General features: G+C 59.0%; 55 protein-coding genes and 1 other RNA gene (2 of these 56 only partly in view). 33 read left to right on the top strand and 23 right to left on the bottom strand.

Translation table 11 applies throughout. The features are described from left to right. The 4 genes from IPK79_11195 to IPK79_11180 all read left to right on the top strand — a co-directional run. On the top strand, window positions 1-198 hold the final stretch of the coding sequence (locus IPK79_11195; GenBank protein ID MBK8191002.1) for a RidA family protein. 300 nt of this gene lie to the left of the window's left edge; 198 of the gene's 498 nt are visible here — the last part of the coding sequence; the start codon falls outside the window, past its left edge; the stop codon is at window positions 196-198. A gap of 53 nt (window positions 199-251) precedes the next feature. Next, window positions 252-1,118: a hypothetical protein gene (locus IPK79_11190; GenBank protein MBK8191001.1), complete on the top strand. Its 867-nt coding sequence runs from the start codon at window positions 252-254 to the stop codon at window positions 1,116-1,118. After that, a complete protein-coding gene (locus IPK79_11185; protein MBK8191000.1) occupies window positions 1,111-2,466 on the top strand; it encodes a homoserine dehydrogenase in 1,356 nt (451 codons plus the stop codon). Before IPK79_11190 ends, IPK79_11185 begins: the two co-directional genes overlap by 8 nt. 112 nt (window positions 2,467-2,578) lie before the next feature. Then, window positions 2,579-3,661 (top strand): threonine synthase, encoded by a 1,083-nt coding sequence (locus IPK79_11180; GenBank protein ID MBK8190999.1) that lies wholly within the window; start codon window positions 2,579-2,581, stop codon window positions 3,659-3,661. Window positions 3,662-3,682: 21 nt separating this feature from the next. Here the strand turns inward: IPK79_11180 and IPK79_11175 are convergent, their stop codons facing one another. The 5 genes from IPK79_11175 to queF form a co-directional block, all read right to left on the bottom strand. Further along, window positions 3,683-4,987 carry a 4Fe-4S dicluster domain-containing protein gene (locus tag IPK79_11175; protein MBK8190998.1) on the bottom strand — a complete coding sequence of 435 codons (1,305 nt, stop codon included), beginning with the start codon at window positions 4,985-4,987 and terminating at the stop codon, window positions 3,683-3,685. After that, window positions 4,984-6,237 carry an FAD-binding oxidoreductase gene (locus tag IPK79_11170; protein ID MBK8190997.1) on the bottom strand — a complete coding sequence of 418 codons (1,254 nt, stop codon included), beginning with the start codon at window positions 6,235-6,237 and terminating at the stop codon, window positions 4,984-4,986. Before IPK79_11170 ends, IPK79_11175 begins: the two co-directional genes overlap by 4 nt. Continuing rightward, on the bottom strand, window positions 6,238-7,713 hold the full coding sequence (locus IPK79_11165; protein ID MBK8190996.1) for an FAD-binding protein: 1,476 nt from the start codon (window positions 7,711-7,713) through the stop codon (window positions 6,238-6,240). 81 nt (window positions 7,714-7,794) lie between these two features. After that, window positions 7,795-8,700 (bottom strand): hypothetical protein, encoded by a 906-nt coding sequence (locus tag IPK79_11160; GenBank protein ID MBK8190995.1) that lies wholly within the window; start codon window positions 8,698-8,700, stop codon window positions 7,795-7,797. Between the two features lie 180 nt (window positions 8,701-8,880). Further along, entirely contained in the window at window positions 8,881-9,243 is a 363-nt protein-coding gene (queF, locus tag IPK79_11155) for an NADPH-dependent 7-cyano-7-deazaguanine reductase QueF (GenBank protein MBK8190994.1), read from the bottom strand. Window positions 9,244-9,490: 247 nt separating this feature from the next. Between queF and lpxD the strand changes: the two genes are divergently transcribed. The 8 genes from lpxD (at window position 9,491) to IPK79_11115 (ending at window position 22,049) form a co-directional block, all read left to right on the top strand. Beyond that, complete coding sequence (lpxD, locus tag IPK79_11150; protein ID MBK8190993.1) at window positions 9,491-10,660, top strand: UDP-3-O-(3-hydroxymyristoyl)glucosamine N-acyltransferase; 1,170 nt, start codon at window positions 9,491-9,493, stop codon at window positions 10,658-10,660. Beyond that, the gene (locus IPK79_11145; GenBank protein MBK8190992.1) at window positions 10,657-11,592 is read left to right on the top strand and encodes a UDP-3-O-acyl-N-acetylglucosamine deacetylase; all 936 of its coding nucleotides are present in this window, start codon (window positions 10,657-10,659) and stop codon (window positions 11,590-11,592) included. The genes lpxD and IPK79_11145 overlap by 4 nt, the downstream gene beginning before the upstream one ends. A gap of 130 nt (window positions 11,593-11,722) precedes the next feature. Then, entirely contained in the window at window positions 11,723-16,786 is a 5,064-nt protein-coding gene (locus IPK79_11140; GenBank protein MBK8190991.1) for a filamentous hemagglutinin N-terminal domain-containing protein, read from the top strand. A 150-nt stretch (window positions 16,787-16,936) separates the two neighbouring features. Then, a complete protein-coding gene (locus tag IPK79_11135; protein MBK8190990.1) occupies window positions 16,937-17,614 on the top strand; it encodes a hypothetical protein in 678 nt (225 codons plus the stop codon). Between the two features lie 98 nt (window positions 17,615-17,712). Further along, the gene (locus IPK79_11130) at window positions 17,713-18,630 is read left to right on the top strand and encodes a hypothetical protein (protein MBK8190989.1); all 918 of its coding nucleotides are present in this window, start codon (window positions 17,713-17,715) and stop codon (window positions 18,628-18,630) included. A gap of 75 nt (window positions 18,631-18,705) precedes the next feature. After that, the gene (locus tag IPK79_11125) at window positions 18,706-18,972 is read left to right on the top strand and encodes a hypothetical protein (protein MBK8190988.1); all 267 of its coding nucleotides are present in this window, start codon (window positions 18,706-18,708) and stop codon (window positions 18,970-18,972) included. A gap of 15 nt (window positions 18,973-18,987) precedes the next feature. Further along, on the top strand, window positions 18,988-21,168 hold the full coding sequence (locus IPK79_11120; GenBank protein MBK8190987.1) for a GAF domain-containing protein: 2,181 nt from the start codon (window positions 18,988-18,990) through the stop codon (window positions 21,166-21,168). Window positions 21,169-21,674: 506 nt separating this feature from the next. After that, entirely contained in the window at window positions 21,675-22,049 is a 375-nt protein-coding gene (locus IPK79_11115; protein ID MBK8190986.1) for a hypothetical protein, read from the top strand. A 917-nt stretch (window positions 22,050-22,966) separates the two neighbouring features. Here the strand turns inward: IPK79_11115 and IPK79_11110 are convergent. Next, entirely contained in the window at window positions 22,967-23,662 is a 696-nt protein-coding gene (locus IPK79_11110; GenBank protein ID MBK8190985.1) for a Crp/Fnr family transcriptional regulator, read from the bottom strand. Between the two features lie 330 nt (window positions 23,663-23,992). Here IPK79_11110 and IPK79_11105 point away from each other — a divergent pair, with 330 nt between their 5' ends. From IPK79_11105 to IPK79_11055, 11 genes are all read left to right on the top strand, one after another. Beyond that, window positions 23,993-24,391, top strand: a complete 399-nt coding sequence (locus tag IPK79_11105) for a hypothetical protein (protein ID MBK8190984.1) — start codon at window positions 23,993-23,995, stop codon at window positions 24,389-24,391. Between the two features lie 84 nt (window positions 24,392-24,475). Further along, window positions 24,476-25,039, top strand: coding sequence for a hypothetical protein (locus tag IPK79_11100; GenBank protein MBK8190983.1), 564 nt, complete (start codon window positions 24,476-24,478; stop codon window positions 25,037-25,039). 92 nt (window positions 25,040-25,131) lie between these two features. Next, window positions 25,132-25,677, top strand: a complete 546-nt coding sequence (locus IPK79_11095; protein MBK8190982.1) for a hypothetical protein — start codon at window positions 25,132-25,134, stop codon at window positions 25,675-25,677. 107 nt (window positions 25,678-25,784) lie between these two features. Beyond that, window positions 25,785-26,225: a hypothetical protein gene (locus IPK79_11090; protein MBK8190981.1), complete on the top strand. Its 441-nt coding sequence runs from the start codon at window positions 25,785-25,787 to the stop codon at window positions 26,223-26,225. A gap of 27 nt (window positions 26,226-26,252) precedes the next feature. Further along, window positions 26,253-26,840 carry a hypothetical protein gene (locus tag IPK79_11085; protein MBK8190980.1) on the top strand — a complete coding sequence of 196 codons (588 nt, stop codon included), beginning with the start codon at window positions 26,253-26,255 and terminating at the stop codon, window positions 26,838-26,840. A gap of 100 nt (window positions 26,841-26,940) precedes the next feature. Further along, entirely contained in the window at window positions 26,941-28,215 is a 1,275-nt protein-coding gene (locus tag IPK79_11080) for an adenosylhomocysteinase (protein MBK8190979.1), read from the top strand. 93 nt (window positions 28,216-28,308) lie between these two features. After that, window positions 28,309-29,106 carry an S-methyl-5'-thioadenosine phosphorylase gene (locus tag IPK79_11075; protein MBK8190978.1) on the top strand — a complete coding sequence of 266 codons (798 nt, stop codon included), beginning with the start codon at window positions 28,309-28,311 and terminating at the stop codon, window positions 29,104-29,106. Window positions 29,107-29,148: 42 nt separating this feature from the next. Continuing rightward, window positions 29,149-29,409 (top strand): YggT family protein, encoded by a 261-nt coding sequence (locus IPK79_11070; protein MBK8190977.1) that lies wholly within the window; start codon window positions 29,149-29,151, stop codon window positions 29,407-29,409. 82 nt (window positions 29,410-29,491) lie between these two features. After that, entirely contained in the window at window positions 29,492-30,100 is a 609-nt protein-coding gene (locus IPK79_11065) for a hypothetical protein (protein ID MBK8190976.1), read from the top strand. Window positions 30,101-30,273: 173 nt separating this feature from the next. Then, window positions 30,274-30,698: a transfer-messenger RNA gene (gene ssrA, locus IPK79_11060) on the top strand. A 453-nt stretch (window positions 30,699-31,151) separates the two neighbouring features. Next, on the top strand, window positions 31,152-31,493 hold the full coding sequence (locus IPK79_11055) for a zinc-ribbon domain containing protein (GenBank protein MBK8190975.1): 342 nt from the start codon (window positions 31,152-31,154) through the stop codon (window positions 31,491-31,493). A gap of 208 nt (window positions 31,494-31,701) precedes the next feature. Here the strand turns inward: IPK79_11055 and IPK79_11050 are convergent, their stop codons facing one another. Next, on the bottom strand, window positions 31,702-32,169 hold the full coding sequence (locus tag IPK79_11050; protein MBK8190974.1) for a tetratricopeptide repeat protein: 468 nt from the start codon (window positions 32,167-32,169) through the stop codon (window positions 31,702-31,704). A 403-nt stretch (window positions 32,170-32,572) separates the two neighbouring features. On the opposite strand from IPK79_11050, the gene gap reads away from it, so the two are divergent. The 3 genes from gap to dut all read left to right on the top strand — a co-directional run bounded on the left by gap (window position 32,573) and on the right by dut (window position 35,074). Further along, a complete protein-coding gene (gene gap, locus IPK79_11045) occupies window positions 32,573-33,619 on the top strand; it encodes a type I glyceraldehyde-3-phosphate dehydrogenase (protein MBK8190973.1) in 1,047 nt (348 codons plus the stop codon). A gap of 94 nt (window positions 33,620-33,713) precedes the next feature. After that, window positions 33,714-34,514 carry a triose-phosphate isomerase gene (locus IPK79_11040; GenBank protein ID MBK8190972.1) on the top strand — a complete coding sequence of 267 codons (801 nt, stop codon included), beginning with the start codon at window positions 33,714-33,716 and terminating at the stop codon, window positions 34,512-34,514. A 56-nt stretch (window positions 34,515-34,570) separates the two neighbouring features. After that, complete coding sequence (dut, locus tag IPK79_11035; GenBank protein MBK8190971.1) at window positions 34,571-35,074, top strand: dUTP diphosphatase; 504 nt, start codon at window positions 34,571-34,573, stop codon at window positions 35,072-35,074. Here dut and IPK79_11030 read toward each other — a convergent pair. The 6 genes from IPK79_11030 to tgt form a co-directional block, all read right to left on the bottom strand. Further along, window positions 35,071-35,964 carry a TIGR03915 family putative DNA repair protein gene (locus IPK79_11030; protein MBK8190970.1) on the bottom strand — a complete coding sequence of 298 codons (894 nt, stop codon included), beginning with the start codon at window positions 35,962-35,964 and terminating at the stop codon, window positions 35,071-35,073. The two genes, dut and IPK79_11030, sit on opposite strands and share 4 nt — an antisense overlap. A gap of 5 nt (window positions 35,965-35,969) precedes the next feature. Next, complete coding sequence (locus tag IPK79_11025; protein ID MBK8190969.1) at window positions 35,970-37,214, bottom strand: putative DNA modification/repair radical SAM protein; 1,245 nt, start codon at window positions 37,212-37,214, stop codon at window positions 35,970-35,972. Between the two features lie 191 nt (window positions 37,215-37,405). Beyond that, window positions 37,406-37,837, bottom strand: a complete 432-nt coding sequence (locus IPK79_11020; protein MBK8190968.1) for a DUF1934 domain-containing protein — start codon at window positions 37,835-37,837, stop codon at window positions 37,406-37,408. Between the two features lie 94 nt (window positions 37,838-37,931). Continuing rightward, window positions 37,932-38,453, bottom strand: a complete 522-nt coding sequence (locus IPK79_11015; GenBank protein ID MBK8190967.1) for a 23S rRNA (pseudouridine(1915)-N(3))-methyltransferase RlmH — start codon at window positions 38,451-38,453, stop codon at window positions 37,932-37,934. Between the two features lie 54 nt (window positions 38,454-38,507). After that, window positions 38,508-39,425: an NAD(+)/NADH kinase gene (locus tag IPK79_11010; GenBank protein ID MBK8190966.1), complete on the bottom strand. Its 918-nt coding sequence runs from the start codon at window positions 39,423-39,425 to the stop codon at window positions 38,508-38,510. A 108-nt stretch (window positions 39,426-39,533) separates the two neighbouring features. Next, window positions 39,534-40,676 (bottom strand): tRNA guanosine(34) transglycosylase Tgt, encoded by a 1,143-nt coding sequence (tgt, locus tag IPK79_11005; GenBank protein ID MBK8190965.1) that lies wholly within the window; start codon window positions 40,674-40,676, stop codon window positions 39,534-39,536. Window positions 40,677-41,252: 576 nt separating this feature from the next. On the opposite strand from tgt, the gene IPK79_11000 reads away from it, so the two are divergent. Further along, complete coding sequence (locus tag IPK79_11000; GenBank protein MBK8190964.1) at window positions 41,253-43,121, top strand: carbohydrate porin; 1,869 nt, start codon at window positions 41,253-41,255, stop codon at window positions 43,119-43,121. A 116-nt stretch (window positions 43,122-43,237) separates the two neighbouring features. Here IPK79_11000 and IPK79_10995 read toward each other — a convergent pair whose 3' ends face one another. Together IPK79_10995 and IPK79_10990 are read right to left on the bottom strand one after the other, a co-directional pair. Continuing rightward, complete coding sequence (locus IPK79_10995) at window positions 43,238-43,708, bottom strand: hypothetical protein (GenBank protein ID MBK8190963.1); 471 nt, start codon at window positions 43,706-43,708, stop codon at window positions 43,238-43,240. A gap of 164 nt (window positions 43,709-43,872) precedes the next feature. Beyond that, complete coding sequence (locus tag IPK79_10990) at window positions 43,873-44,817, bottom strand: M23 family metallopeptidase (protein ID MBK8190962.1); 945 nt, start codon at window positions 44,815-44,817, stop codon at window positions 43,873-43,875. A 123-nt stretch (window positions 44,818-44,940) separates the two neighbouring features. On the opposite strand from IPK79_10990, the gene obgE reads away from it, so the two are divergent. Further along, on the top strand, window positions 44,941-46,305 hold the full coding sequence (obgE, locus tag IPK79_10985; GenBank protein MBK8190961.1) for a GTPase ObgE: 1,365 nt from the start codon (window positions 44,941-44,943) through the stop codon (window positions 46,303-46,305). 98 nt (window positions 46,306-46,403) lie between these two features. Continuing rightward, window positions 46,404-46,661 carry a hypothetical protein gene (locus IPK79_10980; GenBank protein ID MBK8190960.1) on the top strand — a complete coding sequence of 86 codons (258 nt, stop codon included), beginning with the start codon at window positions 46,404-46,406 and terminating at the stop codon, window positions 46,659-46,661. A 122-nt stretch (window positions 46,662-46,783) separates the two neighbouring features. Here IPK79_10980 and rpmA read toward each other — a convergent pair whose 3' ends face one another. The 5 genes from rpmA to IPK79_10955 form a co-directional block, all read right to left on the bottom strand. After that, window positions 46,784-47,041, bottom strand: coding sequence for a 50S ribosomal protein L27 (rpmA, locus tag IPK79_10975; protein MBK8190959.1), 258 nt, complete (start codon window positions 47,039-47,041; stop codon window positions 46,784-46,786). Between the two features lie 3 nt (window positions 47,042-47,044). Beyond that, complete coding sequence (gene rplU, locus IPK79_10970; protein ID MBK8190958.1) at window positions 47,045-47,464, bottom strand: 50S ribosomal protein L21; 420 nt, start codon at window positions 47,462-47,464, stop codon at window positions 47,045-47,047. Between the two features lie 67 nt (window positions 47,465-47,531). Then, window positions 47,532-48,683 carry a 30S ribosomal protein S1 gene (locus tag IPK79_10965; protein ID MBK8190957.1) on the bottom strand — a complete coding sequence of 384 codons (1,152 nt, stop codon included), beginning with the start codon at window positions 48,681-48,683 and terminating at the stop codon, window positions 47,532-47,534. A 184-nt stretch (window positions 48,684-48,867) separates the two neighbouring features. Beyond that, window positions 48,868-49,776 carry a 4-hydroxy-3-methylbut-2-enyl diphosphate reductase gene (ispH, locus tag IPK79_10960; protein MBK8190956.1) on the bottom strand — a complete coding sequence of 303 codons (909 nt, stop codon included), beginning with the start codon at window positions 49,774-49,776 and terminating at the stop codon, window positions 48,868-48,870. 34 nt (window positions 49,777-49,810) lie between these two features. Continuing rightward, window positions 49,811-50,161 (bottom strand): hypothetical protein, encoded by a 351-nt coding sequence (locus IPK79_10955; GenBank protein MBK8190955.1) that lies wholly within the window; start codon window positions 50,159-50,161, stop codon window positions 49,811-49,813. A gap of 194 nt (window positions 50,162-50,355) precedes the next feature. Here IPK79_10955 and ric point away from each other — a divergent pair, with 194 nt between their 5' ends. Both ric and IPK79_10945 read left to right on the top strand, forming a co-directional pair. Continuing rightward, window positions 50,356-51,081 (top strand): iron-sulfur cluster repair di-iron protein, encoded by a 726-nt coding sequence (gene ric, locus IPK79_10950; protein MBK8190954.1) that lies wholly within the window; start codon window positions 50,356-50,358, stop codon window positions 51,079-51,081. 225 nt (window positions 51,082-51,306) lie between these two features. Further along, window positions 51,307-51,921, top strand: coding sequence for a hypothetical protein (locus IPK79_10945; GenBank protein MBK8190953.1), 615 nt, complete (start codon window positions 51,307-51,309; stop codon window positions 51,919-51,921). A 12-nt stretch (window positions 51,922-51,933) separates the two neighbouring features. Here the strand turns inward: IPK79_10945 and IPK79_10940 are convergent, their stop codons facing one another. Then, the gene (locus tag IPK79_10940; protein MBK8190952.1) at window positions 51,934-52,947 is read right to left on the bottom strand and encodes a 2-hydroxyacid dehydrogenase; all 1,014 of its coding nucleotides are present in this window, start codon (window positions 52,945-52,947) and stop codon (window positions 51,934-51,936) included. A gap of 831 nt (window positions 52,948-53,778) precedes the next feature. Here IPK79_10940 and pilM point away from each other — a divergent pair. After that, on the top strand, window positions 53,779-55,359 hold the full coding sequence (gene pilM / locus IPK79_10935) for a pilus assembly protein PilM (GenBank protein ID MBK8190951.1): 1,581 nt from the start codon (window positions 53,779-53,781) through the stop codon (window positions 55,357-55,359). Between the two features lie 9 nt (window positions 55,360-55,368). Further along, complete coding sequence (locus IPK79_10930; protein ID MBK8190950.1) at window positions 55,369-56,058, top strand: hypothetical protein; 690 nt, start codon at window positions 55,369-55,371, stop codon at window positions 56,056-56,058. Here the strand turns inward: IPK79_10930 and IPK79_10925 are convergent. Further along, window positions 56,012-57,034 (bottom strand): hypothetical protein, encoded by a 1,023-nt coding sequence (locus tag IPK79_10925; protein MBK8190949.1) that lies wholly within the window; start codon window positions 57,032-57,034, stop codon window positions 56,012-56,014. The genes IPK79_10930 and IPK79_10925 overlap by 47 nt on opposite strands. Before the next feature lie 616 nt (window positions 57,035-57,650). Continuing rightward, window positions 57,651-57,671: the 3' end of a nucleoside triphosphate pyrophosphohydrolase gene (gene mazG / locus IPK79_10920; GenBank protein MBK8190948.1), read on the bottom strand. It continues 843 nt past the right edge of the window; the window shows 21 of its 864 coding nt (coding positions 844-864); its start codon lies beyond the right edge, outside the window; it ends in the stop codon at window positions 57,651-57,653.

The raw sequence follows: 57,671 nt of genomic DNA, 5'->3' as shown, positions 1-57,671 counted from the left end.
GTGGTTAAAATCACCGGATTCGTCAACAGCCCGGCTGCGTTTACCGATCAGCCCAAGGTGCTGAACGGGGCCTCTGACCTGCTGGTCGCCGTCTTTGGCGAGGCAGGCAGGCACGCGCGCTCAGCCGTGGGCGTGGCCGCCTTGCCGCTCAACGCCCCGGTCGAGATCGAGTTGATCCTCGCGGTTCGCCCCGAATAAGCTTTTCCCGATAAGAAATCACAGGAGAAAGGAAGCGCAGGAGGGAAACGGCCATGGGGTTGGCGGCCCGGTATCTGGCGCGGATGGAGCGCGCTTTGCGCAATGCGCAGTGTCGCCATTGCCAGACGCCTTGCGCGCGCGAGGCGGTTTTTTGCGACGCTTGTGCGCAAACGCTTCTGCGAGAAGAATCCGGGCCGTTGTTTGCGCCGGGCGATCGCCATGCGCCCCGCTTCGCCCCGCCGACGCTGGCCTATGCGGCTGCGGTTTTTACCCCGCAGGCGCGTTATTGCCTGTATCCCTATAAATTTCAGAATCGGCGCGAGTCTGCGCCGCTGCTTCAGGCGCTTCTGGAAGCCTGCTGGCGGCGCAGCGGGCTGGATCAGGCCTGCGAGAATCTCGGGCATCGGGTGTGGGTGACGGCGCCGCCTTCGCGAGGAGCGCGCGCGCCGCTCACGCCGCTGGTCGAGAGTTTTTCGGACATCTTCGGCTATCGCCCCCTGCCCGATTTATTGCGCTGGACGCGCGTAACTGAGCGTCAGCATCAGCTCGCGCAGCGGCGTCAGCGCCTGATGAATCTGCGTCAGAGTATGGCGGTTCGCCCGCAGAGGTGGCGCCGCGCCGCCAGCACGCGCGGATTTTGCGGCTTGAATCGCGGCGGAAGGGGGCCTACAATGGTGGTCGTTCTGGATGACCTCCTGACCACCGGCGCGACCTTGCGCGAAGCCTGTCGGGCCTTGCGCGACGGCGGCGGCGACGGGGTTGCGGGCGATAAATTCCCGTTTGGCGGTTTGATTGTCTTGCTCACGCTGTATTACGTGCCGTATGACAGTCCGCCATCCGCCCAGGACAACGCTCTCTGGGAGGACAGCACTCCTCCCGCCTTAGCCCTCCGCGATCATGGAACGCCCTGCGATGACTGACGTCTCTCCCGCTTCGACCGCCCTGCAACGCCTGCCGCATGCCGAAGGCGCGCCTAAAGCTGCGACGACGCCGATTTCGCCGGTAGGGGTCGGGATGATTGGCATGGGCACTGTCGGGCGCGGGGTGTATAAAATTCTGAGCCAGCGCTCAGAAATCGACTTTCGGCGCATCGCCGTGCGCGATTTGGACAAGAATCGCGGCGTGGAAGGGCTGGACAGCCGCCTGCTCTGCGATGATCCGCTCAGCGTGGTTCGCGATCCCGAAGCGCAAGTGCTTATTGAGGTGATGGGCGGCGTGGATCTGGCGCGCGAACTGATTGTCGAGGCCATTCGCAACGGCAAGCACGTGATTACCGCCAACAAAGAACTCATCGCCAAGGAAGGCCAGGCCCTGTTTGAGCTGGCGCAAGCGCATCACGTGCGCCTGATGTTTGAAGGCGCGGTCGCGGGCGGCATCCCGATTATCATGCCGCTGAAACTCTCGCTGGCGGCCAATCATATCCTGGAGATCGCCGGGATTCTGAACGGGACGACCAATTATATTCTGACCAAAATGGCAAACGAAGGCTGGTCGTACGAAACGGCGCTGGAAAAGGCGCAGGAAAAGGGCTTTGCCGAGGCGGACCCCACCAATGACGTGGAAGGCCATGATACGGCCTATAAAATCTCGATTCTGTCGTCTATTGCCTTTAAAAAGCGGATTGATGTCGCGCGCGTGGCCCGCGAAGGCATTTCGCGCCTGACGGCGACGGATATTCAGTTGGCCGACTCGCTCGGCTATGTCATCAAGCTGATTGGCCTGTGTCGTCAGGGACTTGACCCGCAAGGGCCGCTGGATGTCCGTGTGCATCCGACTCTCGTCCTGAAGGATCATCCGTTGGCGAGCATTCACAACGAAAATAACGCCGTCTGGATTAAAGGCGACGCCGTGGGCGATGTGATGTTCTACGGGCGCGGGGCGGGTGAACTCCCTACAGCCAGCGCCGTTTGCGCTGACGTGCTGGCCATCACCGACAATCTGGTGAAGGGCAATGACCCGATTCCTTCGATGGAAATCATCTACCACGGCGATGCGCTTATGGCGCCTGCCGGAGAGGCGCGTAATCGCTATTTTGTGCGCCTGCGCACGCACGATACGCCGGGCGTCATCGGTAATATCGGAACCGCCTGCGGTGAATGCGGCGTCAGCATTGAGTCGATTGTCCAGCACGGGATTCACGAAGACGGCACGGCGTCGATTGTGCTGATCACGCATATTCAGTCCGAAAGTCAGATGCAGGACGCCTTAACGCGGATTCTGGCTTATCCCTCGGTCGATAGCGTGGCCTGTTTGCTGCGAATTCTGTAATTTTAATTTCTGTTTCTATTTATAAGCTCTCTCTGGTTGTCTCATCGCCCTCTCGCGCGTCATTGCCGTTGTGTCTGGCAAGCGCCGTTAACCTCAAAGGATCCCCTTCACTATGGCTGGCATTCTTGAACGCTATCGTCCGTTTTTCAACCTGCCGGACGATTATCCGATTGTCAGCCTCGAAGAAGGCAATACGCCCCTGATTCCTGCGCATAACCTCAGCGAGTGGATCGCAGGGCAGACGGGCCTGAAAGGCCTGCGGATCTTCTTCAAGACGGAAGGCCTGAACCCTACCGGCAGCTTTAAAGATCGCGGCATGACGTACGCCGTCTCGCAAGCCAAAAAAGACGGCGCGCGCGCCATTATCTGCGCCAGTACGGGCAACACCAGCGCCAGTGCGGCCGCCTACGGGGCGCGCTGCGGCCTGCAAACCGTGATTCTGCTGCCGGCAGGCAAGGTCGCGCTGGGTAAAATCTCGCAAGCCATTCTGTACGGCTGCAAAATTATTGAGATTGACGGCAATTTTGATCGCGCCCTCGACCTCGTGCGCGAGCTGGGCGAAACCGGGCTGGCGACCATCGTCAACTCGATTAATCCGTATCGCATTGAAGGCCAGAAGTCCGGGGCGTTTGAGATTTGTGACGCGCTGGGCGCCGCGCCGGATTACCATTTTATTCCGGTGGGCAATGCGGGCAATATCACGGCTTACTGGCGCGGATACAAGCAGTACGCTGACGCCGGGCGCATTGCGACCCTGCCGCGCATGTATGGCTACGAGGCCGAAGGCTCGGCGGCCATTGTCCATGGCCATCCGATTGAGAATCCCGAGACGTTTGCGACTGCCATCCGCATTGGGAATCCTGCCAGTTGGGAGGGCGCAACGGCGGCGCGCGACGAGTCCGGCGGCCTGATTGACATGGTTGGTGAAGGCGAAATCGGCTGGGCGTATCATTTTCTGGCGAGTCGCGAAGGCGTCTTCTGCGAACCGGCCAGCGCAGCCAGCGTCGCCGGTTTGATTCGCGCATGTCGCGAAGAGCGCATCGACGAAAATTCTACCGTCGTGTGCGTTCTGACCGGCAATGGCCTGAAAGATCCCGATAGCGCCATTCGACTGGGCGACGCGCAGCGCGTGCAGCTTGCGGCCGATCGTGACGCGATTTCGGACTATCTCAGCGGCAAAGCGCCCGTGGCGTAAAAAAGCCTTTTAAAGTCGTTTTCAGGGCGAAGGGGCCAGGGCTTCCGCGAGAATTTCCACCGGATGAAGCGTCTGAATGTCGCCGCGTCCGGCGTCGCGCAAGCCTTTGGCGATTTGCAACAGACAGCCGGGATTTCCCGCTGCGATTGCGTCCGCGCCGCTGTCGACAATGCGCGCGATTTTCTCTGCGAGAATATCTTCGGCCAACTGGGGGTTCTCCAGATTATAAACGCCCGCGCTCCCGCAGCACGCGGCGGCATCCGTCAGCGGAATCAGCGTCAATCCGGGAACCAGCGCCAGCAGGTCCAGCGGCTGGCGTTGAACGCCCTGGCCATGATGCAAATGACACGCCGCATGATAGGCGACGCGGCGGGGGACGACTTGCGTCATCGCGGCGGTCAGCGCAGGACGCGCGTGATCGTTCAGCAGCGCCATGATATCAATCGTCAGGGCCGAAAAATGCGCGGCCCGCGCCGCCCATGCCGCGTTGTCAGCGAAGCGATGGCCATAGCCCTGCATTGTCGAACCGCATCCGGCTGAATTTAAAGCTATCCAGCGCGGGTTGAGCGTTAGTATCTCGCGCATCGTCGCCAGCGCGCGCTCGTCGGCGATGTCGTCTTCCCCGCTGTGGTCGGCCAGCGCGCCGCAACAGCCGGCGGGCGGAATCGTCACGCAGAATCCGCAGGCGCTCAGGACGCGAATCGTGGCCCAATGCGCCGGGTTATAAAACGCGTCCATCACGCAGCCGGTGGGGAGGATGACGCGCTCGCCCGTCGCCGGGCCGAAGGTCGCCCCCGCCCGAAGCGCTTCATGTCGCGGAACCGGCGGTAACAGGGCTTCTGCGTTCGCCAGCGCAGGCGTCACGCTCAGGACGCGGGTTTTTCTGAGCAGCGTCTGCGCGCCGCTGGCCTGATAAAGCCGCACCGCGCGCCTGAGAGCGGTCATGGCCCCAGGCGCCGGGAGCAGGCGGCGCATGGCAAAGCGCTTGAGACGACGCGACCACGTCATGGGACGCTCATCGGCAAGACGTTGACGGGCGGTATGCAGCAGCGCGCCGTATTCGACGCCCGAAGGGCAGGCCGTTTGACACGCCAGACAGCCCAGGCACGCGTCGAGATGCGCGCCGACCTGATGCGTCGAGAAGCGGGCGGGTTTATCGGGCGTTGCGCCCAGCCAGTCGCGCATTAAATACAGGCGTCCGCGCGGCGATTCGGCTTCAGAACCCGTGGCGGCGTATGTGGGGCAGGCGGGCAGGCAAAATCCGCAGTGGATGCAGGCGTCCAGCTTTTGCAGAGAGGCGCTCAGCGCTTGCGGCGAGTGTGTCATGGGCGCGCGTCTCCGGCGTATTCGGGCAATAGCGCGTGGAGGGGCATGATGCCGCTGTAAATCACCCCGGCGGGGTCGCAGGCGCGCTTGAGACGCGCATGAATGGCGCGTAAGGCTGTCTCTGCTTCTCGCGGCAGATTCCATGCCTCGGCCAGCGGCGCGAATCCCGGCGGGATGCGCGTGAGACGCGCAGTGACGCCGTGAGCGCTCAGGCTCGTCAGCAGGGGCGTCGCGGCGGCTTGCAACGCTTGCGGCGTCGGCGCGCCATCAGCGTTCCATGAGAGCAACGTCAGCCCGGCCGCTTCGCGAATCTGGATGCTCGCAGGGGGCGGACAGACTGGAGATTTGAAGGCTCCGATTGCCTCCCGCGTAATGCTGGCCGTCTGGGCGAGGCCGCCCGCGATTTCCAGCGTCAGGGGATGCGTCTGCGCGTCGAGTTGCGCGCACAGCGCTTCGCAGGCTTCAGGCGGCATCAGGCGACTGGTTTGGGCCCGCGAGGCGAAGGCGTCCTGAAGCTGGCGCGCGGCGCTGGCGACGGACTCTTCAAAGCCTTCCAGCATGAAGAATAATTGCCAGAAGCCCTGCGGCGGCGCGTCGCGATATAGCTCGCAAGCGCTGAGCGCCGCCGCAAGCGTGGATTCTGACGCGAGACGCGCCGCGCGTTGCGTTTCAAGCGCCGCGTTGAAGTCATCGGCGTCAAAGGTCAACAGGAGTCCCTGACGGGTCTGCGGTTGCGCGCGCAGGCGCAGCGTCACCGCCGTCAGCGCGCCCAGGGCGTGCCCGGCGCCCAGATACAGCTTACACAGGTCATAGCCCGTGACGTTCTTGATGACTTCGCCACCGGCACGGGTCAGCAGGCCGTCAGGGGTCGCAATTTCCACGCCCAGAACGACATCGCGCGGATAACCGCCGCTAAGTCCCGTGGCCAGCGAAGGGCGGTCTTCCGCCAGAATATCCGCCAGCGTCGTGTCGTCGGGATACGAGAGCGCCAGCCCGTGATTCAAGTCGCCCGTCAGCCGGCTTAATTCGCCCCAGGACACGCCGGTTTCAATCGTCAGGATGCGATCGGCTTGCCGGTAGCGGCGAATGGCGGTGAGCCCGCCGAGGCTGATACCACTCGCCGCCGGAAAAAGCGCGGCGTCTTGCGCCGTGAACACGGCCGTCTGGCCTTGTTCGCGCGCCTGAGCGAGCCGGTCGGCCAGCGCCTGAGCCGCTGCGCTCGGCGGGGAAAGGGGCGGCGTCGATGTCATTTAAATCCAGGCTCCCGAGGCATTCAGAGCGGCCGGGGCCAAGGCGCCCGCCGTTTCGCCGCATGCGCGCCGATGCGGAAAAATCTTGCCGGGGTTGGCCAGCCCGCTTGGCTCTACGGCTTGGCGCACCGCCTGCATGCGGGCAAGATCCGCAGGCGAATAAACCAGCGACATGTAGTCGGCCTTCTCAAGTCCCACGCCATGTTCGCCGCTCAGCGTACCGCCTGCCGCCACGCAGGCCTTGAGAATCTCTTCGCCCCCGAGCATGACGCGGCGCGCGGCGTCAGGATCAGACGGGTCAAACAGGATATTAGGATGCAGATTCCCATCGCCCGCATGAAAGACATTGCCGATGAGCAACTGATGCCGCCTGGCAATTGCTTCGATTTCGTCCAGAAGCGAGACCAGCGCGCTGGGCGGAATAACGGTGTCCATTACGAAAAACGCAGGCGCATAGCGCCCGTAGGCCGCCACAGAGCGTTTGCGCGCCGACCAGATTTCGGCGCGTTCGTCGTCGCGTTGCGCTGAGCGAATCTGTCGGGCGCCATGCGTCTGAAGCAGCGTCCTGAGGCGCGCTTCCTGAAGCGTCGCGCGTTCGGGGGTTCCGTCCAGCTCAATGAGCAGCACGGCTTGACAATTTTCGGGAAACCCGACGTCGAAGGCTTCATTGACGGCGCGAACCGTAAAAGCGTCCATAAATTCCAGCGCGGCCGGGGCGAGTCCGTCGGCAATTATTGCCGAAACCGCTTCTCCAGCGCACGCAACAGCGTCAAAAGCTGCCAGATAGGCGCGAATATCCGGCGCCACGGGCGTGAGCTTCACGATCGCCTCGGTGATGAGCCCCATGGTCCCTTCAGAGCCAACGAGCAGACCTGTTAAGTTCAGCCCTGCGCCCCCGCGTCGATGGGCGCAGCCGCCGGGGGGCGCCGTCCAGACGAGCGCGCCGTCAGACGTGACCAGGCGCAACGACAGAACATGATCCGTCGTCACGCCATATTTGACGCAATGAATGCCCCCGGCGTTTTCTGCCAGATTGCCGCCCAGCGTACAGGCCGACATGCTGGAGGGATCCGGCGCGTAAAACAGGCCGCTGCCCGCCAGCGCGGCATTCAGGCGCGCATTGACCACGCCGGCCTGAATTGTCGCCGTGCGATTTTCGACATCGATAGCCAGAATCCGCCGCAGGCGATTCATGCCGATGAGGACGCCGCCTTCAATGGCGAGGGCCCCGCCGGACAGGCCGGTTCCGGCGCCGCGCGGGGTATAGGGTACGCCGTGTTGCGCGCACAGGGCGACCACGGCGGCAGCTTCTTCGCTGGAGCCGGGCAGGACGATGACATCCGGCGGGGCCTGAATCAAGACGCAGGCGTCGCATTCGTACGCCGCGCGCTCGGACGGCTGGCTCAGCACAAATCGCGCGCCGACCATGCGCGACAGCTCTGGAATCAGACGCGCAGCGGGAGACTCGGGGGCCATAGCGCGCCTATTCTAGGGCAAACGGCCGCGTGTTGCCAGCGTTGTCAGCGCCTCCCGTCGGCGGGTTCCGTTTTTGAGGATTCAGGCGAAGGCCGGTCCTGTGGCGGCGGCCTCTTCCTGAAAACGCGCGGCGCGCGCCGCTTCGTACGCCTTCAATTCCTCTTCGGCCCGCTGCGCCTCGGCGCCGACCAGTTTTTCAAACATCGCGTGCAGGGGCTTAAAGAGGACCAGCGCCAACGCGCCGCCGCCCAGAGCTTTGACGCTGAGAAGTCGTCGGCCGCTGACCAGCGCGGCCCGGCGCGTGGCGACAAAGAGCGTCATCATAATCACTTCCAGCTTTTCGCGGCGGGTTTCTTTCTCTTTGAGGCGATCGGGAAGCGTCTCCAGTTCCGGGATCCGGGCGCTGTCGCCCATGCCGATGGAAACGCCGACCCAGTCGAGCGCCGAGCGCACGCGGGTGTTATAGATGTCCATCCAGCTATTCAGCAGTTTCTGGCGCGTTTCGTCTTTGATAAACGGCGTGTGCTTGAGCAGCGACTCGGTTTTTTCGCGCATGTTGCGGTCCAGAATCGCGCGCAGGACGCGTAAATCCGAATAATCCTTGACGCCTTGTCGCGAGGCGTGGTTGCTGACCATATCCTTGACGATGACAAAGGGAATCATCAGCGTCACGGTAAGCGGAATCGCCAATAACCCGCCTGCGCGGGCGCCGATGCTGACCCCCAGGCGTTGCGGAATCAGCAGCAGCGCCAGACCTGCCGCGCTGTAGGCGACGGATTTGAGGGCTCGGAAAAACCCGGAATTTTCTGCGCGCGGGGCCTCGGGCGTTGCAGACGCGTTGGGGGCTTCAGAAGCCGGGTCTTTGATCGTTTCTGTCTCGCCAGCGCCAGCGCCGACGCTGGCTTCTGAAGCGGACGCGCTTTCGGCTCCAAAACGCAGGGCGGCGCTTCTGTAAGGCGAAAATCCAGAAAGGGCGGAAATCGTCACCGGGGAAATCTCGCGAATCGGGAGGGAATGGCTCAGTCGTTCGCAGCGCCTGCAAAGCGCATGGCGTTATCGAACGCGTGAGGATCGCTCGCGTGGAAATCAATCATTTGAGGATCGCTCGCATCAAACCCACTCAACCCATTTTGTTGAGCGTCAGTGACAGATTGTAAACACCGGGGGTTAGTCGCCCGGCTTGTAAATGGCCTCAACGCGGGTTCGGATGCCGCCGCGCGAAGAAAAATCCCCGATGACCGTCATCGCGCGCGGAGCGATGGCCTGGCTGAGGTCATCGAGAATCCGGTTGACGACGTTCTCGTAGAAGATGCCCTGGGTGCGGAACCCCAGCAGGTAGTATTTAAAGGCCTTGAGTTCAATCACGAGGCGATCCGGCGTATAAATCACCGTGATTTCGCCAAAATCCGGCAAGCCGGTTTTCGGGCAGACCGAGGTAAATTCGGGCGCGGAGATTTTAATCTCGTAATCGCGATGTGGGTATTGATTTTCGAAGGTTTCTACCGGGGGCAGCGAAATAGCGGGGGGCATGGAGACGACATCCTTAGATTCTGGCAGCGTCTGACAAGCGGGATTCTGGCTACGGGGCCGGAATCCGCCGTGCGGCAGCTTATTGTAGATCAAAGACGCGTCAGCGTTTCTTTGAGCTTGACGCCAAATCGCGATGCAAATGCGTCGTAGCTCGCCTGCGCGGCGCGCTTTGAGTGGGCTATAATCAAGCTCCCCGAAGCCTTCTCGTTTCTGGCCGTATCGTTCCTGCGCATAGGAGTCGTTTGCCATGAGTCTGCCTGTTTCATCCCAACCGCGCGCCAAGACGCTGGCCGAGCTGGCCGACGCGACGGGAGGGCGCATTGAAGGCGACGCCTCGCAAAGCGCCATCGCTCTGGCGCATCCTCAGGAAGCGGGCGATCCCCGCGCGATGGTCGTTTTACTGGATGCAGACGTGGCGGCGAAATTGGCTCAGGCGGGCGCGCGTTTTGAACTGGCTCTTGCCCCAGAGGCGCTGACGTTGCCTGAAGGCCTTGTTCAGCACGTTCTACGCGTACCGCGCCCTCGTCACGCGCTGGCGATTCTGCTGAAGCTTTTCGACCGGCCGCCGTCTCACTCGCAAGGCGTGCATCCCACGGCCCTGATTGACTCTAGCGCCCGTCTGGCGGCAGACGTTTGCATCGGCGCGTATTGCGTGGTCGGCCCGGACTGCGTCATGGGCGCGCGCACGATTCTGCTGCCGCACGTGACGCTGGGCGCGAATGTGACGCTGGGTGACGACTGCCTGTTGTATTCCGGCGCGCGGGTTTACGATCGGGTGACGCTGGGCGATCGCGTGACGCTGCATGCCAACGTGTGCATTGGCGCCGATGGCTTCAGCTACGTCACGCCCGAGGCGGGCAGCGTGGAATCCGCCCGGGCCAGCGGCGGACGGATTGAGGCGCGCAATACGGATCTGCTTAAAATCAATTCAGTCGGCTCGGTAATTATCGGCGATGACGTGGAAGTCGGCGCCGGCGCGACCATTGACCGGGCCAATCTCGGCGCGACGCGCATCGGGCGCGGTACCAAGATTGATAATCTGGCGATGATCGGCCATAACAACACCATCGGCGAAAACTGCCTGATTGTCTCGCAGGTCGGCGTCTCGGGCAGTTGCCGGATCGGCGATCGCGTGGTGCTGGCAGGGCAAGCAGGTATCAAAGACCATACGACCATTGGCGATGACGCCATTGTCATGGCGAAATCCGGCGTCATGGCGGACGTGGCGGCCAAGACCATCGTTGCGGGGCTGCCTGCGCGCCCGCAACGCGAGGCGTTTCAGCAGGTCGCCCTCATTGGCAGGCTGCCGGAAATGCGACAGGAATTAACGCGCCTCAAAAAGCGCACTGAAGCCCTGGAGCAGGCGTTGCTGGAAACACTCGAGAGACTGTCGCCAGAAGGAGGCGCGCGCGTATGACGCAGGAAGGGTCTTCTGCGGCTTTCGCATCTTCTGCGCCCTCTGCGGCGGCGCCCGCGCAAGCCGTCGTCACCGTCGCGGGTACCGGCCTGATTACCGGCCTGCCCTGTGTTGCGCAGATCGAACGCCTGGCGCCGCCTTCTGAGGACGACGGTCTGGCTCATGGCATTGTCTTTGATCTCGGCGACGGCGTGATGATTCCGGCGTCGCTGGCGGCTGTGATGCATGCCGATCGCGGCGTCACGCTGGGCGATGCGCGCAGCGGTCAAACGCTTTCGATCGTGGAGCATTTTCTGGCTGCATGCGCGTTGAGCGGCGCGCGTCATTTGCGGGTGCGCATCACGGGCGCGCCGGAACTGCCGATTCTTGACGGGAGCGCCGACCCGTGGACAGACGCCCTGCGTCGCCTGGGGTTTGACGCGTTAGAAGCCAACGCAGAAACGCAACCTGTGGCGCCGCTGCGGCAGGCGGTTTTTTGTCGCCATCATGAGTCCGCCTGCGTGTATGCCTTGCCCGCGCCGTATTTTCAGCTAACATACGCCGTGGATTTTCCGCATCCGGGGCTGCGCGACGTCTGGGTGAACTGGGATTCCAGCCGCGACGGCATCGAGTGGATCAGCCCGGCGCGGACGTTTGGCTTTGTTCGAGAGCTGCCGCTGTTGCAGGCCAAGGGGCTGGCGCGCGGCGTGAGCGCCGATAATACGCTGGGATTAACAGACGAAGGCGGCTTTACCGCGCCATTGCGCCTGGACGACGAGCCCGTCCGTCATAAAATGCTGGATTTATTGGGCGATTTGATGCTCGCAGGCGTTTCGCCCTTGCGTCTGGGCGCGCGCGTGATTGCCGTGGGCGCAGGTCATGCCGCTCATATCGCTTTTGCGCGACAGTTGCGCGCGGTCATGGATGTTTCGGGGAAAGCGTTGCATTCATAAGCCTCAATTAAGACGCTGAGGGGACAGGCGAAAGCATCATGATATGACGCTTTCGTTACAATTTAACTTAAGAATTCTCACAAATGGTCGATAGTGCTCATGAAGTATGAAATGAGCCAAGGATTCTGGCATGAAAAATTTTTACTCTCAGCCGCGAGATTTCAATGACTGGATACGTCGCGGTATGGCGCATGCCAGCCAATGTCTGGCCTCTCCCAAGACCATGCCCAGAGCGGCTGCAAGCTTGCTGATGTCGCTTTTGCTGGCCCAGAACGCCGCCGCCCTGCCCAGCGGCTGGCAGGTAGAAAGCGGCGACGTGTCGTTCGATGTCGTCAATGGCAATACGCTGAACGTCACCTCGCATCAGGCCCATGCGATTATCAACTGGCAGCAGTTTAATATCGCGCAAGGCGAAACCGTTAATTTTCTGCTCTCCAATAATCTTGCTTCTATTTTAAATCGAATTTCCGGCGGGGCCAGCGTGATTAATGGCGCGCTGAACAGCAACGGGACCGTGATTCTCAGCAATCCTGCGGGTCTGACGTTCGGCAATACAGCCAACGTGAATGTCGGCAATTTAATTGCCACGACGTTGCACCTGTCCAGCGCCGATTATCTGGCGCAGAACTGGACCTTTTCGCGGCCCGACGGCGTGGGCGCAGGGCTCATTGACAACCGAGGCGATATCACCACGCAGCCCGGCGGCTTTGTCGTGCTGGCAGGCGGCGCGATTAAAAACAGCGGCAATATTTACGCGCCTGAAGGGCGTATTGCGCTTGCCGCTGGCGATGTCGTCCGCATGCAGGTCAGCCCGACGCAATCGGTTGAAGTCACGATCGATGAAAGCGTTAAAGCCCAGATTGACGGCCTGCAAAGCGCTATCGACAACAGCGGAACGCTTAGCGCGCAGGAGATTCGCCTCAAAGCCAAATTAATTGAAGCCTTGTACGCCAGAACCATTAATCATACCGGCGTGATGACCGCCAGCACTGCCAAAATTGGCGAAACTGGGACGATTCAGCTACGCGCGGAAGGCGCGGACGCCTCGATTGTCGTGGGAGAGTCCGGCGAACTCACAGCCAACGGCGTGGGTTCCGGCAATGGCGGCGCGATTACGCTGCTGGCCGACGCGCAGACCCAGTTTGACGGTCTGGCCGAGGCCAAGGGCGGCGAGATTTCCGGGAACGGCGGCTTTATTGAGACATCCGGGACCCAGACGCTGCGCATTGGCCAGACAGCGCGCGTCAATGCGTCTGCGACAAACGGCGCCGCAGGCGAATGGCTGATGGATCCGACTGATATGACCATCCATGCCGGGGCCGGAGCCGATGACGCCTCGAACGTCTATGCCAATAATATTCAGGCGACGCTGAATACGGGCACCAGCGTGACCGTTCAGACTGCGGCTGCGGGCGGCGCGGCGGGCAACCTCACGGTGATGCAGGATACCAGCATTGCCAAAACTTCCGGCGGCGATGCGACGTTGACGCTCAAAGCGCATAACTCGATCCTGATGACGGGCACTTCAGGCCATGGCATTAGCGTGACCTCTACCAGCGGCAAATTAAATCTGGTCCTCAACTCTGATACCGATCAAGGCGCAGACGCGGGCGCCGGCGGGGCCGTTCGGCTGGATTACACGAATATCAACACCAATGGCGGTAATATCACCATCGGCGGCGGCGCGGACCCGACGACCCAAGCCGCCAGAGGCACAACGGCCCACAACGACGGCATTACCCTGCTGAATGGTTCTGTTCTCAATGCGGGCGCGGGCAATATCTCGCTGCGCGGGAAAGGACGCGATATCGCGGGCACATCCGATTTGTATGGCGTTTATTTGGATACAGCCAGCCAGATTAGAACGACGTCCGGGCATATCGCCATCACGGGAACCGGCGGTAACGGAACTACCTTGAATTACGGCGTTGCTTTAATCGGCGCCAATACGTTAGTTACCAGCCAAAGCGGTTCCGTGACCGTATCGGGAACCGGCGGAACGGGCACGGCGGAAAGAAATTATGGCGTTTACATTTACAATGGCGCTCAAATTACCAGCACGGGCGCTGCGACGTTGGCGGTGACCGGTACAGGCGGCGGCGGCACGTTTCGTAACGATGGCATTCGGGTTTTTGGCGCCAATACGGGCATTGCCGGACAAAACGGCACGGTTACAGTAAATGGCCAGGCAGGCAATGGCAGCCAGAATTATAATATGGGGTTAATTATCCATTCCGGCGCTTTTATAACCGCCAGCGGCTCTGGCTCCCTTACCATTGCTGGAACGGGCGGCGCTGGGACGACTGATAACCACGGTATTTACTTCGATGGCACTAATTCCCGTATTACCAGCAATACGGGTAATATTAACATTACGGCGCAAGGCGGAAACGGCTCGGGCAATAACAATAATGGCTTCTATCTTCAAAACGCCGGCACTGTGAGCGCTAGTGGTTCCGGGAATATTACGATCACCGCGACTAAGGGCGCAAACACTTCCAGCAGTTTTATTACGGCCGCAGTCCTTAATACAATTGGCAGCAATACCATGACGGGCTCTATTGCCCTGCGGGCCGATGATTTCAGTTTGACCAATCTGGCGATTAGAAATAATGGCGGCGAAATTAACTTTTCTCCCAAATCGTCGGGCCTGAGCATCGGCGTCAATGGGGGCGCGGGGATCTTGCAGCTCACCAATGCCATGCTCAATACCATTAATACCAGTGTGGTACAGCCTTCTCTCGTCACGCTGGGCGACGCTGCCGCTGGATCGGGTACGGTGACGATTGCCGATAACTGGAACGTCAATGCTTACGCGTTTAATCTCAAAGTCGCGGGCGGCAACGTTAATGCAAGTAATATCAATGCGGGCGCCCGTAATTTGACGCTTCAGGCGAATACCGGCAATATTACCGACGCAACCGGAACCATTACCGCCAATCAATTGACATTGACTGCTTCAAACGGATCGGTTGGTTCCTCAGGGCAGCGGATTAATACCAACGTCACGTCGCTAAGCGTTAATGCAGCCTCCGATGCCTATCTACAGGAATCAAACGCGCTGACGCTTAATGCTTCGACTGTTGGCGGCTCGCTGGATGTGCTGACGGGCGGCGACATTACGACCGGCGGGGCCATTAACGGCAACCATATTACCTTGCGCTCAACGGATCCCGATGGCGATATTACTCTCGGCCATGCGGTTACCGCGACGGGTAGCCTGTCACTCACCGCCAGCGGAACGGGTGACATCACCCAGACGGCTGGAACATTGTCAGCGACGGATTTAACCCTTGCGACTGCAACGGGTTCTGTGGGCAGCGCGGGGAGTCGTATTTCTACGGCTGCGTCCACGCTGACGCTGAACGCCGGGGGCTCGGCCTATGTATCAGAAGCCAATAACGTCACGTTGAACGCATCGACCGTTGGCGGCGCGCTGGACCTGTTGGCCGCAGGCGATATTACGACCGGCGGGGCGGTGGGCGCCAACCAGATCACGTTGCGTTCAACCGATGCCGATGGCGATATCCTGCTCGGACATAACCTGACCGCGACGAATACCCTGTCGCTGACGGCTAACGGGACGGGCGATATCTTGCGGACGGCGGGGACGTTGTCGGCAGCAAATATCACGCTCGCCGCGGGTACAGGCGCCATCGGCAGCGCGGGGAGTCGCGTGGCGACCTCGACGTCAACGCTGACGCTGAACTCGGGCGGTTCAGCTTATCTCTCGGAAACAGATGATCTGACGCTTAACGCGTCGACCGTCAGCGGTTCGCTGGACGTGCTGGTTGGCGGCGATATCACGACCGGCGGGGCCACTAATGGCGGGAATATCACGCTGCGCTCGACCGGCGCGGACGGGGATATCCTGCTGGGACATAACCTGACGGCGAGCAATAGCCTTTCGCTAACCGCCAGTGGTACAGGCGACATTACCCAGACGGCTGGAACTCTCTCGGCGACGGATTTAACGCTTGCCGCGGGAACAGGTTCCATCGGCAGCGCGGGGAGTCGCCTGTCCACGACGGCGTCCACGATCGCCCTGAATACCGCTGGTTCTGCCTATCTCAACGAGGTGAATGATGTCACGCTGAACGCCTCTACCGTAGGCGGCGCGTTGGATGTACTGGCCGGTGGTGACATTGCGATTGGCGGGGCCGTCAGCGCCAACCAAATCACGTTGCGTTCAACCGATGCCGATGGCGATATCCTGCTAGGACATAACCTGACTGCGACGAATAACCTGTCGCTGACGGCCAACGGCACGGGCGATATTTTGCGGACGGCGGGGACGTTGTCGGCAGCAAATATCACGCTCCTGACGGGAACGGGTTCCATCGGCAGCCCGGGCAGTCGCGTTGCTACGGCGACGTCGACGCTGACGCTGAACGCCGGGGGGTCGGCCTATCTCGCGGAAGCGGATGATATCACGCTCAACGCTTCGACGGTCGGCGGCGCGCTGAATATTGACAGCGGCGGCACGATGACCCTCTCGGGTTTGTTAACAGCCGCAACGGCGAATTTAAGCGCTTCGGGCAATATTCTCGATGGCAATGGCGCCGCCAATAATCTGACGACGACGGGACATGCCTCGCTCACGGCAAACGGCATTATTGGCGCCCTGCTCGACCCGCTGGATGTTCAGATTGGCGGCGTGTTGACCGCTCATGCCCATACGTCTGTGGATGGCTTTGCCATTGTTTTAAATGGCGCGGTGGGCGGCCTGGATGTTGTTTATCCTGAGACCGTTTTACCCCCGAGCGCTTACTGGGATGGATTAAAAGCGCTGGGCCAGAACCGCACGGCGAAAGCGGAAGCCTTTAATGTATTAATGAACGGGTCTATTCTGCTGGGCCAGACTCAGGTGGTGACATCTGCTTCGGATGTCAGCTTCCTCCTGTGGGACAAACAAACTCCCGGCATGACCGAATTGGCGCAACAGCGCGTGGAGGCGCCGCCGTCTTCACAGGATGTGAGTGAGCTGCACGACGGGCCGCTGGTGGACATGGACAACGTGCCCATGCCTTCTACCGGGGCTTCTGCTCTCGAGATCGTCTCGCGAGACGCCTACGACGCCAATCGCCTCTTGGAGGCGCATCAGTCTTATCTTGCGTGCCGTCGCGCTCACGGGAAATTGCTAAACCCGCTGCGTCGTGAGCGCCCGCGGACCGCGATGGCGACGGTTCAATAGGAACACGCTTGCCGGACGGGTCTATTCGCAAGGGATTCACGGAGTAGAGAGAATACGAGGGGCAACTTGTCTCTTAATTTTGTTTTTATTATTTAAATGGCGGTTTTTGTTCGTCACTGAACATGAAGAGACAGGAGAGATCGGAGAGAGATGCAGGTTCATAGTTATTTTATTCAGTATGCCAGCGCCTCGATGAGGCCGGATCTCCCCGGTGGCGGCATGCAGACAATGAGATATCCTAGCGATGACGGTCCGGGGATGCGCCCTCCAATCATGGGCGGCCCGTGGGATTTTCCCGGCGGCGGCATGCAGACGATGAGATATCCTAGCGATGACGGCCCGGGGATGCGGCCTCCAATCATGGGCGGCCCGTGGGATTTTCCCGGCGGCGGCATGCAGACGATGAGATATCCCAGCGATGACGGCCCGGGGATGCGCCCTCCAATCATGGGCGGCCCGTGGGATTTTCCCGGCGGCGGCATGCAGACGATGGCCTTCCCCAGTGATGACGGTCCGGGGATGCGCCCTCCAATCATGGGCGGCCCGTGGGATTTTCCCGGCGGCGGCATGCAGACGATGATGTTTCCCAGTGATGACGGCCCGGGCATGCGCCCTCCAATCATGGGTGGCCCGTGGGATTTCCCCGGCGGCGGCGCGCAAACGGCGGCCTTCCCCAGTGATGACGGCCCGGGGATGCGTCCTCCAATCATGGGCGGCCCGTGGGATTTCCCCGGCGTCGGCGCGCAGACGAAGATGTTTCCCAGTGATGACGGTCCCGGGATGATTCCGCCGAACGTCAATGGAAGTAAGTATGAGCTTTTCTTTTAAAGGCCGGATCTGATTAAAACTTTGCGCTCAAACGCATCCGCCCGGACGAATGCGCGCGATTTGGCCTTTTAAACCGAAAACATTGCTAGAATAGAACCATGATCCTCATTATCGGGACCGAAGACGACGCCCTGTCGGTGTTTATGCGCGATAAAATACGCGCGCGCGGTTTATCTGCCTTCATGCTCGATACCATGCGGTATCCGCGCGAACTGCGGGTGAGCTTTGATCCGCAAACGCCGTCTAATGGGTGGATTCGCTCTGAGGCCGAAGGCGTACGCGTAGGATTTGATGAAATCCTCGGCGGGTATCGGCGTTGGAGTAAAGGGGTCTGGGCGCCGCAAGAGGCCGACCCGATGTTGCAGGAAATCGTCTACTGGAATAACGAGTCTGCGCTGGGGAGCTTTTTGCGCTGTCTGGATTGTCTGTGGATTAATAGCGCGGCGGCGACCGATTTACATCGGTATAAGGCCTACCAGCTCAAACTGCTGAAACAGGCGGGCGTGCGCGTGCCGAAAACCCTGGTGAGTAACGATCCCGAGGCGGTTCGCGCGTTTTTTGACGATTGCGGCGGCGAGGCGATTTATAAACCGGTTCGCGGTTGGGCGCACGCCGCGCGTCTGACGGTGGCGGATTTAACGCCCGAGCGCCTGCAAAGCCTGTCGCTCTCTCCGGCAAAATTTCAGGAATTGATTCCAGGCTGCGATATTCGCGCCTATTGGCTGATGGGCGAGATGTTCGCCATGGAGATCCAGAGCCAGACGCTGGATTTTCGCGAAGACGAGCAGGCGCGACGCGTTCGGGTTGACCTGCCGACAGAGGCGCTGGCCATGTGCCAGACGATTGCCAACACGCTTGACCTGGCATTTACGGGAATCGACTTGAGAAGAACGCCGCAAGGCGAGTACGTGGCGTTTGAGGCGAACCCGACGCCGCTATTTCTGCGAGACGAGTACGAGAGCGGCTATCCTATCAGCGACCGTATTATCGATCATCTGGCGCAGGCGGGCCGCTGAAAAAAGCAGGGCCTGCTTGTCGCCGACGCGTCCTTCTGCGAGAATACGCCCGTGCAGTCAACCGGAGGAGAGCGCATGACCACGAGCGGGTTTTTCCAGAACGCCGAGTATATCATCCCGTTTGACAAGATTACGCATGTGGCCAAGTTTCCGCCCGATCGCATCGAAGTGGGCCTGGTGGATGGGGAGTCCGTGATAATTCTGGGGGAAGACTGCAAAACGTTATTGCAGCATTATCTGGCTTATCTTCAGCGGCAGGCCCAGCGTCTGGCCGCTAAAACCCCCTTGCCGCCTGCTGCTGCCGCCGCAACGCCTGCTTCTCCCTTCGGCGCCGCTTCATAGCGCTCGGACCGCGCCTTGGACTCGTCGCTGATTGAAAACTGTCAGGCGCCCCTGGCTCTGCTCGACGCCGCTGGCGCAATCTGCGCCGCAAGCGCTTCGGCGCGCCAACGATGGGCAGCGCTCGCCGACGCTCTGGCCGCCTGCGCGCGGCGTGACGGGGGGCGTCTACAGGTCGCCGATGCGCTGCATCCCGACTGGCCGACGCATGTGCGCCTGTCCCCGGAACTGGCGGTTCGCCTGACGCCCTTGAATCCCAGCGGCGATCGCGCGCAGGATTCGCGCCGCTGGTTGCTCGAATGGGAGCGCGATGACGCCGAGAGCGCGCAAGCCGCCAGCGCCTTGCGTTTGCTGCGTGACGTGGGGCGCGCGGTAAATTCTTCGCTGGTGCTGGAAGATATCTTTGAGGCTCTGGGCGACGTCCTGCGCGATGATATTCCGCACGAAGAGGCGTGCATTGTGATTCTGGAGCCCAGCGGCAACGGGGTCAAAATGCTGATCCGCCTGAATCGCGAAGGGACGCTGGAAATCTCGGGCGAGAAAAACGCCTTTGCCGGCTACGATCCGGTAACCGATCGCGTGGCGCGCACAGCGCAACCGGCGATTCTAACCCGCGACGCGCTGGCGTCTTCGCGCCTGTTCTCCGAAAAAATCGCGTCGGCGCTGGTCACGCCGCTGGTGAATAAGGGCGTGCTGATCGGCCTGATGGCCCTGGGAGGCGATGCGCCGTCGCAGTTTACGCCCCTGCAACTCAAGTCCCTCTCCGATGTCGCCGAACAGGTCGCCGTGGTGGTCGAGAACGCCAATCTGTACTGGCAATCGCAGACCCAGGCCAGTCGCGAGCTTTTAATTAACCAATTGACGCGCGCCATCCGGCAATCACTGGAAATCGACGCCATTTTAAGCGCTGCGGTGCAAGAGTTGGGCCGCGTATTGGGCGTCAGTCGGTGCTTTATCCAGTATGGCCCGGAAGAAGGCGACACGCCTGCCCGGTCGTATTCCTACGAGCTGCCGGGCGTCGAGCCCGTGGGCGCCGACGAGCTGTCCGCCGCCGCATTGGAGCAAACGGTCTTTGAAGAACGCCTGAAGCGCTCGCCTGCGTCTCAAGACACGTGGAATCCGTTTATTCTCAACGACGTTCGCGACTGTCCGCCGTTTCTCACCTGTCAGGCGTTTTTTGCGCGGCGCCATGTGCAGTCGTTAGCCGTCTTCCCCATCTTAATCCGCGATCGGTTGGTGGGGACGTTGACGATGCATCAGTGCGACGCCTTTCGCGTCTGGACCATGGCCGATATCGAGCTGTTGAAAGCCATTGCGGAGCATCTGGGCGTGGCGCTGCATCAGGCTCAACTGTTTGGCGAACTCGCTCAGCGCACCAACGCGCTGGAACAAACGCTGGCCGAGCTGCAACAGGCGCAGATTCATCTGGTGCAGTCGGAAAAAATGGCGATGCTGGGCCAATTCGTAGCCGGTATTGCGCACGAGGTTAACACGCCGCTGGGCGCGATTGCGGCCAATGAAGACACGCTGAGAAGCTGCCTGGAAAAGCTTCGCGGCGGAATGGACAGTCAGGACGCGGAAAAATGGCTGGCGTCGATGGAAACCCTGCTGGGCATCAACCGCCATGCGTGCCAGCGCATCGGCGAAATCGTCCGCAACTTACGCAATTTTGCGCGCCTGGACGAGTCGGAATTAAAAAGCGTCGACCTGCGCGAAAACATCGACAGCGCGCTGCTGCTGGTGCAAAACATGCTCACCCAGCGCGGCATCCGGCTGGACAAGCGTTATCACGACGGCTTGCCTCTGGTCGAATGCTTTCCCGGCCTGCTGAATCAAGTGGTTATGAATATGCTGGTGAACGCGATTCATGCGCTCGAAGATCGCCCTGACGCCGCGATTATCATTGAAACCGAAGCCCAGGACGACGACGCCATGGCGGTGATTCGGATTCAGGACAACGGCAAGGGAATCGCAGCGGCGCATTTGAGCCGTATTTTCGACCCCGGGTTTACCACTAAGGGCGTGGGCGTGGGAACGGGCTTGGGGCTTGCCCTCTGCTATAAAATCATCGAAAAACATGGCGGCCGTATCGAGGTTCGCAGTGAGGAAGGGGCGGGCGCGTGTTTTGAAGTGCGCATCCCCGTCAGTCAGGCGCTGGCCCGACTCGCCCGCAATGTTCCGGCGGAAAAATGCGGTTAGCGGCAATCATATAAACCCCGGATCGCTTGGCTTCAGAGGCGATTTCGTCAGATGCGCTGTTCAACGCCTGCGATAAAGGCCTTTAAAAGAAAAATCACCCTGAAAGGCAATCAGGGTGACAGGAACAAACGAGGTGGTTAAGTTGTGGATTACTCTTAGTATCGCGTCGCGCGCCCCGCGTCATCATCGTCCGATTACACGAGCCGCCGCGCGAAAAACCCTCTCCCTTAGACGCTTTACGCCACATGGTCTCCTGTCGCCTGCGTAGATAAAGCCGCTTTCAACGCGATTTTTACTGCGACAAACCGATTCCTGAGGCAATTAAATGCGGATTCTCATCGCAAAACGATATATTTTATAAATAAAATAGACCTCATGGCCGAGGAAAATCATCCGCCCGGTGAATGAAACGCGGGCCCGCGCCCCTCATAATAAGGACATTCGGTGATGCGTCAGCGTGTCGCAACGGATAGAGAGTATGGGTTTAATTCCGTGAGGTGACGGTTATGGTTGAGCAGATTTCAGGAAATCAGGGCCGCTTGATTGCGGACGCTTTGCTGACCCGGCGTTCAGACGCCGCCGAAAATCTGGAGGGCGTCGCGTCGCAGGCGAGCGCTCCTCAAAACGCTTCCGCCACGGTACTGGCTTTTCTGGATAACGCCGACGTGTCGGCGAAGGCCCGCAGGCTGCTGGAAGCCTCGCGTTTCGGTCGTCTGGCGATGGAAAGCCCGGATGCGGATGTGTCCGCCCGCGCGGATCTCGTGGCGCAGTTGCGCTCGATGGTTGAGCATGGCAAGTTATCTGACCTCACGCGTCGCTACGACAATGCGGTTTTGGCTCAGAGTCTGTTAAACAGTCCGACGGCGGCTTTTCTGAGATAGATTTCGGGCGTTTTCCGCCCAATAAGTGGACATACTCAGAGACACAGTTGACAGGACCATTGATATCCGTTTATGCGATAGACGGGGCGTTGAATGGCTGCGTGCAGCCATCGGCGCCCTTTTTTTTAGGTGAGATTTGGGCCAAGGGGGCCGGTCCCTTCCCCTTGGGACCCCCTCCCTGAGGGCTTGGGGCTTGGGAGTTGGGATCTGGGCCAAGGGGGCCGTTCCTTCCCCCTTGGGACCCGCTCCCTGAGGGCTTGAGGCTTGGGAGTTGGGATCTGGGCCAAGGGGGCCGTTCCCTTCCCCTTGGGACCCGCTCCCTGAGGGCTTGGGGCTTGGGAGTTGGGATCTGGGTCAAGGGGGCCGGTCCCTTCCCCTTGGGACCCGCTCCCTGAGGGCTTGGGGCTTGGGAGTTGGGATCTGGGTCAAGGGGGCCGGTCCCTTCCCCTTGGGACCGCCTCCCTGAGGGCTTGGGGCTTGGGAGTTGGGATTTGGGCCAAGGGGGCCGGTCCCTTCCCCTTGGGACCCCCTCCCTGAGGGCTTGGGGCTTGGGAGTTGGGATCTGGGCCAAGGGGGCCGTTCCTTCCCCCTTGGGACCCGCTCCCTGAGGGCTTGAGGCTTGGGAGTTGGGATCTGGGCCAAGGGGGCCGTTCCCTTCCCCTTGGGACCCGCTCCCTGAGGGCTTGGGGCTTGGGAGTTGGGATCTGGGTCAAGGGGGCCGGTCCCTTCCCCTTGGGACCGCCTCCCTGAGGGCTTAGGGCTTGGGAGTTGGGATTTGGGCCAAGGGGGCCGGTCCCTTCCCCTTGGGACCCCCTCCCTGAGGGCTTGGGGCTTGGGAGTTGGGATCTGGGCCAAGGGGGCCGTTCCCTCCCCCTTGGGACCCCCTCCCTGAGGGCTTGAGGCTTGGGGCTTGGGGGCTAGGGGCCTTCGGCCAGGCGGAGGAGGCCGTCGCGATTGAGGATAATGACTTCATGGCCTTGCATCTCGATCATGCCTTTTTGCGACAGCTTGCGAAACGAGCGCGAAAGCGTCTCCGGGATGGTCGCCAGAATGGCCGCCAGCGTTTTTTTCTGAACCGTAATCGCTGCGCGGGCGGGCGTGTTTTCGCTGACCGATAGCAGATACTTGGCCAGACGCGCATCGACGTTGCGTAACGATAGATCCTCAATGCGCTGGTTAAACTCGCGCAGGCGAAGCGAAAACTGCGAGAGCATCTTGAGCAGCATTGCCGGACGCGTTTCGGCCAGCGCGCGGAATGCGGGGCCGTCGATGCGCAGGACCGTCGTGTCCTCCAGACACAGCGCGTTGGCCGGATATGTCGCCTCTCCGCCAAAAATAGGAAACTCGGCGAACGTATCGCCCGCGGCAAACAGATGCAAAATCATTTCTTTGCCGTCGGGGCCGATTTTGTAGACTTGTACGCGACCCGATCGAACCCAGTAAAACGCCGTCGCGGCGTCGCCTTCCCCAAAAATAAGCTCATTTGCGCTATAGCGTTTGGGCTGCGTAAAGCCGGCAATCAACGAGACGTCTTCTTGTGACAGGCCGGCAAAAAAGGCAATACTGCGGATAGCGTCAATGGTTTCGATAGACTCGATGGACTCAATAGACACGTTCTCAGGGCCTCTTCTCCGGTAATGCGAGACAGTCTCAATAGAGCTTGATCATACCCGGAAGTCTTCGCTGCGGGAAGTCCGCAGGGAAAAGGCAATTCTAATCTTTATGCGCGTTCTTCTCATGCATAGCTTACTTGATGACGGTCTGCTCTCGTGTTGTCTCCTGCTCAAAACGCTTTTAGATGCCCGATTGAACCAAATGCGTCGCCCGCCCGCTTTGGCGCTAACGAGCCGGACGTAAACCCCTTGGGGCTGATTCTGAACGTGTCTGCGCCCCCGACGTCTTTTAAAGCGACGCTCACAAGGAGCGCAGAAGTTTTCAAAGGCATGACGCCCGAAGAAGTTCTGCGAACGCCCGGCGCATCGTTAAGCGGGGATATGACGATAGATGGCAGGACGTATTGGGTGGATTCAAATACTTTTCCCGAGCATCCTTACTTGGGAGTGCTTCACTCGTTTCGAGTGAGCCCCCGCCATTCAAGCGGTCTCGCGCAAGAGATTTTAGAGGTTGAAGACAGGTTTTGTATTTTGTGTACATTGAATCCGCGGGGGGAGGTAATTACTAAGAATGTCAATATTTCCCCGTTACTGCCCTTCCGTCATGAGGCGCTTAAAGCGCTGATCGCCCAAACCCCCGATGCAATACCGCTTGGCCATTGGCTGATGCGCCTGCTCATTGCGCATGTTTTACCTCGCTGGGCGGGCGAAGGTTATATAAAAGCTTAAGGGCAATTTCTGGATTGCGTTGCGTTACCATGGATAGGCGCCGTCGTTCTATGTTTACTGGCGCATTACTTCAGAGATTGAGCCATGACGCTTTCAATCGCCCCTGCTCCTGCCTTTCGCGTTGCTTCGCCTTCGGTGCGTTTGGGTCGCGCGACGGATCAGGCCTTTCCCGCGTCCGAGCAACCGGCGCAAAAGGATCGTTATGAGACGGCTTTACTGACTGCGGCAAACGTTGTCCAGAGCATGACGGTTCAGGACGTTTTAGAGACCCCTGGCGCCAGTCTTCAGGCAGAAATCACATACGACGGTATTCGTTCTGTCGCCAGCATGCATATCGTCTCAGACTCAACGTGTGTAGGCGGCATTATGAACCAATTTTCTATTACGCCGCTCAATCGTCGAAATCTTCAGGGATTGGAGGTTTTCGAGTCCGACGCGGGCGCCACTGTGTTGGGTTATGATCGCGATGGAGGCCACAGAGAGCTGACAGACCCTGAAAAAGGGACGGCCATTGCGGCCCGGAATCAGATCATCGCGCGCATGGTTGAGCTGTCTCCCACCCAAATTTCATATGGGGATTGGCTGAAGCGGATGCTAGCGGCATACGTCCCCTCTCTTAAGGGAAAAGGTGATGCTTTGCCTGCCTGATTTGGCTGCGCAATTCCAGATTTTCAGCGCGTTATCATGCATGCGCTCATGACGCGCCCCTACTTTCCCCGGTGATGAAAGGTTTTGGCAACATGATCACTTCCGTTGGCTTTGTTTCTGGAAATCGTCAGTCGTTTCCGGTTGCAAGCGTTAGAAAATCTGCTTCTGCGGTTCTTTTTGGCCAAGGCGATCGCGTTCTTGGCGATTATTTGCGGCTCATTGATCCTCTGCCGCCGCCAGAAATTAGAATCCCTTCTCTGAAATCGCAAATAACTCGTAGAACAAGAACGGTTGAGGATTTTTTACGTATTAAGGGGAATAAAGTCGAAGGAACTATTGAATTGGATGGGACGCCGTTCAATTTTTCTGCCCATACATTGAAGAACGATCAAAAGGTTCCTACCAACATTTTCATAATAGGGCCATCCTCTGGAAGAGGAGGCGAAAAATTGAAAATTCTGGATTTTCAGGATGGTAATAAAATTGTTACTCTTTCTCGCCCTGGCTCAAATCATGTTGAATCGTTGGGGAGAAGACAGGAAGCCGCTCTTGATTTGAGAAACAGAATAATAGAGTCCTGTATTCCTCAGCAAAATGGCGTTTTGTCGGAAATATTGAGCTGGCTTCCACGCTTCTAAGTTGTAGTTGAGCCTTGAAAATCCCCCTTGCCTTGAGATCGCGGGAGGCGGCAATATGCGGCGCCTCCTCTCGCCCGCTGCGCTTTGGCTCACGCTATGCGCGCTCCATGGCCGATTATCTCGGCGCCACGCCAGCAACGCGACGCGCGCCCAAAGAAATCGTGGTGAGGCTTATCGAGCAATCCAGCCTGAAGCCGGGCATGACCCTTTCGCGCTTATTCGCCACGCCTGCGCTAATCTTCAGGGGACTGCTTGAAATCGATGGTATTTATTATAAATTGTCGATAGACGCCATCACCCCTCAGGGCGGCGGCCTGCAATCGGTGTTCCAGTTGGCTCGCCTCAACGATAGCGAACGGCTTTTAATCTGCGAATCGTCCGGCGAAAGACGCATCACGTATATCCCGCGCGAAAGCGCCCTGCCCGCAGAAGCCCCGGATTTTCCCGCCTCGGCGCTCGCCTTGCGCGACACAGTGGTACAAGCCATTCTGCCGCCGCAACGTCAGAACCGGCTCCGCGCGTTGTGGGATCATTATTGGTCTTCCTGAGCCCCTCGCTTTAAAAAAGGACGTTCCATGTCAGTTCACGTCTCGTTATTGTCACCAGCGTTTCAAGCGCCGGGTAAAACGCAGCCCAAGGCTTCCGCCGTGCGCTTTAAAGCGCTCACGCGAGACCAGTTGATTCAGCGCGATCCCCTCGCTGATTTGTTGGTAAACAAGGGCTTTTCGTCTCGCCCTTTTCGCGATGTCAAGGTGATTTCCGGTAGCCTGCGGGGAATTGCCTCTGTGGACGATCTGTTCGATAAAACATTAAAACCCTTCGAAATTGAATTCCGCTTGCAGGACAAATTTTATCGTCTCAATTATCAAATTGCGAATCTCCAGGGGGAACTTGTACCGGCCTTTTCGGTAAAGCCGAATCGACTTCGCTTTTCTCACCACGTATTCACAGAATGCGCCAGGCCGTTTTTTAATTGCACCTACTTGCCTAATAAAACGGCGGCTTCAAGCTTGGTATTCGGCTCTTTCGATAACTATAATCGCCCGCCCTATACTGAAGATCTCCTCCCTGCGCTGCTGGACGCTATCCAGAACCCGACCCCGTTTTCGTTGGCAGAGTATGCGGGAGGGTTTTTAAGAATGTTCTTTACAGACCCTCTGTGAACGCGCGCCTGAGGTCGTGGCATGCGTTTGAATCCGGCGCGCCCCTGTTATAGGATACCGCTTTCATACGAATGAGAGACGACCCGACAGGAGAGCCCCCATGACCCCCACTGCGACGATTCCCCATGAAGTCAAAGACTTGGGCCTTGCGCCTCAGGGCAAAAAGCAGATTGACTGGGCGGATCGCGATATGCCCGTGCTGCGCGCCATTCGCGAGCGCTTTGAGCAGGAGCGGCCTTTTCAGGGCGTGCGGCTCGTCTCATGCAACCACATCACCAAAGAAACCGCCAATCTGGCCCGCACGCTCAAGGCGGGCGGCGCAGAGTCCATGTTAATCGCCTCCAACCCTCTCAGCACGCAAGACGACGTCGCCGCGTCGCTGGTGCTGGACTACGGGATTCCGGTTTACGGCATCAAGGGCGAAGACAATGCGATGTACAACAAGCACGTGCATCTGGCGCTGGACTTTAAGCCCAACATCATTATTGACGACGGCTCGGACGTGGTTGCTACGCTGGTGAAAGAGCGCGCCGATTTGATTTCGGGCGTCATCGGCAGTACGGAAGAAACCACCACCGGCATCGTGCGCCTCGAAGCGATGGTCAAAGACGGCAAACTGCCCTGGCCTGCGGTCGCCGTCAACAATGCCCAGACCAAGCATTTCTTCGATAATCGCTACGGCACGGGCCAAAGCACGCTGGATGGCGTCATTCGCGCGACCAATCTGCTGGTGGCGGGCAAGAATGTCGTCGTGGTGGGCTATGGCTGGTGCGGCAAAGGCGCGGCGATGCGCGCGCGCGGCCTTGGCGCCAACGTCATCGTGACGGAAGTCAACCCCATTCGCGCGATCGAGGCCGTCATGGACGGTTTCCGCGTGATGCAGATGAACGAAGCCGCCCCGCTGGGCGATGTCTTTATTACCGTCACCGGCAATCGGCATGTTGTCGACCGCGAACACTTCCTGCTGATGCGCGACGGGGCCATGGTGTGCAACTCGGGCCATTTCGATCTCGAACTCAACCTGACCTCGCTGGCGGAAATGGCGGTGCGCCGCGATCAGATCCGCCCCTTTATGGAAGAATTCGCGCTCAAGGACGGTCGCCGCATTCTGGTGCTGGGCGAAGGCCGGCTCATTAACCTCGCCGCCGCTGAAGGTCACCCGGCCAGCGTTATGGACATGAGTTTCGCCAATCAGGCTTTGGCGGTCGAGTTTCTGGTGAAGAATCGCGGACGGCTGGAAAACCGCGTCTACGACGTCGCCCCGGAAATCGATCAGCAAATCGCCGAGCTTAAGCTTGCGTCCATGGGCGTGCGCATCGATCGCCTCACCCCCGAGATGGTCGAATACCAGAACAGCTGGATGGTCGGCACCTAAGTCGCCGTCTTCCTGCTGAATCGTCTTGCCCCACTCGCATTAGCACGACAAGGAGCGTATTGACAGATGCCTGCTTTTAATTTCAACGATGCCGTGGAACGTCAGGCCGAGATCGGCGTGTTTGGCGGATCCGGGTTTTATAACTTTCTCACCGACACGCGGTCGGTTCAGGTGGAAACCCCTTACGGCGCGCCCAGCGGCGCCATTACCATCGGCGAGGTTGCCGGCAAGCGCGTGGCGTTTTTACCCCGTCATGGCGCGGACCACAGCCTGCCGCCGCATAAAATCAACTATCGCGCCAACGTCTGGGCGTTTAAAGCGCTGGGCGTCACCCGCGTGATTAGCCCTTGCGCTGCGGGTAGTTTGCAAGCCCACATCAAGCCGGGCGAATTTGTGATCTGCGATCAGTTCGTTGATCGGACCAATGGCCGCGCCGATACGTTTTTTGATGGCCCTATCACCACGCATGTGAGCGCCGCCGATCCGTTTGACGAGTCGCTTCGCCGTCTGGCCTCGCAAGCCGCGCGCGAAAGCGGCATTCCGTGCCACGATCGCGGGACGGTTGTCGTCATTCAGGGCCCGCGCTTCAGCACCCGCGCCGAATCCAAGTGGTATCGCGATCAGGGGTGGGAAGTCATCAACATGACGCAATACCCTGAAGTCCATCTGGTGCGCGAGCTGGAGATGGCGTCTATCAATATTTCGCTTATCACCGACTACGACACCGGGGTGGAAGGCGTGCCGCCTGTGTCGCATGAAGAGGTGATTCAGGTCTTTACCGAGAATAATCACAAGCTGCGTCAACTGCTGTTTCGCCTGATCGAACTGATGCCGTCGGATACCGTGGCCTCTGGCTCGACGGGCGTTCTGGCGCACGCGCGCATGGGCTGAGCCTCACAAAGACGCAACAGAATTGCCGAAGGAGCGCATTCAATGAGTTTTCCCGCAATCGGCGCCATCTTGCTTACGCTGCTGGATCTGCTGACCTGGCTGATTATCGGGCGGTGCCTGCTGTCATTTTTTCCGGCGCTCAACTGGGGCGCGCAGCCATGGAGAACCCTCTACGCCTTAACGGAACCGGTGATGGAGCCTTTTCGGCGCTTGATCCCGTCGATGGGCGGCATTGATATTTCTCCCATGATCCTGTTTATGGTCTTGCAGATTTTGCGCGCTGTTCTATCGACTGCGTTTTAGCCGATTGTTTCGCACTGAGAAGCGGACGATTCGTTTTAAGCGTCTGCTTGCGGCGGGTCCCGTGGCCGAATGAAATGCCGCGATGCGTCGACTTGGGTTTGGACTCGGGTATTTAAAGGACCTAAACCCGCGCCACAGCCCGCTCATTAAAGTCTTTGAGGGGATTGGTCGATACTTAGGGTGGGAGATTCCCCGGTTTATTGATGCCTTTGAGCGCCTTATGACCACGTTGTATCCCATCATCAATTGCGTTCGCTGCGGTCAGGTCTTTCGGCAGATTCTGCGAGACCTGTGCCCGGAGTGTATCGCCGTTGAAGATGAGAACGCCGCCAAAATCGCGCGCCTTCTCAAGGCGAGCGCCCCTGAGGGAGGCCTGTCGCTTGAAGACCTCTCCTCTCAAGCTCTCATCCCGGCCGATGACGTGATGGCGCTGTATGAAGAAGGTTTTTTTCACGACGAAGCGCGCTGGCTCCTGAGAAGCTGTCATAAATGCCTGGAGACCTTCCCGGTTACCGAGTGTCATGGCGATTGCTGCGCGGCGTGTTTCGAGACGATTCAGCGCGAAGTGGGAGATGATCTTCGTTTGCACGACGCCCTTCGTCAGCAAGAGGCGATGGCGTGGGACGGACGGCGACACTATGGCCTCAAAAAAGGCCTCAATGACCGAAACAGAGAATATTACAAGTTCTAACGCTGTTGCGGCGCGTTTTTAAGGCGTTTCGGGATGAAATTTAAATGGCAATATGCTATGGTAAGAGCAGCCGTTCTTTGACAATTCAAGCCGCTTGGAATCCCTGCCTTCGATCCTGTAAGGCTGCCTTGCGCCCGGAATTGTCTGGCGCGCCGGGCGCAAGGCTGTCTTACGGGGCCGATTTGGACTTGACAGGGCGAATTCGGACGCAGACGGCGCGTCGGGGCGCTGTTCCCCGTTATCAACGAGCAACCTTGACAAATGCCAAAAAAAGCAATGTCATCGCCGTTGACTTCTCCGCTAGAAAGGCCCGCAAGGCTGCCTAGTGCGTGAGGTTATCCGCCTCCTAAGGGCGGATGGCCCTCTATCGTCTCCAGCATGCCGAGCGATAGGGTCCTTATGTATGCTAGCTGACAGCCCGCGGGAGAACGGGCTTAACGCGAATCTTTTTCTCCCGACCCGGCGGGGGTAAACGCTTGGATCCGCTCTGAGGCCATGAACCGGGCCTTGGGCGAATTGACGAGAATCCGGTTCTACACGCGTAGATGCCTGCCGGCGAACGTTCTGGACGAGGGTTCGAATCCCTCCGGCTCCACCAGTTTTAGAATCCCACCGGGTTTGCTGCCCGGAGGGGTTCGAACCCTGTGTCGAGACCTTTCCCGAATCCCTCCGGCTCCACCAGCTTTAGAATCCCACCGGGTTTGCTGCCCGGAGGGGTTCGAACCCTGTGTCGAGACCTTCTCCGAATCCCTCCGGCTCCACCAGCTTTAGAATCCCACCGGGTTTGCCGCCCGGAGGGGCTAAATCTGGTTCTAAAGAGTTTTCTTCAATGGCCCTAAAACAGCGCCAGTTCACCCGCGCGGCGAGCGCCTCTCGCCTTCAATCCCCCAAAAGGGGGGTTGTAATCCCGTTGCAAAGCGATGATACTATTCAGCACGCTGGTTTCAAGGTCGGGTTTAGTGTTTCACCGAAATACGGACCTCATCTCAGAATCGTGCACCAATCGTTCCCTTTCTTACTACAGTTAAAAACAATGAGGTCCTAATCTCCCATGCCTACATCCGAAATCGTATGCGCCGCCTGTGGAACTAGCTTCCCCTTCACGGAAGAAGAGCAGGAATTTTATCAAAGCAAGGGCTTTCAACCGCCCCGCAAGTGCAAGCCTTGCCGTGACGCCGCAAAAGCCAGCCGAGGCGGCGGCGGTGGTTATGGCGGCGGCGGCGGACGCGGCGGTTATGGTGGCGGCGGCGGCGGTGGCTATGGTCGCCCGCAACGCCAGATGTACGACGCCGTGTGTTCCGCTTGCGGCGTGAACACGCAGGTGCCCTTCCAGCCGAACGGTTCCAAGCCCGTCTATTGCCGCGAGTGCTACCAAAGCTCGTCCTCTTATTAGAGCGCGCTGATAGATGGCCAAGAACAACCAGAAAAAAGAAAAAGCGGCCCGTAACCGCGAGCATGCCCGCAAATTCCGCAAGAAGAGCGCGCAGAGCAAGCGACCCAGTAGCCGCTAGGATCCCCGCCAGGATCCCCTGGATCCGAAAACGCCGTGAGACCCAAATCTCACGGCGTTTTTGTCTTGGGAAGTATGCTTGAGACCGGGCTTAAATCAACCCGAGGCGACGAAACTTGATACGGATTTCCGGCGACGGCGGCAACTCTCCGCCGGACAACTCCAGATAGCGGCGGTACGAGGCCTTGGCCGCATCCAGATTTCCCTGCGCTTCGAGCGTTTCGCCTAAATTGTAGTGCGCCGGGGCGTATTGCGGATACAACTGAATGAGCTGCTCCAACACCCCTTTGGCTTCGGGGAGTCGTCCATCGGACTTCAGCGCCATTGCCAGACCCAGATAGACCGTCGGATCGGTCTTATTCTCATTGAGCGCCGCGCGATAATGACGCGCCGCCGACGAATACTTCCCCTGGCTGAAATCGGCAGCCGCCTGATTCAGCAGGCTCGACGCCTGTTTCTCTGCGCCCAGAGCGCTTGTCGATATCAGGGCAAGGCCGAGCAACGCGCCTGTAAGCGCAAGGCGTTTAGCGCAGCGGGAGGGAGTCGCAATGGCGGACATGAGCGGGTCTCCTTGGAATTTCGTTTTTTGATTTTCTGAAAACAGATGGCGTTATTTTAGCGTGAAACGCGGTCGAGCCCAACGCGAAAGCGAGGGCCGAAGCCGCGCCCCTAATGGAAAATTGGCGTTTGAATCCCATGCGCTTTGTGCTATAGTCGCCGCTGACGCCGCTGCGACGTCGACAGGCTCGCAAGCTGTTGGCACTACGGATTTGAGCGCCGGACGCGGATTTTGCCCCTTTCTCTATTAATTCTCTGAATCCCCTGCAATACAAGCCGTTGGCGCCTGGTTCTTTGCTGAGGGCTTGTGGTGACGGCCTTCCTGGCGAAATTCTTCTCAATTCCGCGACACTCTGTCCCCCTGACGTCTGAAACACCCGAAATCATTCTAAAAAGGAGACCCCATGAGCAACCCGCAGAACAACAAAAAAGTCGGCATCAACGGATTTGGCCGCATTGGCCGCCTGACGCTGCGCGCCGCCGTCGAAAACCAGTCGGTCGGCTGGGAAAATAACGTGGTCGCTATTAACGACCTGACGACCCCTCAAGAACTCGCCCATTTGTTTAAATACGACTCCACCATGGGCATCTTCAAGGGCGAGGTCGATCATACCGACGACGCGATTATTATTAACGGGCACGCCATCAAGGTTTGCGCTGAGCGCGATCCCGGCAACCTGCCCTGGAAAGCCCTTGGCGTGGATCTCGTCATCGAATCCACCGGTCTGTTTACCGACGCCGACAAGGCGCGCAAGCACATCGAAGCGGGCGCCCAGAAGGTCATCATCTCCGCCCCGGCCAAAGGTGAAGACATCACGATGGTGATCGGCATCAACACGTCGATGTACGACCCCTCCAAGCACCACATCATCAGCAACGCGAGCTGCACGACCAACTGTCTGGCGCCGGTCGCCAAGGTGCTGCAAGAGCAATTCGGCATCGTCAGCGGCCTGATGAACACTATCCACAGCTACACCGGCGATCAGCGCCTGCTGGACGCTCCCCACAAAGACCTGCGTCGCGCCCGCGCCGCTGCGTTGAATATTGTCCCGACTTCGACGGGCGCCGCCAAAGCGATTTCGCTGGTGTTGCCGCAGCTCAAAGGCAAGCTCGACGGGTTCGCCGTCCGCGTGCCCACGCCGGTGGTGAGCATGGTTGACTTAACCTGCCTGCTGGAAAAACCCGCCTCTGTCGACGCCATCAACCAGGCCATGAAAATGGCCGCTGACGGCGACCTGAAAAACGTGCTGCAATACAGCGACGAGCCGCTGGTCAGCACCGACTTCATCGGCAATGCGCACAGCAGCATTTTCGACCCGGATCTCACCAAAATGATTGGCGATCGCATGGTCAAAGTGCTGAGCTGGTACGATAACGAATGGGGCTACAGCAACCGTCTGGCCGAACTGACCCAGTTCGTCGCCGACCGGCTGCCGGTTAACGCCCAGTAGTCGCTTTTTGCAACGGGAGGTCGATTCGGTTTCGGCCTCCCGCTTGCTTTTTGGGATGATTATAGATGCGATCCAGACTTGAGAGGAGCTGACCATGACTTCCGCCGCCCGCCGTTACCTGATTGCCGGCAACTGGAAAATGTACAAGACGCTGGATGAAGCCCGCGACTTTACGCGCCAGCTTTATAATCAGGCCAAGGCCGCCGATTCGGCGCTGGCCGATATCGTCTTATGTCCGCCTGCGACGGCGTTGGAGCGTGTCGCCCATACCGTGCGCGAACTGCAAGCGCCGTTTGCCGTGGGCGCGCAGACCATGGAAAGCCGCGAACAGGGCGCCTATACCGGCGAGATTTCGCCCGGCATGGCCGTCGACTGTGGCGCTACTTACGTGATTATCGGTCACAGCGAACGCCGCGAGTATTACAATGAGACCGATGCCACGGTTAACGCGAAAATCAAGGCCGCGCTGGCCCATGACTTAACGCCCATCATCTGCGTCGGCGAAAGTCTGGCGCAACGCGAAGACGGCGTGACGGATGACTGGGTCGCCCAACAGGTGAACGCCGCTATCGAGGGGCTGGATGCGGCGGTTTTCCCGAAGCTGACCTTCGCCTATGAGCCGATTTGGGCCATTGGCACGGGTAAAACCTGCGAGGCCGCCGAAGCCAATCGCGTGTGCGCCCTCATTCGCCGGACGCTGGCGCAACGCGGCGCCGCACAACTGACGCGCATCCTGTACGGCGGCAGCGTCAAGCCGGACAACAGCCGCGAGCTGCTGTCGCAGAGCGACATCGATGGCGCGCTGGTCGGCGGCGCCAGCCTCGACCCCGAAGGCTTTACGCGCATTATCAACGACGCGCTGGCGCTGGTGGCCCAGCCCGCCCCCGTTTCGTAAGAGTCGTAAGACAGGAGACGCGAGTCATGAATCCCCCTTTCCCACAAGCGTTCGCGATGAGCGCTGTTGCTGACCCGGCCCAGATCGAGCGGGCGCAAGACGTTCAAAACGTCGCCATTGCCCGTCTACCGCACGCCCCTGCGGATTTACCCGCGTATGCGACGCGCGGCTCTGCCGGCATGGACGTCCGCGCCGCTCTGGACGCCCCGATGACTCTGGGGCCGCTGGAGCGCGCCTTGCTGCCGACGGGTTTCACGATGATGATCCCTGAGGGGTACGAGTGTCAGGTGCGCCCGCGCAGCGGTCTGTCGATTAAGCGCGGCGTGACGCTGGTCAATTGCGTCGGCACCATTGACAGCGATTATCGCGATGAAGTGAAAATCGCCGTTATTAACCTCTCCAATGAGGCCGTGACGATTGAACCCGGCGAACGCGTGGCGCAACTGGTTCTGGCGCCGGTGACGCGCGCGATTTGGGTCGAAGTGTCGCCGGAAGTTGTCGAGGTCAGCAAAGCGTCTCTGGATCGCGCCGGCGGTTTCGGCTCAACAGGCGTTCGTTAAGGCGCATCGCTCTTTGCCGCCCTCAGCCCTGACGGCCTTATGCTCTGAGGGTCGGCCCGTTCAGGCGGCGTTTCGCTTTCGCGCTGGGGCGCCGTGTTTCGAGCGGGTCTGAGCGGATTCACGCTGCTTTGCGTCGGGTTGGCCCGGCGAATCAGCTCGGGGATGAGCGCGGCTTCGGGCAGATTTTTCCAGTATTTTTGGGGCATTTGGCCGCTCATGGCTTTTACCTTGAGTCGCGCCGGGTTGAAGATGCTGGCGTAGTACTGCAACCAGTATCTTTCCACCTCGTCGAAGGCCGGGTATCGGCTGGGATCCGGGTTATCTTCCAGCGTCAGCGCCTCGCCGTCCCAATGCGCCGCGCGATAGGGCGTCATCAGACTCCAGCGCATGTTGCGAAAACGCGTCGTAAAAAACGGCAGCGCCAGTTCAAGCGTGTAATGCTCGGGCTGGTACCAGCAGACGTAACATGGCTCGCCGTGCGGGTTCTTCACTTCGCGAAAACGTACAAAGGCCTTGATTTTATAGGCATCGCGCCGCACGGCCTTCACCAGACGCGCCAGCGTCATCACGTCGTCATCGGTGGCGCGCGCCAACAGACGGCGATCTTCGTGATGAAGACGCCATAAAAGGCGATACAGCAAGGCATAGCGCTGATCATCCTGATGGCGGCTGGCCAGTTCGCAGAGTTCCAGAAACGTGCGGGAAACCCGAAAACTGCTGATAGCCTTTTCCCGCGTTTCGGCGCAGGGTGTCGATCCCAGCGCCAGCGCCCCTTGCGCGCCACATTCCCAAAGCGTCTGCTCGGGCGGAATCTCCCGTTGCAGCAAGTCGCGCGCCAGATCGCGCCATTCGGTGAAGCCCGGTTTTTCGCGAATCGACAGCGTCTGCATGGCGCTCACGACGCATTTTCAAATAGATTCAACTGTCGCGCGGGCTGAATAATCGTTTCCAGCGCGTCTTTCTCCAGCAGGCGCACCGGCGGCGAGTAGTCCAGCACGCTGACAAACGGCCTGATTTTTTGCGTGGGAAGTCGCAGCTTAATCAGATCCGTCCACCGCAAAGCATGATAGCGCCGAATTGAGAGGATTTTCTGAACCGATCGCGCGCCCAGGCCCGGCACGCGCAGTAAAAGGGATTTGTCCGCCCGATTCAGATCGACAGGAAACATCTGGCGATTGCGCAGGGCCCATGCCAGCTTGGGATCGAGGTTCAGGTCCAGCATGTCGCCATCGGCGCCCATCAGAATATCGTCCAGCTGAAATTCATAAAACCGCAGGAGCCAATCGGCCTGATACAGCCGGTGTTCGCGCAGCAGCGGCGCAGGTTTGGCGGGCAGCGCCGACCCCCCGCCGGGAATCGGGCTGAACGCTGAGTAATACACCCGCCGCAGCTTGAAACGACTGTACAAGTCCACGCTGGCGCTGAGGATGCCTTTATCGCTGGTGGCGTCCGCACCGATGATCATCTGGGTGCTTTGGCCGCCGCGAATATAGCGCGCAGGCTTTTTCGCGGCGCGCGCCTCGGAAATCCTGTCGTCCAGTCGCGTCATCGTGCCGGTAATGACGTTCAGGTTTTTTTGCGGCGCGTACAGGGCGAGCGATTGCGAGGTGGGTAGTTCCACATTGATGCTGAGCCGATCCGCGTACCATCCGGCTTCCTCTTGCAGGGCGGGCGAAGCGTTCGGGATGGTTTTAAGATGAATATAGCCCTTGAAATGATGATCCTGGCGCAGCGATTTGGCGATGCGGACAATGGCTTCCATGGTGTAATCCGGCGTCTGAATAATGCCGGAACTCAGGAAGAGCCCTTCAATATAGTTGCGACGATAGAAATTCATCGTCAAATCAATGATTTCCTGCTCAGAAAAGCGCGCGCGCGCCACGTTGCTGGAAGCCCGGTTAATGCAGTAATGGCAATCGTAGATGCAGTAATTGGTCATCAGGATCTTAAGCAGCGAAACGCAGCGCCCGTCTGGCGTAAAGCTATGGCAAATGCCGGTTCCGCCCGTGAGCGAGCCCAGCCCTTTGCCCTCGCCTTTGCCCGCCGAGCGTTTGCCCGCTCCGCCGGAAGAGCAGGACGCATCGTATTTGGCCGCATCGGCCAGAATCGCCAGCTTTTTCGCCAGATCGTCGCTGTTCATGATTCGCCTCTGAATCTTGCCAGCGCACGGGCGCGCGCCGTTGCCTTCCAGATTCAGTATAATCCGAATCGAAAATATTTTCTATAGTTTTTGAAGCGTGGCGACGAAAAATCTTCAAGCCCCTGAGCGAGTCGCTTTCGCAGGACTTCCCGCAATCGCCTCTGGCCTGAATGTCTTGGCGCTGTTGCCGCCTAACGGATGAAAAACTCTAAATTATAGTAGCCCAGATGCGTTTCACCGGACCATAACTCGTAAAGCGCTTCAATAATGCCGCCGTCTGCGGTCAGGGCGTAGTCCAGCTTTTTGGTGAAATTCCGGCAAACCAGCGAGCCGCCGCCGTAAAAGAATTGACTGGCGTACCATTCATCGGCGCAAAAGGTCTGACGACTGTGTACGTCGCCGATTTTCACGATGGAGAGGTTGCCGTGGGCGACCTTGACGGTCGTCGTGATTTTCTTGCTCGACAGAAACGTGTCAAAGGCCAGAATAAACGTGTCGTCATCGACCTGATACAACGAACCCTGGGCTTCTTCCTCAATTTCAACGGGGTCATAGCCGTTCATCGACTGCGTAAAGCAGATATCGACCATCACCGTCTTTTTGAGCTTCTTCAGTTCACTCACGACGTCCCTAACTCCCGTTGCCATAGTGGACACAGCTATCGCCGCCCGCGTCGCGCAAGCGTTTCCAGCCCCTAAAAATCGGATTGACTCTAACTCACTTGTGATATGGTTCGTTGCGCAGAATTCGGAACGCGCGATAAAGCTGTTCCGCCACCACCAGCCGCGCCAGCGGATGGGGAAAGGTCAGGGGAGACAGGGAAACCGTCCAGTCCGCCGCAGTGAGGACGGACGAAGAAAGCCCCAGCGCCCCGCCGATCACCATTATCATAGGGCCCGATCCCCGAGGGCGGGTACCTCCGTTTGAAGGATCCGCATGCCGGGCGGCGCGTTCGCCCCATTCGCTCAGGCGGCGCGCGAAGGCGATCGAATCCAGCGATTCGCCGCGCTCGCTCAGGGCCACGCGAACCGCCGCCTTCTCCCACTGGGCCAGAATCCGCTCGCCCTCGCGCGACAATACCCGCTCTGCTGGCATGGCGGCAGTGATCGCTTCGTCTGGAATCTCTACCAGCGAGACGTTTGCATAGGGGCGAAGTCGCTTTAAATACTCGTTGACGCCGGTTTCCAGATACTGGAAATCCCGTTTCAGCTTGCCGACCGCCAGAATGACAATCTCCACCCCTTAGGCGTCCTGTTTTAATGAAAAAATCCGGGTCATGTCGCGCGGCCCGCCCTATCCTTCCGAATCGCCGGGACGCCAGCGGGGGTTGCGGGCCCAGTGGAGCTTGGTTTTCAGAAGCCAGTAGAAGTCTTCTTCCTTGGGGCCAAAGACGACAAAGCGCATCGGTTCGGGCGCTTTTTCGACGGTCAGCGACTCGCCGGGTCCGATCGCGCCGCTTTCCATTCCGTCGAGCGCAAGTAGCATACGGGCGTTGTCTGAGGCCGCCTCAATGCGGATGCGCGTGTCCGACGGCACAATAAGCGGCTTGTTGGACAGGCTGTGCGGGCAGATCGGCGTAATGGCAAGGACGGCGGCCTGGGGCGAAATCACGGGTCCTCCGGCGGAGACCGTGTAAGCCGTTGAGCCTGTAGGCGTTGCAATAATCACGCCGTCGGCGTCGTAAGCCGCGACAGGCGTTTCGTTGATAAAGAGACGAAACGAGGCCATTTGGCTCGGATTCGCATTTTTTACCATGGCGTCATTCAGCGCCAGGGCGGCGACATGCGGGCGCGCAGGCGCGGGAATCTCGCAATCGTCGCCCGTGGGCGTATTGACGCGCAGCATCAACCGCTCTTCAAGCGCGTATTGGCCGCTGATGAGCCGTTCGAGGTAATCCGGCGCGCGTTCGGGATCAATGCGGGCCAGAAAGCCCAGATTGCCCAGATTAATCCCCACAATCGGCACGCGCTTCTCGCAAAAGACGCGCGTGGCGCGTAACACGGTGCCATCGCCGCCAATAACAATGGCTAAATCGGGATGCGCAGAATCAGGCGTGAGCGCAGGTCGTTCATAGCCGTTGACTGTTGCGACGCAGACGCGTACCCCGTGACGTTCCAGAACCGTTTGCGCTGTCTTCAGCGCCGCGCATTGAGGATCCGTGGCGACGTTATGAACGATCGTCACCGTACGCAAAGGCGATGGCGGATTCACGCGATGGGGGCTCCCCTGAGCTGTGGCCGTAAGCCTTCATCTTAGCGTAGTTGAAGGCAGAGGCAATCAAAACAGAGCATCTGGGCGCATATCGTCTGGGCAATGCCCCTATTCACATGACGGGTCGCGTAACCCCGTCATGTGGCGCTCGAAGAAGGCGTCGAACGTCCCGGCCAGAATCGCGGCGCGGGCGTCCTGGGCCAGCCGCACGAGAAAGGCGATGTTGTGAATCGAAATCAGCGTAAAGGCCGTCCACTCGCCCAGGCGAATCAAATGCTGCACGTACGCCCGACTATGATGGCGACATGTGTAGCAATCGCAGCCGGCTTCCAGCGGTCCAGGATCTTCGGCAAATTCGGCGTTTTTAAGAATACGGCGGCCTTGCGCGCTGAAAAATGACCCATGTCGCGCAATCCGGGTGGGCATCACGCAATCAAACATGTCAATGCCGCGCGCGATGGCGCATAGCAAGTCTTGAGGCGTGCCGACGCCCATCAGATAGCGGGCCTTGTCGCGCGGCAGCAGGGGCGCCGTGTGCGCCACAATGCGATTGACGTCTTCACGCGATTCTCCCACGCTTACCCCGCCGATGGCGACGCCACAGCCCGCAAACTGTGACGCAAAGACGGCGCTTTCGGCCCGTAATTCCTCAAACAGCCCGCCCTGAACAATCGGAAACAGCGCCTGTTCCGCAGGCCGGGCGTGATGGGTGACGCAGGCCGCCAGCCAGCGATGCGTCTTGTCGAGCGAGGCTGCCACATACTCCCGCGAGGCGTTGGCGGGCGGACATTCGTCAAATGCCATGATAATATCCGCGCCCAACGCGTTTTGAATCGCCATCGACTCGCGGGGACCGAGAAAATGCGTATCCCCATTGCGCGGATCCTGAAACCGGACGCCATCGTCGGTAACTTCACGGATTTTCGCCAGGCTGAACGCTTGAAATCCGCCAGAATCGGTCAGAATAGGCGCTTGCCAGTTCATCCAGCCGTGCAGGCCGCCTGCGCGGGCGATGGCCTCATGTCCGGGCCTGAGATACAGGTGAAACGCATTCGCCAGAACGATTTCTGCGCCGGTGTCTCGAAGTTGCGGCCATGTGAGCGCTTTCACGGCTCCATGGGTGCCCACCGGCATAAAGGCAGGGGTGTGAATCACGCCGTGAGGCGTCCTCAACGCGGCGGCGCGCGCCTCTCCCCAAGGCGTGGCGACGGCGGCCTGTAACTGAAACTCAAACGAGGGCGGCTGATCCATGATGTCTTCAGGATACGATCTTTATTCAAAAATCGGGAATCAACACCCGCATCCCCTGCATGGCGACGAATCCGCCTGAGGCGCGGCCTCCCTTCCTCATACTGGAGGATTTCACCGATGAGAAAAGTCTTGAGGGCTAATGTTGCAAAATTTATACTATAAATATTTATTTTAAATATATTTAATGCGCTTTTTTTATGTCTATTTTTTCATTTTTATTTATTATTTTTGATTAAATTTGAATTATTTCTCGATAAAGATTATGCAAAGATTCCTGAAAACGCCATCGGATTGTTCATATAATGGGGGCAATCTCGCATCCGTGTGGTGCTTTATGGCGATCGCGCGGCAACAGTCGACGATCGGTTTGAAGGCGGGCCTGGCCAGGAGACGACCAGACCGGAAGCCACTGGGCAGTAACACTCAAAAGGAATCGCGCCAACCCGGCTTTCTCAAAGGCCGGAGAAAGCCACCGGCGAAGGGGCGGTTCTGCCGACAAGCGATAGACCGTCATACGGAGAGAGACCTGTAAAGCCTATATATAGGATTTAGGAGTTAATCTAGGAGTTGAGTTCCATGACATTAAAAAGAATGACGCCTGCGCTGCTTGCAGCCAGCGTGTTCCTGTCTGGCGCTGCCGGGCTGTTCATTGGCTCGATGACGCCGGCGAACGCCATTACCAGCGTCGACGAACTGTCGGACGTCAACCGCAATCACTGGGCGTTTGAAGCTCTCCGTGATCTGGTTGAGAAATACGACGTCATTGAGGGTTATCCGGATGGCACCTTCCGGGGCAACCGCTTCCCGACCCGTTGGGAAATGGCCGCCGCGCTCAATGCGTTGGTGAAAACGGTTGGTCGCGATCTCGCCCGCCTCGGCGCCGAGAAAGCCGATAAAAAAGACCTGCAAACCCTCGCCCGTCTTCAGGAAGAGTTCCGCAATGAGCTGAACGCCCTGAACGGCCGCGTGAAGTCCCTGGAAGATCGCGCCTCTGCCATCGAAGCGAAAAACGATGAGCAGGACAGCCGCCTGACCTTGCTGGAAAAAACCCAGATTCATGGGGATTTCAGCGTCGGCGTCCTGAGCGATATCAGCCGTCAGAACGTTCGCGCCGTCGGCTCCAGACAGTCCGGCGTGCTGGATGGTCTGTCGGCCGTGGGTCGCCTGCGCCTGGCGCTGGATGTCCCGGTTAAAGACGAGAACGAAGAATCCAAAATCGGTCGCGGTGACTTGTACACCCGTCTGGTGGCGGCCTTTGGCCGTAACGCCACGCAAGATGGCATCCCGTCGTACTCCGGTTATTCGCGCATCTCTGCTGATGCCGATAAACTGAACAACGATGGTCTGTTCACCTCCAGCGATCAGTCGGATTTCACCGGCGTGAATTCGCGCAGCAACCTGTACCTGGAATCTGCTTACTACAAGCAGAACTTCAAGTCGGGCATCCCGGTGCTGACCAGCTGGATGGGACTTCTGCCGGAAGGCGAAGGCTGGGAAACGACTGGCGACCTGTACGTCGGCGTCGTGCCGTGGCGCTTCCTCTTTGACAAGAGCCCGTACCGCGGCAACGAACTGACCCAGTTCCAAAACACCTCGCTGGTGAACACGCCTGGTATCGCTGTCAACGTCAATCAGCCGATGATTGCCTATCAAATGCACCAGGGTCTTGGCAAAAGCGCCAACCTGGATTTGACGGCCGCCTTCGGTTCCATCGACGTGGGCGACGTGATGGACGGGATGAACGTGTCTTATGAAGCGCGTTTAAACTACATCACCAGCTTCCTCGGCGACGATTGGGCCAAACCGGGCAGCATCTACGGCGGTGGCTACCACATCTGGCGTCAGGGCAACAGCCTTGCCTCGCTGGATCTGAGCCCTGTCAACCGGACCGCAGCCTTGGGCGGCAGCCCTGTCACCCGCACGGTGTTTGAGCGTGATACCTCCAACGCCTTCTACGTCGGGATGAACCAGGAATGGTGGGGCGGCATCGGCACGTTCGTCAACTACACGCTGGCGAATTCGGCCGACGGCAACTTCCTGTTCAATAGCCAGAACCAGTTGCTGGGCGCCAACACCGCGTTCCTGCGCGACAGCATCGGCGTCGGCGTTCGCCAGGCCCTCAGTGTGGGCTTGAGCGTTCCGATGTCCGCCGTTGCCCCAGGCTGGCGTGATGAAGACGTTCTTGGCGTCGGTTACGCCATGGTCGACTTCCACGAGCAAGGCCTGAGCGCGACCGGTCGCTCCAACAGAGCGCCCGCGGCGACGGTTCGCGATGGTCGCGGTCTCGATACCTCCATGGAAAAAGTGCTTGAGGTGTACTACAAAATGCAGGCCACCGATAACATCTCCGTGGTGCCGAGCGCGCAATTCCTGTTCAACCGTTTAGGTCTGGGCGGCAATGGCTTCACCACCGTTGTCGGCGTCCGTACGAACTTCCTGTTCTAACGAACGCATTCAAGACCTGACGACGAACTCAAAAACACCAGGCCCCCTTTTGTCTCGGCAGAAGGGGGCTCTGGTTTTGAGTGAAAGGCTCCGCTTATCAAGCGAGCCCTATCCCCCTAAAAAAATCCGTTGAAATGGTTGTTGCGTACGCTGGGTTCGCCCATCCACAGGGGCATCGACAGGTTCAAATCCTGCATCTGTTCGCTCAAGTCCAGTTTGTTGTCATGGTTGACGTCTAACTCGTTAAATCGCTGCTGACGCTCCTCAAGCGAGATTTTGCCGTCAAAATTCTTGTCGTTATTCCACATGACCAGCGCGGCTGTCACGGGCGAGCCCCAGGCCTTGGTCAGGCCGGCGAAATCAATGGCGTCATTCTTGCCGAAATTTGTGACGCCTTCTTTGGCGGCGCGCGTCCATTCGTCTCGGGTAAACTCGGTGGGGGTGTCAAACGGCACTTGCGACCTGGCCCCAGGGGTTTCGCCGCCCGGGCAATACAGGCGATACGTGGATCGCTCGCCCCCGCCGGGATCGGAGCGCTGCACGATAAATCCGTTTGCGGCAAACGTTCTGACGTTACTGACGTCCATACTCTTCTCTCCTGGTTTCTCTCTCTCTCTCCTGATGAGGTTAATTCTCTAGGCTTTTTCTCTCCTGACGCTTTTCTCGTACTCAAAAAGAGGATTATTCTACTCATTAAAATAAAAACAAATTATAAGCGTAAATTGCCTGCCTCTCGGGGAGGCAGATGCCGTTAGCAGGCGGGAGAAAACGCCCACTGACGCGGGTTAACGGGCAGCCCATTCACAAACAGTCCCCAATGCAGATGCGGCCCGGTCGCAAACCCGGTTGCGCCGACCCGTCCCACGGTGTCGCCCGCGTTGACGCGCTGACCCGGCGTGACCAGTATTTTCGACAGGTGAATATAAATCGAACTGACCCCTTGCCCGTGATCAATCCCGACAGTGCCGCCGTGTAATCGGTAAAAGCGGGCAATTTTAACGACGCCGCCCGTCGTTGCGCGCACGGGACGTCCTTGGGGGGCGCGTAAATCAAGCCCCTTGTGGTATTCGCCCGTAAATGCGCCGTTATGATAGCGCAGATTACCGTAGGGGGAATTCATACAATCGGGCGTCGGCGCAAGAAACGGCAATTGCCAGTACCGCGCGGGGCCGGTCGCCGTTTTCAGCGCGCCGACGGCTTCCAGTTCTCCGGGCTCGGGCTGGAGACCGCCCATTTTGGCCGTGGTCACGATATTCTGGCGGGAATAGCGCCCGTCGGCGACGGTGATGGCGTCTTCATAAATCGTCTCGCCGCGCGGATTCTGGATTTTAATCGCATAACGCCCCGGCTTCTGATTCACGCGCACCGGGGCGAGCCCTTGCAGCGAGCCGTCTGCCTGGGCAAATAGCGGCGTTTTGACGCCAGCCAGCCAGGCGCTCGCCGCAGTCAGGTCGGCGCGCGGATGCAGAATCGTGATCAGCAGGCTTTCGCCCTGTTTGACGCTGGGCGCAGACAGGGTGACGCGCTCGTCTGCAGGGGCCTGTTGTCGACTCTCTGCAAGCGGATTTTTCTGTGGAAGGGGCGCCTGCGCCAGCGACACGGCCACGGCGCCAAGGGTGGCCAGCGCGGCGCACGCCAGTAGCAGGCGGCCTTTGGTAAAACAGGTGCGGGCTCGGGAAGGGTCGGCAAAAATCACGTCGGCAAAGCCTCTCTCGTACTGCGCTCGTCTCCGTATTATAGTATGGCCATAGGGGGCGGAGGGCGTGCGGTTGAAGACGCTTTCCCGCCGGTTTTTGGCCCCTGCTCTGGGAGACGTTTCATGCAGTTCGTCGACAAAGTGACGATTCAGATTTTATCCGGCGCCGGGGGAGATGGCATGGTGGCGTGGCGTCGCGAGAAATACGAGCCGTTTGGCGGCCCGGCGGGCGGCGATGGCGGCAAGGGGGGCGATGTCTGGCTGGAGGCCAGCGAATCGCTCAATACGCTGCTGGAATTTCGTTATGAGTCGCTTTTTCACGCTGAGGACGGGCATAAGGGCAGACCCAAAAACATGCATGGTCGCGGCGGCGAGGATCTCATCCTCAAAGTCCCCTGTGGGACGATTGTGCGTGATCATGAGAGCGGCTTTGCGGTGGCGGATCTGACCGAGCCGGGCCAGCGGGCGCTGGTGGCGGCGGGGGGGCGCGGCGGGCGTGGCAATTCGCGCTTTACATCCTCGCGGCGTCAGGCCCCGCAGTTCTGCGAGCCCGGCGAGCCCGGTATTCCGCGCACGCTGGATCTTGAACTGAAATTAATCGCCGAAGTCGGCCTCATTGGCCTGCCCAATGCCGGAAAATCAACATTGATCAGCGTCATCAGCGCGGCGCGGCCTAAAATCGCGGATTACCCCTTTACCACCCTCACGCCGAATCTCGGCGTTGTGCGTAAACCTAACGGCGATGGGGTTCTGGTCGCCGATATCCCCGGTCTGATTGAAGGAGCCAGCGAAGGCGCGGGTCTGGGGCATGAGTTTCTGCGTCACGTCGAGCGTACGCGCGTCTTGCTGCATCTGGTGGACATGAGCGCCGACATGCTGGACGATGCGGCTGACTCGGACGCCCCTCTTCAGAATTATCGTTTGATTCGCACGGAATTGGCTCGTTACAGCGAGCGTTTGGCGTCAAAACCGCAACTGGTTGCCCTGACCAAGGCCGACGTCGTTTCGCCCGAGCAGGCCGATGCGCTGGCCGCGCGCTTTGCCCAGGAATTGGGCGGCGCGCCGCTTTTCGTGATTTCCGCTGCGACGCGTCAGGGACTGGAGCCCCTCATGGAGGCGCTCTTTGAGGCGCTCGCCGCTGCGCCGGATGAAACGGCTGTGGTGGAGCTGATGGTCGACGTCAAGGCGACCAATCACGATGACAGCGCCTTTGAGGTGCATCGCAAGGGCAAGGCCTTCCACGTCAGCGGCGGCAAAGTCGAGCGCCTGATGGGCGTTATGGACCCGCGCAACCGCGCTGCCGTGATGCGCACCATGAACATCCTGCGCGCCATGGGCGTCATGCGGGCGCTGGAGCGCGAAGGCATCCGCGCCGGCCAGGCCGTGCATATCGCCGGCCACACCTTCGAGTATCTGCCCGATGACGACGGCATCGCCCAAGGCGCGGCGACGCCCAACGAGCCCGAGCCCGAGAGTGGAGAGCCATAGTCCCAAGTCATCGCCGTTGGAAGCGTAATTCCGGCGGGGGTAGCGATTTTATTCACAAAACACCACTCTCTCCCCCAGATAATAAAAGGATTTACCTCATGACGTCTATTCGCTTTTCGGGAAACGTCGCTGGTTATTCGGGTTCTCTCGTCGGATTGTCCGTTCGCCCGGACACAGACAGCGAAACTCACTATGCCAAGAAAATGCTGGATATCAGTCGGCCTTTAGAAGTGCTGGAAGATTATCCACAGGCGCCAGGAGTTAATCTCATCAGAGGCGTGATTCTCAGGGATGCGAAGGGGAAGATTACCCCCAGGCCGGTTACGGCCAATGGGCTGGATCTGGTAACGGCCTAAGGGCCTAAGCCGTGTCTCGCTGAGGCTCACTCAAGACCCCATACAAGTCACACATCCAACAAAAAAGCCCTCTCTGCTTTGAGAGGGCTTTTTTAAAGAAGAAATTGGAGGGGGGGAGGCGTTTACGCCACGCCGTGGACGACGCTGACGCGGGTCAAACCGCGGGCCTTGCTGAAGGCGATGACCCCATCGGTCAGGGCGAACAGCGTATAATCGCGGCCCACGCCAACATTGACGCCCGGATGATACTTGGTGCCGCGCTGGCGAATGATAATCGCCCCGGCTCGCACCTGTTGACCGCCAAAGAGCTTGACGCCCAGACGTTTGGATTCGCTGTCGCGTCCGTTGCGAGTGGAACCGACGCCCTTTTTATGTGCCATGACTTACGATTCCTCTGAAGTCGCCGGAGCCTGCTCAGACTCCGATTCGGGAGCGGCCGCTTTTTTAGAAGCCGCCTTGGCCTTGGGTTTCGCCGAAGAAGACGTTTCGCCCGGCAGCGTCAGATCGTCGATCTGCAAACGCGTGTATTCCTGACGATGGCCATTTTTCAGGCGATAGCCTTTTTTGCAGCGCATTTTGTAGACCAGCACCTTCGGCCCGCGAAAATGCGTCAGCACTTTACCGACCGCGTGGGCCCCGGACACAAAGGGCGCGCCAACCAGACTCTGATCGCCATTGACGACCATCAACACGTTGTCGATCGCCACGATCTCATCCGGCGCTTGGGAAAGACGGTCCACTACAATGTAGCGACCTTTTTCCACCTGGTACTGTTTTCCGTTCAATTCAACGATTGCGTACATGATCAGTTCCGTTCAAGTCAGTTCGGGTATTGTACCCAAAGCGGAAAAACGTTGTCAAACCGACGCTTTAAACGGCGACCAGCTCGCGATCGCGGTTTTGGGCGGCGTCCTCGGATGCTTCTTCCGGCGGGGGCGCGGCGTCATAGCGATATTCCAGCGTCAGACGGCGGTCCGGCGCGTTGATCGAGATGATCCGAAACCCGCAGGTCTCTTGCAGACGGAAGAACTTCGAGCCGGCGCCGCTGAAAGCGCAATACGCTTCGATGCCGGGCATCAGTTCGACCAGAACGCCAGAGCCCAGCGTCTTGGTGATGCGGCCTTCCAGTTCCTGATTGACGTGGAAGTGATCGTCCACCGTGCGCCACGGATCGGCTTCCAGCCGCTTGCGCGTCAGGCTGATGCGTTGCAGGACCAGATCCACGGTCAACACCATGACGTCGAGACGCTGACCCAATTCCAGCGCTTCTGACGGGTGATTGATACGTCGCCACGAGATCTCAGACAGCGGCAGCAAGCCGTCGATGCCGTTGATGTCGACAAAAACGCCGAAATCTGTGACTTTGACGATTTCTCCCGACACGAGGTCGCCTTCGTGCAGGCGGCTCAGGGTTTCGGCGCGCATGGCCGCCTTGGCTTCAAACACGGCGGCGCGATTGCTCAGAATGAGCTTGTTCTTGGCCTTGTCGACTTCCAGAATCTTGGCGGGAAGGCTTTCGCCTACCAGCTCGTTGAGCGTTTTGGCCACGCGAATCTGACTGGCCGGAATAAAGCCTTTCAGATCAAAGACATTCACCAGAATGCCGCCTTTGGTCGACCCGGCGACGATTACGTCCACCGTGGCGTTGGCCTCTTTCAGCTCCTTGAGTTGATCCCAGTTCTTGAAAGCCGCCACCCGACGCAACGAAAGCTGATAATAAGTCGCGTCGTTGTCATGTTCGCCGACGATGTAAAACTCATGGATTTGACCAGGCGCAAAGGTCGCGCGCAGATCGTCCGCCGTCCGGCAACCGTGGATTTCCTTAATGGAGACGAACCCTTCTGACTTGCCGCCGATATCGATCAGCAGACCGTCTTTTTCAACGCGCAGGATCTCGCCGACAGCGATGGCGCCGGGCTTCAGCGCGCTCTGAAAACTTCTTTCCAGGAGCGATTCAAAATCCTGCCGCAGCGATGCGTCGCGCTGGCTGAGGGAATAATCTCGTTCAGTCGTCGATACCACGATAGGGAGGGTCTCCTTCTATTGGGAACAGGGCCGCGGGATTCAAACAAGTTCAAGAGGGCTGGGCGCAATCGCCGCCGATTTTCAGGCGCAGAAATCCGACAGGCGAGACCCGTCCTGTTTCCAAACCTGCGTACGCGATGCGATCCGTGAACGATTAAAACCCATGGCGGCGTTTATTGTGCTACAAAGCCTGAATGTATTCAATGACTTCCTGCACCAGCCATTCCGGCGTAGAGGCCCCTGCGGTCACGCCCACGGTTTGCGCGCGGGCCAGCGCGTCGCTTCCCGCCAGCTCTTCATATACCTCAATGTGAATGGTCTCAGCCCCTTGCGCGCGACAGATTTCCGCCAGATGCGTGGTGTTGGAGCTGTTTTTACCGCCGACCACGACCATCAGATCCACTTGCGCGGCCAGATCCAGCGCGGCGCTTTGCCGGTAAAACGTGGCCGGGCAAATGGTATTAAATACTTTTAACTCTTTGGCGATTTTCGCCAGCTCGCGAATCATGTCAAAAAAGGCGTCTTCCATCTGGGTGGTTTGCGACACCACGCCGATGCGCCGACATGGCAGCCCTGCCAGTTTTTCGGCGATATCTTCCGCGCGATGAGCCGATACAATGCGCGCGCCGGGAATTTCCTGCGCATGCGCGGTGATGCCAATGACTTCCGGGTGGTCCGCCTTACCCACGACGACGACGGTATAGCCTTCCCGGGCCAGTTCAATGGCCTTGTTCTGGACCAGCCGCACGTCAGGGCAGGTGGCGTCAGCCATGTCGATACCGCGCGCCTGCGCATCCGCCGCCAGTTGCGGCGGCGCGCCATGGGTGCGAACAACGCACAGACTGCCGGGCGGCGCTTCATCCAGCGACGTAATGGTTTGAATGCCTTCCTCAGAAAGCTTTTCAATCACCTGGCTGTTATGAATCAACTGCCCCAGCACGTACACCGGACGTTTGGCGTCTTTCGCGCAGGCGATGGTCTTGTCGACCGCCTTCTTAACCCCATGGCAAAAGCCGTAATGCTCGGCCAGCAGCACCGTCTTGGGGCGCCTGGTCTCTTGCGACGTTGTAAAAGGGGCGGAACTTCTCATCTCGCCCTTATTAAACGGGAGCGCGGCGTTAAAATCAAGTATCCGTAACCGGCGGCGGCGGACTCAGCCATACGGCGCCGAAATTCGGGTTGTACGCCAGAAAAGCCGTCGGCGTGAAATACTGCTGATAATACTGAAACGCTCGCCGAAAGGCCTCGCCGGTATGGGCGTTGGCGTTCATATTGCCCGCTTGCGCCGCAAGCGCTTGAAAAGACAGCGCGCTGAAAGCGTCGACGCCGCTGGGCGAAGCCGCATCCGGCTGAGCGACGGCCTGACCGGTTCTGAAGTCAAAATTCTGTCCGTTCGCCTTTGCCGTTTCATACGCCTGAACATACCGGAACTGATCAGAAATTCCCTTGAGAATAGACGATGGCACGCTGGACATAACGCGGCGTCTCCTGCGGCAAAGCGATATAAAGGCCTATCGGCGCAACGCGCGCGGCCTTTAATTGAAATCATACGTAGATTCCCGCGCCTGTCAGCAGGCGGCGCGCGTTTTGACATAAGTCAACGTCATTTGCCGCGACAGGCGGTACGCTGGCGGAAGATTCGCGTCACCCAAAAAAGGAGCTTCCCGCCATGACCGTTTTATCGTCTGACATGACCCTCGGCGCGCTGGCTGCGCATCGCCCGGAACTGACCGCCTTCTTCGACGCCCAGGGACTCGATTACTGCTGCGGCGGCGCGCAGCCCCTGTCGCAGGCCTGCGCGCAAAAAGGCCTGGATGCCCAAGCCATCTGGGCGCAGATTCGCGAATGGCCTGCGGCGCCCTTGCTTTCGGCAGACACGCCTGCTCTGGGCGCCTCGCTGTCGCTGTGGGCAGATCACATTGTCGAGACGCATCACGCGTACCTCAACCGGACGTTGCCGCAACTCAGCGCCTTGCTGGACAAAACGCGGCGCGCCCATGGCGAGCGTCATGGCGAGCTGATCGACCTGCAGCGGACGTTTGAAGCCCTGCGCGCGGATCTTGAGGCCCATCTGGCTAAAGAAGAAACCGTGCTGTTTCCGTATTGCAAGGCGCTGGATACGGCGCAGACGCTGCCCGCCTTTCATTGCGGTTCGATTGAGAATCCCATTCGGGTCATGCGCGAAGAGCACGATCTCGCGGGCGATTTTCTGCGCCAGATGCGCGCGCTCAGCGACGACTACACGCCGCCCGCCGACGCCTGCGCCACGTATCGCGCCGCCTTTGCGCTGCTGGCCGAACTAGAGCGCGACTTGCATACGCATATTCACAAAGAGAACAACATTCTCTTCCCCCGCGCCGCCGAGCGCGCCCAATCGCTGGCAAGCGGGGCCTGAGAGGCCTCGCCGTTTACAGGTTAAAAGGCCTCTGACGCTGCGCAGAGGCCTTTTTGTGAAGTGATCGCCACCCCCCTGACGCCTGCTCGCCGCGCGGTCCGGTGATTTAGAATTCTTCACAAACTAGCATTATGCGCCTATCACAGAAGTTACATATGTAATAAATTCTCTGCCATTTCGGTCCGTATCCAGATGCGCATATGCGCCTAAAAGGGAGTCTCTCAAATGCGTTTGAATTTTCATCATAATGGGGTTCTAACACCTGGGAATTTAAAGCCCGGAAGGGTGTTTAAAACGGATGATGGGCTTCAATTTGTGGTCCGAGGCAAAGCGACAGTTGAGGGGGTTAAATCCTTTGAAGGCTTGAGTCCGACGCTAAGAGTCGTCGTGCCAGCTCAAATGGCCATCCCGAAGGGGACGCAAAATAGTAAAAGAGTTTATAGCACGCTGGGTCGGCCTGACACCTTCGTATTCGACTTTACTCAAGAACAGGGCCGGTGGGTATCTGACGGATTTACTCGCATACGCCAGGCTGAAATAGAATTACGGACGACGCCTCAAAATGCAGCCACAGCTCGTCATGCTGAGCCTCCCGTTAAAGAGGCCTATTTAATCGATAGCCACGGGCACACGTATGATCCCCGAACGGGCCATTATATTGGCGTAAACACCGGCATTGATCCTCACGAACTTCTACGCAAGGCGCGCGCGAATTGGGGCAAAGCGCCTGACGTTATCAAAGTCGGTCAGGACCCCGGCTTCGTTGAGGGAGCGACTACGCAAAATGACGGAATCAATCCATGGGGAAAATTAAGACTCGTTAGGCGTAAACCCGTCTAACCCGATGCTTTGTCACGCGCCCCGTCGCTGGGGCGCGTGGACCTGATTGGCGCAGGGGCCGCCGGACTCGAATTCGCGGATGTTGGCCAGCGTGGTTTCGGCGATGTTGCGCACGGCGTTTTCCGTAAAAAACGCCTGGTGACCCGTGATCAGCACATTGGGAAACGTCAGCAGACGCGTAAACTGGTCATCCTGAATCACCTGGGTGGAGAGATCCTCGAAAAACAGGTCGCCCTCTTCTTCGTAGACATCCAGACCCATCGCGCCGATCTGCCCAGACTTCAGCCCTTCGATGGCCGCGCGCGTATCTACCAGCGCCCCGCGACTGGTGTTGATCAGCATCGCGCCGGGCTTCATCTGCTGAATCGACGCCTCGTTAATGACATGATGCGTCTCCGGGCTCAGCGGACAGTGCAGCGAGACGATATCGGCCTGCGACAGGAGCTCCGGCAGTGAGGCGTAAGCGATGCCCAGATCCTGACAGGCTTTGGAAGGGTATGGGTCATAGGCGACGACTTCGCAGCCGAAGCCGTTTTTCAGGATTTTCGCCACCAGCACGCCGATTTTGCCCGTGCCGACGACCCCGGCGGTGCAGCCGTGCAGGTCGAAGCCCATGAGGCCTTCGAGCGAAAAATTGCCTTCGCGCACGCGGTTATAGGCGCGGTAAATGCGGCGATTCAGGCCCAGAATAAGCGCAATGGCGTGCTCGGCGACCGCATGCGGCGAATAGGCGGGCACGCGCACAATGGTCAGGTTGTATTCTTGCGCAGCCGCCAGATCCACGTTGTTATACCCGGCGCAGCGTAGCGCCACCAGCTTGACGCCTGCTTCTGCCAGCGCCTGAAGCGTGGGGCGCGAAAGATCATCGTGAACGAATGCGCAAACCGCGTCATAACCGCTCGCCAGCCGCACGGTCGATTCATCCAGATGCGGCTCAAAAAACTTGAACGTATAGCCAAAGGCCTCGTTGGCCTCAGATAGAAACCGTTTGTCGTACGCCTTGGCGCTAAAGACAGCCACTCGCATCACATTTTTTCCTTCTCTGCTCTTTGCTTCCCGGCTTGGACGGGATGTTCGGCATTCTATCGCGCGCGCCGGGCAAAAGCTTGCGTCTTCTGCGCAGAGGGCGGGCGGCCCGGCGCGCCGTCAGTCTTCATCGTAATTCTGAAGAAATAATTAAAACTCGACTTTATATTTCGTTACAATCTAACATCAGAGTTCTTAAGATTGTTTTTATATTAATACAAGGGACGCTTTGATGCTCCCGCCAGATTTCTCTTCTCTATCCTATATTCTCTACATGACACTACTCAGACACTCCTCCGACTTCATGACGGAGGTTTTTTTTTGGCGCGCTGTTTGCCCGGTTATCAGGGATTCCTTTTGGGGGGCTCTCTTTTTCACGTCTCCTCCGAATAGCGCAATCATGCGCGGATTCGCGCGAAAAATCCCCAAGTTTTTGCATCCTATGCTATAGTGTGGTTGATTCATTGGATAGCGAGAGCCTTTCCTGAGCCTGCCCGCCCGATGCCAACCCGCAGACGACGGTCGCAGGGCTTAAGCGTAATGCCTGAAGGCGTTCAGGTTGCGCGCTGTCGGCGTTTTATCCGTGGATGGGCCTCGGCTCATCTTGTTGGGCGCAACAGGCAGGAGCAGGCAGTCGCGATTCCTTTCGGGTCAAGGATTCCGGGCCCGTCAGGCGGCAAGAATCGCCGGCATTCAACGTCAACGAGGCTCAGGTTCAAGAGATTTCAAGCTGAAGAAGGCATCAGGTTAAGAGAGATACAGACTGACAGAAGTATCAGGGCTAAAAATAAATATCAGGCTAAAAGAAGCATCAGGATAGAGTAAGCGGCTATGGCGCAGAAAAAACGCAACGGGTCCAACGTCGGGGTCTCCATCACCCCGCAATCAATCGAAGTGGCGGTCTATCACCCCAAAACGTTCGTCATCGCGCAATCCGCGACGATTGCCACGCCCCCCGGCGTCCTCTCCGAGAATGGCGACCACGTCGAAGACCCCGTCCACCTCGGCGGCCTGATGCGCGAAGCCCTCTCCGGCCTTCGTCCCGCCGTCAAAACCGTCAACCTGTCAATGCCCGCCACCCTGCTGCGCGTGGTCGACATGCCCAAAATGGGCGCGCAAGAACTCTATTTGTCGCTTTCGAGCGAAGCCGAGCGCTATAAGTCCTTCGACGACACCGAAGCAATTGTCGACTTCCACGTGTTGCCCGCGCTGGCGACCACGTCGCCCAACATGCAGCGCGTCATCTTTGGCGCCGTGCGCAAGGATACCTTTCTGGCCCTGCGCCGCGCCTGTCAGGTGGCCCGCGTGCGTCCGGGCGCCGTCGATATCGAACCCCTCAACACCTTGCGGGCGATGGCCGGTACCGGCGTCCTCGACAGCCTGACCCAGCAGATTGGCGAAGACGCTTACTGGGGCACGATTTTTGTAGAAAGCGATCGCGTGCGCTTTTCGCTCTGGCAGGGCAGCGCGCTCATGGATCTGCGCGAACTGAGCATGGACACGCGCGAATTCTCCGTCGTGGAAGCCAATTCGCCCCTGATTTTCGATCTGCTTGATGAAATCCGCCGCACGGCCGCCAACACGTTTCCCGCCATCTGGCTGACCGACAATCTGCCGGCGCCCATTGCTCAGGGCCTTTCCCAGCAGCTCGGCGTGCCGGTGCGTCCGTGCGTGGTCGGCCCCTCGCTGAGACTGGAAGACCCCTTGCGCCCGGCTGTCGTCGGCGCGGCGATGCATTCGCAGGTGAGCTTTCCGTTTGACTTCAATTTTATCAGCGGCTTGAAGGCCTCCTCGGCGCAAGGCAAAAAAGACCTTCCCGCTGCTCATGAACAAGAAGACGACGGCCCTGGTCCCGTCCTGACAATTGCAGCCGGCGTTCTGACCACGGTGCTGATGCTGCTCCTCTGGGGCGGTCTGTCCGCCTTCAATGGGCTGATGCTCGGCGGACAAATCCATGATCTGGAGGCCAAGCAAACGGCCCTGTCCTCTCAAAGCGCTCAGCTCCAGTCGGAAATCGAGGCGCTTAAAGCCAAAAGCGGCATCCGCGCCAAAGTGGTGGAGATTGTCGAGGCGGCTAAAATCCGCAACGCCGTCTACGTCAATCTGGCCTCGGACTTAAAGAACCGCATCCCCACCAAGATCTGGGTGTATAACGTCAAGGCGGGCGACGACCTGCTGATTGAAGGCAAGGGCATGAGCTATCAATCGGTGTTGCGCTTTGCCCAGCAATTTGATCATCTGGCGTACGCCAAAGACGTCTTGATCCAGAGCATCCGCGAGGAGCTGGACGAGGGTCAGAAAGTCTTCAAGTTCAAGATTGGCGGTCGTACGGAAATCGCCAAGGAGCTATTGCCTCCCGCCGCCGCCCCCGGCAGCGTCCAGATCTCCATATCGCGCAAATCGGGAGGTTAATCAGCGCTCATGGTTTCGAGTCGGGAAAAATATCTGATCGGCGGCATGCTGATTGTCGGCGGCCTGGTCGGCATTGGCGGCTATCTCGTATGGCCTGCCGTGACCTCTGTGACCGAAAATATCCAGAAAAAAGCCCAACTGGAGTCGGACGTCAAAACGCTGACCTCGCAAGTACAAATTAACCAGCAAATGGCCGCAGACCTGCGTCAGGTAAAAGCCCTGCCCGAAGGCGTGACCCTGCGCGCTTACCGTCCCGAAGCGCTTCAGCAGAACATCAAATCCATGCTCGATCAGGTCATGCGTCTGGCTTCTAATCGCGGCAACGATCTCATCGCTCTTGAGCCGTGGGATGCGCCGCTGGTCGAGCCCCCGCCGCCGCCGGATCCGAAGGCTCCCAAGCCCGCCACGCCGACGCCCGCCGCTGCTGCGGCAGCTAAAACCGGTGAAGCTGCGGTTTCTCCCGCCGCCTCGCAATTAACGACCTTTGGCTATGCGCTGACTCTGCGCGGCAGTTATGACAGTATTCTCGGCTTTGTTTCGTCGCTGAACAATCATGGCGAGCTGGTCGAAATGCGCGATATCACGCTGGAAAACGAATCCGGCGAAAACCGCTCGAAAACCGACGCGCCTGTGGCGGATCCGCTCAAACCCATTAAAATGACGGCCCGTCTGGCCCTGTATCTTCAGCCGGAACCCTAGGCCGGGTCTCTTGTCGCAACGAGCGCGCCGGGCGTGGCGCGCGTGAACTTGCCGCCTGCGCAAGCGCGCGTTGACGCGTGACGCTGTCGCGGGTCTCTTGCAGAGCGGGATCGCGATAGGGCAGGCCTGATCGGCTCGCCAGAATCGTTTCTTCTTCACCTGTCAGCGTCCTGATACCCGTCTGACTGGGGAATTCGCCCAAGGGGGCGACGCTGGCGACCGTTCCGCCGCTTTTGCGTCCAAGCCCGGCGCTGCGGTAAACATGAAACCCTGCCGCCCGCAATCCGCCCCCGACAGCCGCTGCCGTGCTATAGGTCAGCACGCGTCCGTTACGGGCTTTCAAACGCTCAAAATACTGCGCGAACACGTCTTGCGTCCATAACTCCGGCGCGCGATTGGGCGAATACGCGTCGTGACAGACAAAATCCACCGCCAGCCTCGCCAAAACCGGATGACAGGCGAGGCTTTGACGTAAATCCTCTATTAACAGATCGAGGGTGAGATCCAGAGGGGCCCCGCTGTCTGTTATAAGTGTCGTCGATATGCTTACGGCCTCTTCCTGGGAATTATTCAACGTCTGATAATATATATTATGTTCCAAGGACGTTGAAATCGATTTTAGGGGTTCCAGCATAGGGGCGCTCAGAATTTGGGGGATGTATGTCAACATCTCTGGGTTTTGCTCGACCCCTATCACCCGGATCGAGACCGGGCGTTTGGCCAGACGCTGACATTCCAGCAGTAGCGCCCACGTGTTGTAACCCAAGCCAAAGCAGGCGTCGAGGATCACCAGCGGCCTGGGCGCAGAGGCGCTCGCGGCGAGCCATCCGGGTAGATCGGCGGGTCGGGCGTAGTGGGTGAGCGCTTCGGTCAACGCCCCGGCCAGATTATGCGTCGCCTCGCCAGCCGCCTCGTCATAACAGGCAAGCGATCCGTCTTCGGTCGGAATGAGTCGAAGTGCGGGCGGCGCCGTCATGGGCAAGCGTTCCCCTGACGTTCTGCCGCGAGCGGCCTCTGGGTCGCGCGCGCGCTTTTGACGGATTTCCGGGAGCGCTGTTTCATCGTGACCTCTCTCTTGAAGAAACCTGTATTGCGGGGGTGGGCGTCAGCGGCTTGCGTCTTCATCTTATCGAAAACGCGCTGCGATCCGGGAAGAAGCGCTTCTCTTCAGGATTCTCAGCGCGTTTATGCGCGGCAGGCAAACGGCCCGCATGCCTGTGCCTGCCCGCCTGTCCGTAGGGCCGCGCCGCGCTGCGCCGCCTCTTGTCTGACGCCATTTGACGTATGCGGCCGCATGCAGGCTTGCCATTGGATGCGTCACGCGATTTTACGTCAAAAGCGCGCGTTAAATGACGCGCTCTCTTTTGCGTGAGGCGTTAAGCGCGCTTTGTCGCGCGTTAGGTTTTTCCGGCGATCACTTAAGCGCGATTTTAATGCATTGTGATGCAAATTACGCGTTAAATAACGCGTAATTTATTGCGTGATTTTCAAAAACTTACGCGTAATTCTCGCGCGAAAACAATCGCGTGAAATTGCGTAAAAATTCACGTCAGATTTTAGGCGTGCGTCACATGACGCGCATCATGCGCGATTTACGCTTGTTGTGGCGTGGC

It is taken from the genome of Vampirovibrionales bacterium (assembly GCA_016712355.1).
Taxonomy (GTDB): domain Bacteria; phylum Cyanobacteriota; class Vampirovibrionia; order Vampirovibrionales; family Vampirovibrionaceae; genus JADJRF01.
This window is presented reverse-complemented; position numbering and strand designations above follow the sequence as displayed.

Coding starts and splice junctions, on each gene's coding strand:
- IPK79_11190 (MBK8191001.1), top strand. CDS start 252: ATGGGGTTGGCGGCCCGGTATCTGGCGCGGATGGAGCGCGCTTTGCGC.
- IPK79_11185 (MBK8191000.1), top strand. CDS start 1,111: ATGACTGACGTCTCTCCCGCTTCGACCGCCCTGCAACGCCTGCCGCAT.
- IPK79_11180 (MBK8190999.1), top strand. CDS start 2,579: ATGGCTGGCATTCTTGAACGCTATCGTCCGTTTTTCAACCTGCCGGAC.
- IPK79_11175 (MBK8190998.1), bottom strand. CDS start 4,987: ATGACACACTCGCCGCAAGCGCTGAGCGCCTCTCTGCAAAAGCTGGAC.
- IPK79_11170 (MBK8190997.1), bottom strand. CDS start 6,237: ATGACATCGACGCCGCCCCTTTCCCCGCCGAGCGCAGCGGCTCAGGCG.
- IPK79_11165 (MBK8190996.1), bottom strand. CDS start 7,713: ATGGCCCCCGAGTCTCCCGCTGCGCGTCTGATTCCAGAGCTGTCGCGC.
- queF (MBK8190994.1), bottom strand. CDS start 9,243: ATGCCCCCCGCTATTTCGCTGCCCCCGGTAGAAACCTTCGAAAATCAA.
- lpxD (MBK8190993.1), top strand. CDS start 9,491: ATGAGTCTGCCTGTTTCATCCCAACCGCGCGCCAAGACGCTGGCCGAG.
- IPK79_11145 (MBK8190992.1), top strand. CDS start 10,657: ATGACGCAGGAAGGGTCTTCTGCGGCTTTCGCATCTTCTGCGCCCTCT.
- IPK79_11140 (MBK8190991.1), top strand. CDS start 11,723: ATGAAAAATTTTTACTCTCAGCCGCGAGATTTCAATGACTGGATACGT.
- IPK79_11135 (MBK8190990.1), top strand. CDS start 16,937: ATGCAGGTTCATAGTTATTTTATTCAGTATGCCAGCGCCTCGATGAGG.
- IPK79_11130 (MBK8190989.1), top strand. CDS start 17,713: ATGATCCTCATTATCGGGACCGAAGACGACGCCCTGTCGGTGTTTATG.
- IPK79_11125 (MBK8190988.1), top strand. CDS start 18,706: ATGACCACGAGCGGGTTTTTCCAGAACGCCGAGTATATCATCCCGTTT.
- IPK79_11115 (MBK8190986.1), top strand. CDS start 21,675: ATGGTTGAGCAGATTTCAGGAAATCAGGGCCGCTTGATTGCGGACGCT.
- IPK79_11105 (MBK8190984.1), top strand. CDS start 23,993: ATGACGCCCGAAGAAGTTCTGCGAACGCCCGGCGCATCGTTAAGCGGG.
- IPK79_11100 (MBK8190983.1), top strand. CDS start 24,476: ATGACGCTTTCAATCGCCCCTGCTCCTGCCTTTCGCGTTGCTTCGCCT.
- IPK79_11095 (MBK8190982.1), top strand. CDS start 25,132: ATGATCACTTCCGTTGGCTTTGTTTCTGGAAATCGTCAGTCGTTTCCG.
- IPK79_11090 (MBK8190981.1), top strand. CDS start 25,785: ATGGCCGATTATCTCGGCGCCACGCCAGCAACGCGACGCGCGCCCAAA.
- IPK79_11085 (MBK8190980.1), top strand. CDS start 26,253: ATGTCAGTTCACGTCTCGTTATTGTCACCAGCGTTTCAAGCGCCGGGT.
- IPK79_11080 (MBK8190979.1), top strand. CDS start 26,941: ATGACCCCCACTGCGACGATTCCCCATGAAGTCAAAGACTTGGGCCTT.
- IPK79_11070 (MBK8190977.1), top strand. CDS start 29,149: ATGAGTTTTCCCGCAATCGGCGCCATCTTGCTTACGCTGCTGGATCTG.
- IPK79_11065 (MBK8190976.1), top strand. CDS start 29,492: ATGCGTCGACTTGGGTTTGGACTCGGGTATTTAAAGGACCTAAACCCG.
- IPK79_11055 (MBK8190975.1), top strand. CDS start 31,152: ATGCCTACATCCGAAATCGTATGCGCCGCCTGTGGAACTAGCTTCCCC.
- IPK79_11050 (MBK8190974.1), bottom strand. CDS start 32,169: ATGTCCGCCATTGCGACTCCCTCCCGCTGCGCTAAACGCCTTGCGCTT.
- gap (MBK8190973.1), top strand. CDS start 32,573: ATGAGCAACCCGCAGAACAACAAAAAAGTCGGCATCAACGGATTTGGC.
- IPK79_11040 (MBK8190972.1), top strand. CDS start 33,714: ATGACTTCCGCCGCCCGCCGTTACCTGATTGCCGGCAACTGGAAAATG.
- dut (MBK8190971.1), top strand. CDS start 34,571: ATGAGCGCTGTTGCTGACCCGGCCCAGATCGAGCGGGCGCAAGACGTT.
- IPK79_11030 (MBK8190970.1), bottom strand. CDS start 35,964: ATGCAGACGCTGTCGATTCGCGAAAAACCGGGCTTCACCGAATGGCGC.
- IPK79_11025 (MBK8190969.1), bottom strand. CDS start 37,214: ATGAACAGCGACGATCTGGCGAAAAAGCTGGCGATTCTGGCCGATGCG.
- tgt (MBK8190965.1), bottom strand. CDS start 40,676: ATGGATCAGCCGCCCTCGTTTGAGTTTCAGTTACAGGCCGCCGTCGCC.
- IPK79_11000 (MBK8190964.1), top strand. CDS start 41,253: ATGACATTAAAAAGAATGACGCCTGCGCTGCTTGCAGCCAGCGTGTTC.
- IPK79_10995 (MBK8190963.1), bottom strand. CDS start 43,708: ATGGACGTCAGTAACGTCAGAACGTTTGCCGCAAACGGATTTATCGTG.
- obgE (MBK8190961.1), top strand. CDS start 44,941: ATGCAGTTCGTCGACAAAGTGACGATTCAGATTTTATCCGGCGCCGGG.
- IPK79_10980 (MBK8190960.1), top strand. CDS start 46,404: ATGACGTCTATTCGCTTTTCGGGAAACGTCGCTGGTTATTCGGGTTCT.
- rpmA (MBK8190959.1), bottom strand. CDS start 47,041: ATGGCACATAAAAAGGGCGTCGGTTCCACTCGCAACGGACGCGACAGC.
- rplU (MBK8190958.1), bottom strand. CDS start 47,464: ATGTACGCAATCGTTGAATTGAACGGAAAACAGTACCAGGTGGAAAAA.
- ispH (MBK8190956.1), bottom strand. CDS start 49,776: ATGAGAAGTTCCGCCCCTTTTACAACGTCGCAAGAGACCAGGCGCCCC.
- IPK79_10955 (MBK8190955.1), bottom strand. CDS start 50,161: ATGTCCAGCGTGCCATCGTCTATTCTCAAGGGAATTTCTGATCAGTTC.
- ric (MBK8190954.1), top strand. CDS start 50,356: ATGACCGTTTTATCGTCTGACATGACCCTCGGCGCGCTGGCTGCGCAT.
- IPK79_10945 (MBK8190953.1), top strand. CDS start 51,307: ATGCGTTTGAATTTTCATCATAATGGGGTTCTAACACCTGGGAATTTA.
- IPK79_10940 (MBK8190952.1), bottom strand. CDS start 52,947: ATGCGAGTGGCTGTCTTTAGCGCCAAGGCGTACGACAAACGGTTTCTA.
- pilM (MBK8190951.1), top strand. CDS start 53,779: ATGGCGCAGAAAAAACGCAACGGGTCCAACGTCGGGGTCTCCATCACC.
- IPK79_10930 (MBK8190950.1), top strand. CDS start 55,369: ATGGTTTCGAGTCGGGAAAAATATCTGATCGGCGGCATGCTGATTGTC.
- IPK79_10925 (MBK8190949.1), bottom strand. CDS start 57,034: ATGACGGCGCCGCCCGCACTTCGACTCATTCCGACCGAAGACGGATCG.